Source organism: Crossiella cryophila (assembly GCF_014204915.1).
Lineage (GTDB): Bacteria > Actinomycetota > Actinomycetes > Mycobacteriales > Pseudonocardiaceae > Crossiella > Crossiella cryophila.
The window spans coordinates 573,438-629,862 of sequence record NZ_JACHMH010000001.1 but is presented as its reverse complement, the minus strand read 5'-3'; the positions used below and the strand labels follow the sequence as shown (position 1 = coordinate 629,862).

The 56,425-nt window shown below is 70.5% G+C and carries 57 protein-coding genes (1 of these 57 running past the window's edge); 48 read left to right on the top strand and 9 right to left on the bottom strand.

What is annotated here, in order from left to right; all coding sequences use genetic code 11:
• The first annotated feature begins 135 nt into the window (after positions 1-135).
• Genes hemL through HNR67_RS02945 form a run of 3 tightly spaced genes read left to right on the top strand, consistent with a single transcriptional unit; the run spans position 136 to position 2,677 of the window.
• The gene (gene hemL, locus HNR67_RS02955; protein WP_185000592.1) at positions 136-1,473 is read left to right on the top strand and encodes a glutamate-1-semialdehyde 2,1-aminomutase; all 1,338 of its coding nucleotides are present in this window, start codon (positions 136-138) and stop codon (positions 1,471-1,473) included.
• Positions 1,470-2,099 (top strand): histidine phosphatase family protein, encoded by a 630-nt coding sequence (locus HNR67_RS02950; protein ID WP_185000591.1) that lies wholly within the window; start codon positions 1,470-1,472, stop codon positions 2,097-2,099. Before hemL ends, HNR67_RS02950 begins: the two co-directional genes overlap by 4 nt.
• A complete protein-coding gene (locus tag HNR67_RS02945) occupies positions 2,096-2,677 on the top strand; it encodes a TlpA disulfide reductase family protein (protein ID WP_185000590.1) in 582 nt (193 codons plus the stop codon). The genes HNR67_RS02950 and HNR67_RS02945 overlap by 4 nt, the downstream gene beginning before the upstream one ends.
• Here the strand turns inward: HNR67_RS02945 and HNR67_RS02940 are convergent, their stop codons facing one another.
• Positions 2,678-3,694, bottom strand: a complete 1,017-nt coding sequence (locus HNR67_RS02940) for a M64 family metallopeptidase (protein WP_185000589.1) — start codon at positions 3,692-3,694, stop codon at positions 2,678-2,680.
• Between the two features lie 161 nt (positions 3,695-3,855).
• Here HNR67_RS02940 and HNR67_RS02935 point away from each other — a divergent pair, with 161 nt between their 5' ends.
• The 4 genes from HNR67_RS02935 to HNR67_RS02920 all read left to right on the top strand — a co-directional run bounded on the left by HNR67_RS02935 (position 3,856) and on the right by HNR67_RS02920 (position 8,732).
• Positions 3,856-4,635 (top strand): cytochrome c biogenesis CcdA family protein, encoded by a 780-nt coding sequence (locus HNR67_RS02935; protein WP_185000588.1) that lies wholly within the window; start codon positions 3,856-3,858, stop codon positions 4,633-4,635.
• 8 nt (positions 4,636-4,643) lie between these two features.
• A complete protein-coding gene (gene resB, locus HNR67_RS02930; RefSeq protein ID WP_185010066.1) occupies positions 4,644-6,227 on the top strand; it encodes a cytochrome c biogenesis protein ResB in 1,584 nt (527 codons plus the stop codon).
• Positions 6,227-7,189, top strand: a complete 963-nt coding sequence (gene ccsB / locus HNR67_RS02925; RefSeq protein WP_185000587.1) for a c-type cytochrome biogenesis protein CcsB — start codon at positions 6,227-6,229, stop codon at positions 7,187-7,189. Before resB ends, ccsB begins: the two co-directional genes overlap by 1 nt.
• Before the next feature lie 97 nt (positions 7,190-7,286).
• Positions 7,287-8,732 carry a MinD/ParA family ATP-binding protein gene (locus HNR67_RS02920; protein WP_312986297.1) on the top strand — a complete coding sequence of 482 codons (1,446 nt, stop codon included), beginning with the start codon at positions 7,287-7,289 and terminating at the stop codon, positions 8,730-8,732.
• Between the two features lie 59 nt (positions 8,733-8,791).
• On the opposite strand, the gene HNR67_RS02915 is transcribed toward HNR67_RS02920, so the two are convergent.
• Complete coding sequence (locus tag HNR67_RS02915; RefSeq protein WP_185011798.1) at positions 8,792-8,989, bottom strand: hypothetical protein; 198 nt, start codon at positions 8,987-8,989, stop codon at positions 8,792-8,794.
• Positions 8,990-9,272: 283 nt separating this feature from the next.
• Here HNR67_RS02915 and HNR67_RS02910 point away from each other — a divergent pair, with 283 nt between their 5' ends.
• Entirely contained in the window at positions 9,273-10,244 is a 972-nt protein-coding gene (locus HNR67_RS02910) for a LysR family transcriptional regulator (RefSeq protein WP_185000586.1), read from the top strand.
• Between the two features lie 69 nt (positions 10,245-10,313).
• On the opposite strand, the gene HNR67_RS02905 is transcribed toward HNR67_RS02910, so the two are convergent.
• Positions 10,314-10,529, bottom strand: coding sequence for a BldC family transcriptional regulator (locus HNR67_RS02905; RefSeq protein WP_185010062.1), 216 nt, complete (start codon positions 10,527-10,529; stop codon positions 10,314-10,316).
• A 173-nt stretch (positions 10,530-10,702) separates the two neighbouring features.
• On the opposite strand from HNR67_RS02905, the gene HNR67_RS02900 reads away from it, so the two are divergent.
• The 6 genes from HNR67_RS02900 to HNR67_RS02875 all read left to right on the top strand — a co-directional run bounded on the left by HNR67_RS02900 (position 10,703) and on the right by HNR67_RS02875 (position 14,348).
• Entirely contained in the window at positions 10,703-11,194 is a 492-nt protein-coding gene (locus HNR67_RS02900; RefSeq protein ID WP_185000585.1) for an Lrp/AsnC family transcriptional regulator, read from the top strand.
• A gap of 10 nt (positions 11,195-11,204) precedes the next feature.
• Entirely contained in the window at positions 11,205-11,489 is a 285-nt protein-coding gene (locus tag HNR67_RS02895; RefSeq protein WP_185000584.1) for a DUF4229 domain-containing protein, read from the top strand.
• Between the two features lie 35 nt (positions 11,490-11,524).
• A complete protein-coding gene (cds1, locus tag HNR67_RS02890) occupies positions 11,525-12,622 on the top strand; it encodes an L-cysteine desulfhydrase Cds1 (RefSeq protein WP_185000583.1) in 1,098 nt (365 codons plus the stop codon).
• A 69-nt stretch (positions 12,623-12,691) separates the two neighbouring features.
• Entirely contained in the window at positions 12,692-13,015 is a 324-nt protein-coding gene (locus HNR67_RS02885; RefSeq protein ID WP_185000582.1) for a hypothetical protein, read from the top strand.
• Positions 13,015-13,890, top strand: coding sequence for a hypothetical protein (locus HNR67_RS02880; protein WP_185000581.1), 876 nt, complete (start codon positions 13,015-13,017; stop codon positions 13,888-13,890). Before HNR67_RS02885 ends, HNR67_RS02880 begins: the two co-directional genes overlap by 1 nt.
• On the top strand, positions 13,887-14,348 hold the full coding sequence (locus HNR67_RS02875) for a hypothetical protein (protein WP_185000580.1): 462 nt from the start codon (positions 13,887-13,889) through the stop codon (positions 14,346-14,348). The genes HNR67_RS02880 and HNR67_RS02875 overlap by 4 nt, the downstream gene beginning before the upstream one ends.
• Here HNR67_RS02875 and HNR67_RS02870 read toward each other — a convergent pair whose 3' ends face one another.
• The 3 genes from HNR67_RS02870 to menE form a co-directional block, all read right to left on the bottom strand.
• Positions 14,349-15,221, bottom strand: a complete 873-nt coding sequence (locus HNR67_RS02870) for a 1,4-dihydroxy-2-naphthoate polyprenyltransferase (protein WP_185000579.1) — start codon at positions 15,219-15,221, stop codon at positions 14,349-14,351. It lies immediately after the preceding gene.
• Between the two features lie 70 nt (positions 15,222-15,291).
• A complete protein-coding gene (locus HNR67_RS02865) occupies positions 15,292-16,467 on the bottom strand; it encodes a hypothetical protein (RefSeq protein ID WP_185000578.1) in 1,176 nt (391 codons plus the stop codon).
• Positions 16,468-16,659: 192 nt separating this feature from the next.
• Positions 16,660-17,832: an o-succinylbenzoate--CoA ligase gene (menE, locus tag HNR67_RS02860; protein WP_185000577.1), complete on the bottom strand. Its 1,173-nt coding sequence runs from the start codon at positions 17,830-17,832 to the stop codon at positions 16,660-16,662.
• An 18-nt stretch (positions 17,833-17,850) separates the two neighbouring features.
• On the opposite strand from menE, the gene menB reads away from it, so the two are divergent.
• The 3 genes from menB to HNR67_RS02845 all read left to right on the top strand — a co-directional run bounded on the left by menB (position 17,851) and on the right by HNR67_RS02845 (position 22,162).
• The gene (menB, locus tag HNR67_RS02855; protein WP_185000576.1) at positions 17,851-18,720 is read left to right on the top strand and encodes a 1,4-dihydroxy-2-naphthoyl-CoA synthase; all 870 of its coding nucleotides are present in this window, start codon (positions 17,851-17,853) and stop codon (positions 18,718-18,720) included.
• Positions 18,717-20,501, top strand: a complete 1,785-nt coding sequence (gene menD, locus HNR67_RS02850; protein WP_185000575.1) for a 2-succinyl-5-enolpyruvyl-6-hydroxy-3-cyclohexene-1-carboxylic-acid synthase — start codon at positions 18,717-18,719, stop codon at positions 20,499-20,501. Before menB ends, menD begins: the two co-directional genes overlap by 4 nt.
• Before the next feature lie 137 nt (positions 20,502-20,638).
• Positions 20,639-22,162: a M1 family metallopeptidase gene (locus HNR67_RS02845; RefSeq protein WP_185000574.1), complete on the top strand. Its 1,524-nt coding sequence runs from the start codon at positions 20,639-20,641 to the stop codon at positions 22,160-22,162.
• A gap of 53 nt (positions 22,163-22,215) precedes the next feature.
• Here HNR67_RS02845 and HNR67_RS02840 read toward each other — a convergent pair whose 3' ends face one another.
• Positions 22,216-23,451, bottom strand: a complete 1,236-nt coding sequence (locus HNR67_RS02840; RefSeq protein ID WP_312986291.1) for an isochorismate synthase — start codon at positions 23,449-23,451, stop codon at positions 22,216-22,218.
• Positions 23,452-23,504: 53 nt separating this feature from the next.
• On the opposite strand from HNR67_RS02840, the gene HNR67_RS02835 reads away from it, so the two are divergent.
• The 9 genes from HNR67_RS02835 (at position 23,505) to HNR67_RS02795 (ending at position 30,549) form a co-directional block, all read left to right on the top strand.
• Positions 23,505-23,972: a DUF3592 domain-containing protein gene (locus tag HNR67_RS02835; protein ID WP_312986289.1), complete on the top strand. Its 468-nt coding sequence runs from the start codon at positions 23,505-23,507 to the stop codon at positions 23,970-23,972.
• A gap of 195 nt (positions 23,973-24,167) precedes the next feature.
• A complete protein-coding gene (gene paaA / locus HNR67_RS02830) occupies positions 24,168-25,121 on the top strand; it encodes a 1,2-phenylacetyl-CoA epoxidase subunit PaaA (protein WP_185000573.1) in 954 nt (317 codons plus the stop codon).
• A complete protein-coding gene (paaB, locus tag HNR67_RS02825; protein ID WP_185000572.1) occupies positions 25,121-25,414 on the top strand; it encodes a 1,2-phenylacetyl-CoA epoxidase subunit PaaB in 294 nt (97 codons plus the stop codon). Before paaA ends, paaB begins: the two co-directional genes overlap by 1 nt.
• A gap of 7 nt (positions 25,415-25,421) precedes the next feature.
• Entirely contained in the window at positions 25,422-26,306 is an 885-nt protein-coding gene (paaC, locus tag HNR67_RS02820) for a 1,2-phenylacetyl-CoA epoxidase subunit PaaC (protein ID WP_185000571.1), read from the top strand.
• Between the two features lie 5 nt (positions 26,307-26,311).
• Positions 26,312-26,818 (top strand): 1,2-phenylacetyl-CoA epoxidase subunit PaaD, encoded by a 507-nt coding sequence (gene paaD, locus HNR67_RS02815; RefSeq protein ID WP_185010056.1) that lies wholly within the window; start codon positions 26,312-26,314, stop codon positions 26,816-26,818.
• Complete coding sequence (gene paaE, locus HNR67_RS02810; protein WP_185000570.1) at positions 26,818-27,903, top strand: 1,2-phenylacetyl-CoA epoxidase subunit PaaE; 1,086 nt, start codon at positions 26,818-26,820, stop codon at positions 27,901-27,903. Before paaD ends, paaE begins: the two co-directional genes overlap by 1 nt.
• A gap of 30 nt (positions 27,904-27,933) precedes the next feature.
• Complete coding sequence (locus tag HNR67_RS02805) at positions 27,934-28,689, top strand: hypothetical protein (protein ID WP_185000569.1); 756 nt, start codon at positions 27,934-27,936, stop codon at positions 28,687-28,689.
• Positions 28,690-28,717: 28 nt separating this feature from the next.
• Positions 28,718-29,350: a hypothetical protein gene (locus HNR67_RS02800; protein WP_185000568.1), complete on the top strand. Its 633-nt coding sequence runs from the start codon at positions 28,718-28,720 to the stop codon at positions 29,348-29,350.
• 104 nt (positions 29,351-29,454) lie between these two features.
• Entirely contained in the window at positions 29,455-30,549 is a 1,095-nt protein-coding gene (locus HNR67_RS02795; protein ID WP_185000567.1) for a DUF3558 domain-containing protein, read from the top strand.
• On the opposite strand, the gene HNR67_RS02790 is transcribed toward HNR67_RS02795, so the two are convergent.
• A complete protein-coding gene (locus HNR67_RS02790; protein WP_185000566.1) occupies positions 30,546-31,268 on the bottom strand; it encodes a tetratricopeptide repeat protein in 723 nt (240 codons plus the stop codon). The genes HNR67_RS02795 and HNR67_RS02790 overlap by 4 nt on opposite strands.
• 81 nt (positions 31,269-31,349) lie before the next feature.
• Here HNR67_RS02790 and HNR67_RS02785 point away from each other — a divergent pair, with 81 nt between their 5' ends.
• Genes HNR67_RS02785 through HNR67_RS02770 form a run of 4 tightly spaced genes read left to right on the top strand, consistent with a single transcriptional unit; the run spans position 31,350 to position 35,677 of the window.
• Positions 31,350-31,664, top strand: coding sequence for a hypothetical protein (locus HNR67_RS02785; protein WP_185000565.1), 315 nt, complete (start codon positions 31,350-31,352; stop codon positions 31,662-31,664).
• Positions 31,661-33,382 (top strand): hypothetical protein, encoded by a 1,722-nt coding sequence (locus HNR67_RS02780; protein WP_185000564.1) that lies wholly within the window; start codon positions 31,661-31,663, stop codon positions 33,380-33,382. Before HNR67_RS02785 ends, HNR67_RS02780 begins: the two co-directional genes overlap by 4 nt.
• 5 nt (positions 33,383-33,387) lie before the next feature.
• Positions 33,388-35,163: a hypothetical protein gene (locus tag HNR67_RS02775; RefSeq protein ID WP_185000563.1), complete on the top strand. Its 1,776-nt coding sequence runs from the start codon at positions 33,388-33,390 to the stop codon at positions 35,161-35,163.
• Between the two features lie 16 nt (positions 35,164-35,179).
• Complete coding sequence (locus HNR67_RS02770; protein ID WP_185000562.1) at positions 35,180-35,677, top strand: hypothetical protein; 498 nt, start codon at positions 35,180-35,182, stop codon at positions 35,675-35,677.
• A 5-nt stretch (positions 35,678-35,682) separates the two neighbouring features.
• On the opposite strand, the gene HNR67_RS02765 is transcribed toward HNR67_RS02770, so the two are convergent.
• Positions 35,683-36,510 (bottom strand): inositol monophosphatase family protein, encoded by an 828-nt coding sequence (locus HNR67_RS02765; RefSeq protein WP_185000561.1) that lies wholly within the window; start codon positions 36,508-36,510, stop codon positions 35,683-35,685.
• Positions 36,511-36,792: 282 nt separating this feature from the next.
• Between HNR67_RS02765 and HNR67_RS02760 the strand changes: the two genes are divergently transcribed.
• The 18 genes from HNR67_RS02760 to nuoN all read left to right on the top strand — a co-directional run.
• On the top strand, positions 36,793-37,875 hold the full coding sequence (locus HNR67_RS02760; RefSeq protein WP_312986280.1) for a glycosyltransferase family 4 protein: 1,083 nt from the start codon (positions 36,793-36,795) through the stop codon (positions 37,873-37,875).
• 46 nt (positions 37,876-37,921) lie between these two features.
• The gene (locus HNR67_RS02755; RefSeq protein ID WP_185000559.1) at positions 37,922-39,034 is read left to right on the top strand and encodes a glycosyltransferase family 4 protein; all 1,113 of its coding nucleotides are present in this window, start codon (positions 37,922-37,924) and stop codon (positions 39,032-39,034) included.
• Positions 39,035-39,047: 13 nt separating this feature from the next.
• Positions 39,048-39,731, top strand: coding sequence for a demethylmenaquinone methyltransferase (locus HNR67_RS02750; RefSeq protein WP_185000558.1), 684 nt, complete (start codon positions 39,048-39,050; stop codon positions 39,729-39,731).
• Between the two features lie 71 nt (positions 39,732-39,802).
• Positions 39,803-41,101, top strand: coding sequence for a geranylgeranyl reductase family protein (locus HNR67_RS02745; protein ID WP_185000557.1), 1,299 nt, complete (start codon positions 39,803-39,805; stop codon positions 41,099-41,101).
• A gap of 342 nt (positions 41,102-41,443) precedes the next feature.
• A complete protein-coding gene (locus HNR67_RS02740) occupies positions 41,444-41,809 on the top strand; it encodes an NADH-quinone oxidoreductase subunit A (protein WP_185010054.1) in 366 nt (121 codons plus the stop codon).
• 3 nt (positions 41,810-41,812) lie between these two features.
• A complete protein-coding gene (locus HNR67_RS02735; protein WP_185000556.1) occupies positions 41,813-42,364 on the top strand; it encodes a NuoB/complex I 20 kDa subunit family protein in 552 nt (183 codons plus the stop codon).
• 6 nt (positions 42,365-42,370) lie between these two features.
• Positions 42,371-43,123 carry an NADH-quinone oxidoreductase subunit C gene (locus tag HNR67_RS02730; protein WP_185000555.1) on the top strand — a complete coding sequence of 251 codons (753 nt, stop codon included), beginning with the start codon at positions 42,371-42,373 and terminating at the stop codon, positions 43,121-43,123.
• On the top strand, positions 43,120-44,517 hold the full coding sequence (locus tag HNR67_RS02725; RefSeq protein WP_185000554.1) for an NADH-quinone oxidoreductase subunit D: 1,398 nt from the start codon (positions 43,120-43,122) through the stop codon (positions 44,515-44,517). Before HNR67_RS02730 ends, HNR67_RS02725 begins: the two co-directional genes overlap by 4 nt.
• Positions 44,514-45,257: an NADH-quinone oxidoreductase subunit NuoE gene (gene nuoE, locus HNR67_RS02720; protein WP_185000553.1), complete on the top strand. Its 744-nt coding sequence runs from the start codon at positions 44,514-44,516 to the stop codon at positions 45,255-45,257. The genes HNR67_RS02725 and nuoE overlap by 4 nt, the downstream gene beginning before the upstream one ends.
• A 7-nt stretch (positions 45,258-45,264) precedes the next feature.
• Positions 45,265-46,560: an NADH-quinone oxidoreductase subunit NuoF gene (gene nuoF / locus HNR67_RS02715; RefSeq protein ID WP_185000552.1), complete on the top strand. Its 1,296-nt coding sequence runs from the start codon at positions 45,265-45,267 to the stop codon at positions 46,558-46,560.
• Between the two features lies 1 nt (position 46,561).
• Positions 46,562-49,003 carry an NADH-quinone oxidoreductase subunit G gene (locus HNR67_RS02710; protein ID WP_185000551.1) on the top strand — a complete coding sequence of 814 codons (2,442 nt, stop codon included), beginning with the start codon at positions 46,562-46,564 and terminating at the stop codon, positions 49,001-49,003.
• On the top strand, positions 49,000-50,322 hold the full coding sequence (gene nuoH, locus HNR67_RS02705; RefSeq protein WP_185000550.1) for an NADH-quinone oxidoreductase subunit NuoH: 1,323 nt from the start codon (positions 49,000-49,002) through the stop codon (positions 50,320-50,322). Before HNR67_RS02710 ends, nuoH begins: the two co-directional genes overlap by 4 nt.
• Positions 50,309-50,860: an NADH-quinone oxidoreductase subunit NuoI gene (gene nuoI, locus HNR67_RS02700; protein ID WP_185000549.1), complete on the top strand. Its 552-nt coding sequence runs from the start codon at positions 50,309-50,311 to the stop codon at positions 50,858-50,860. Before nuoH ends, nuoI begins: the two co-directional genes overlap by 14 nt.
• Positions 50,861-50,910: 50 nt before the next feature.
• Positions 50,911-51,741, top strand: a complete 831-nt coding sequence (locus HNR67_RS02695; RefSeq protein WP_185010052.1) for an NADH-quinone oxidoreductase subunit J — start codon at positions 50,911-50,913, stop codon at positions 51,739-51,741.
• 139 nt (positions 51,742-51,880) lie between these two features.
• Positions 51,881-52,180: an NADH-quinone oxidoreductase subunit NuoK gene (gene nuoK / locus HNR67_RS02690; protein ID WP_185000548.1), complete on the top strand. Its 300-nt coding sequence runs from the start codon at positions 51,881-51,883 to the stop codon at positions 52,178-52,180.
• Between the two features lie 25 nt (positions 52,181-52,205).
• A complete protein-coding gene (gene nuoL / locus HNR67_RS02685; RefSeq protein WP_185010051.1) occupies positions 52,206-54,152 on the top strand; it encodes an NADH-quinone oxidoreductase subunit L in 1,947 nt (648 codons plus the stop codon).
• Positions 54,149-55,723, top strand: a complete 1,575-nt coding sequence (locus HNR67_RS02680; RefSeq protein ID WP_185000547.1) for an NADH-quinone oxidoreductase subunit M — start codon at positions 54,149-54,151, stop codon at positions 55,721-55,723. Before nuoL ends, HNR67_RS02680 begins: the two co-directional genes overlap by 4 nt.
• Positions 55,724-55,799: 76 nt before the next feature.
• Positions 55,800-56,425 carry the 5' portion of an NADH-quinone oxidoreductase subunit NuoN gene (gene nuoN, locus HNR67_RS02675; RefSeq protein ID WP_246492808.1) on the top strand. Its footprint extends 877 nt past the window's final position, so only the first 626 of its 1,503 coding nucleotides appear in the window; the start codon lies at positions 55,800-55,802; its stop codon lies off the right edge, out of view.

Here is a 56,425-nt window from a genome sequence, read left to right as displayed (position 1 = left end):
ATCGATGTTCCGGGTGGGAACGCGTTCGCCAGGGTGGAGCACCGGACCGAATCGGTCCACGTCATCGTGATCATGGCGGTCGAGTGCTGACAGCCCCCACGACACCACCCGACCGGGGGTTGCGACACTGGACCGGTGACGTCGACGCCAGTGAGCAAACGCAGTGACGAAGCCTCCGTCGCCACCTCCCGCGCGCTATTCGACCGGGCGGCCAAGGCCACGCCGGGCGGGGTGAACTCGCCGGTCCGGGCCTTCCAGTCGGTGGGCGGCACGCCGCGGTTCATGGTGTCGGGCCAGGGCGCCTATCTCACCGACGCTGACGGCTTCGAGTACGTCGATCTGGTGTCCTCCTGGGGGCCGATGATCCTCGGGCACGCGCATCCCGCGGTGGTCGAGGCCGTGCGCACCGCCGCGACCAGCGGGTTGTCCTTCGGGACGCCGACCGAGGGCGAGATCGAGCTGGCCGAGGAGATCATCTCCCGGGTGGCGCCGGTGCAGCAGGTGCGGCTGGTCAACTCCGGCACCGAGGCCACCATGAGCGCGATCCGGCTGGCCCGCGGGTTCACCGGGCGGCGCAAGGTGGTCAAGTTCGCCGGGTGCTACCACGGGCACGTGGACGCGCTGCTGGCCGAGGCCGGGTCCGGGGTGGCCACGCTGGGCCTGCCCACCACGCCGGGTGTCACCGGGGCCACCGCCGAGGACACCCTGGTGCTGCCCTACAACGACTTCGACGCGGTGCGGACCGTGTTCGAGACGCACGGCGCGGACATCGCCTGTGTGATCACCGAGGCGGCCGCCGGCAACATGGGCGCGATCGCGCCGGAGCCGGGCTTCAACGCCCTGCTGAAGGAGCTGTGCACGGCCAACGGCGCACTGCTGGTGATGGACGAGGTGATGACCGGGTTCCGGGTCTCCTCGGCGGGCTGGTTCGGCGTGGAGGGGGTCGCGGGCGACCTCTACACCTTCGGCAAGGTCATGTCCGGCGGGCTGCCCGCGGCGGCCTTCGGCGGGCGCGCGGACGTGATGGCCAAGCTGGCCCCGGCCGGGCCGGTCTACCAGGCGGGCACGCTCTCCGGTAACCCGGTCGCGGTCGCCGCGGGCCTGGCCACCCTGCGCAACGCCACCGCCGAGGTCTACACCGCGCTGGACACCAACGCGCGCAAGCTCGGCTCGCTGCTGGGCGACGCGCTCACCGCCGAGGGTGTCGCGCACCGGGTGCAGTACGCGGGCAACCTGGTCAGCGTGTTCTTCACCGAGGACCCGGTCCGCGACTACGCGGGCGCCAAGGCGGCCCAGACCTGGCGGTTCGCCCCGTTCTTCCACGAGCTGCTGGCTCGTGGCGTGTACGCCCCGCCCAGCGCCTTCGAGGCGTGGTTCGTCTCCGCGGCACTGGATGACGCGGCCTTCGAGCGGATCACCGAGGCCCTGCCGCACGCAGCGGCGGCCGCGGCGGCAGCCAAGGAGAACTCGTGACGCGCACCGTGGTCCACCTGCTCCGGCACGGCGAGGTCTACAACCCCAACGGCATCCTCTACGGCCGCCTGCCGGGGTTCCGGCTCTCCGGCGCCGGGCAGCAGCAGGCCAAGCTGGTCGCCGAGCACCTCAACGAGCGGGACATCACGCACGTGGTCGCCTCGCCGCTGGAGCGCGCGCAGCAGACCGCCCGGCCGCTGGCCGACTCGCACCAGCTCGAGGTCGCGGTGGACGACCGGCTGATCGAGTCCGGCAACAAGTTCGAGGGCCTCAAGGTCTCCGTCGGCGACGGCGCGCTGCGCTCACCGCGGCACTGGCCCAAGCTGTACAACCCGTTCCGCCCGTCCTGGGGCGAGGCATACCTGCACATCGCGCACCGGATGCTCGGCGCGGTGCACCGGGCCAGGGTGGCCGCGGCAGGCCACGAGGCGGTCTGCGTGTCCCACCAGCTGCCGATCTGGACCGTGCGCCGGTTCCTGGAGGGGCGCCGGATGTGGCACGACCCGCGCCGCCGCCAGTGCTCGCTGGCCTCGCTGACCAGCCTGGTCTTCCAGGACGAGGAACTGGTCCGGATCGTCTACAGCGAACCGGTCGGCCGCACCGACCCGAGGGTGACCGGGGCATGAGGCGGCTGCTCCCGGCCGTGCTCGTGGCGGCCCTGGCGCTCACCGGATGCGCCACCGGCACCGACGCGGTGGTGGCGGGCGGCGGCGAGTTCCAGTTCGTCGCCCCCGGCGGTCAGTCCCGGATCCGGTACGCGCCCGAACAGCGGCAGAAGGTGCCCGAGATCAGCGGGGACAGCCTGCTGGAGCAGGGCAAGACGCTCAAGGTCGCCGACTTCGGCGGCAAGGTCGTGGTGCTCAACCTGTGGGGCAGCTGGTGCTCGCCCTGCCGGGACGAGGTGGACGACCTGGAGCGGGTCTACGAGCAGACCAAGGACTCCGGCGTGCAGTTCCTCGGCATCGACGTGCGCGATGAGATCCGCAGCGCCCCGGCCGACTTCGTGCGCGACCACAAGCAGACCTACCCGTCGATCTACGACCCGCCGGGCCGGTCGCTGCTGGGCCTGCGCGGCTACCCGCGCAACGCGGTGCCCTCCACCCTGGTGCTGGACCGCCAGCACCGGGTGGCCGCGGTGTTCCTGAGCAAGCTCACCGACAGCGAGCTGCTGCCGGTGGTCCAAGAGATCGCCGCGGAGAAATAGCTAGCTTGGCAGCAGTCGCAGCTGCCGGAGCAGGGCCAGCGGGTCCACCGGCGGCTGCGACTTGGCCAGGATGGCGTCGGTCATCGCCTTGCGCCCGATCAGGTTGAACTCCCGGCCGAGGGTGCGCATGATCGAGTCCTGGCTGGGCCGGAAGATGCCGCGTTCCTGGTAGCGCCCGCCCTCGATCACCCCGATCACGCCGCCGTCCGGGGTCGGCTGGCCGATCAGCGCGTGCCACTTCACCCGCTGCTCGCGCATCTGCGCCTCGGTCAGCACGGAGGCGTTCGGCTCGGCCAGCTCCGGGCCCGCGTAGGGGTCGCCGGGGGAGAAGTACTCATCGGCCAGCCCGCCCATGGAGTGGCCCAGCTCGTGGATGGCGATCTGCCCGGCCTGCGGGTTGCCGCCGGCCGCGGTGGCCACCGGACCGCCCGCGCCGCCGTACTTGGCGGTGTTGCCCAGCGCGATCACCTGGTCGGCCTGCGGGGCGAGCGCGGCGTACTGCTGGGCCGCACCCTCGTTCACGCACAGCAGCCGCTCGGTGCTGCTGCGGCCCTGGCACCAGAAGCCCATGTCCAGCGCGGTCTCCCTGAGCACGCCCTGGGCCGGGTCGTGGTCAACGCCGGAGTCGGTGGACACCACGTCCACCCGCCACACGTTGAGGTGCCCGGTCAGCGACTTGAACGGCTCCACCTGGGCCAGCTCGGCCCACTTCTCCCGCACGTGCTGCTCGTAGGCGGGTAAGTCGGCCATGGTGTAGCCGTCGCCGACGAAGACCAGGTCGAAGCGCTGGTCGGAGGGTCCGGTGTTATGCACGATGCCGATCTGGGCCAGGATCTCGTCGGCCACCTCGGGCTGGTTCGGCGCGACCGGCACCCGGACCTTGCTGATGGTGCCGTCCGGCGAGAAGACCTCGCGTAGCTCGAACCGCTGGGGCGCGGCGGCCACCGGCTGGGTCAGCGAGAGCAGGAGGGCGGCACTGGAAAGCGCGCCGGCGAGTGCGGCGAGAGGGCGAAGCACGGGTAGACGCTAGGTGCCCTGGGCCGCCGGAACCAGACTCCGTTCGTCCCAACTGGACAGTGTGTCAAGGGTCATGACCCAACCCGGGGAAAACAGCAGCTGCGTCCATGGTCGGACCCTGGCAAGCAGGTCCTCGGTCGAGTTACGTACTCTGGCTACTCGTGGACCCCGCCACCCAGCTAGCCATCTCGGGGCCGCTCTTCCTCGCGGCCCTCGTGGCCGTGCTCGCCGGGACGCTGTCCTTCGCGTCTCCGTGTGTGGTGCCGCTGGTCCCCGGTTACCTCTCCTACCTGGCCGGACTCGTCGGCGCCGACCAGCCGCCGATCAACGCCGACGAAGCAGCCGAGGCCCGCCGCGGTCGCTGGCGGGTGGCCGGGGCGGCGCTGCTGTTCGTGGCCGGGTTCACCGTGGTCTTCGCCATCGGCATGCTCGGCGTGCTCGGCCTGGCCGACGCGCTGATCGAGAACGGCCCGCTGCTGCAACGCGTCGGCGGGGTGATCACCATCTTCATGGGCCTGGTCTTCATGGGCCTGGTGCCGATGCTGCAACGCGATGTGCGCTCGCACCACGTGCCGCGCCTCGGCCTGGCGGGCGCGCCGGTGCTGGGCGCGTTGTTCGGCCTGGGCTGGGTGCCGTGCATGGGCCCGATGCTCACCGGCGTGGTCACCGTGGCCGCCGGCACCGGCGGCGGCAGCCTGCGCGGGATCGTGCTGATCCTGGCCTACTGCCTCGGTCTGGGCCTGCCGTTCCTGGTGCTCGCGCTCGGCGCGCGCTGGGCGGTGCGGGCCACCGGCTGGCTGCGCAGGCACACCCGAGGGGTGCAGCTCTTCGGCGGCGGGATGCTCGTGCTGGTGGGCGTGCTGCTGGTCACCGGCCTGTGGGGGCAGCTGGTGTCCTGGATCCAGATCAGCCTTGTCGCCGACTTCACCCTGCCGTTGTGAGCGAAGAGATGACCGAGTCCAGCACTCCCCAGCGGCAGGGCCGCGCCGCCGCCGTGCTCGCCTTCGGCCGCAACACCTGGCGCGGGCTGACCAGCATGCGCACCGCGCTGATCCTGCTGTTCCTGCTCGCGGTGGCCGCGCTGCCCGGCGCGCTGCTGCCGCAGTACTCGCTGAACGCGGTCAAGGTCGCCGAGTACATCAAGCAGTACCCCACCCTCGGCCCGATCCTGGACGACCTCGGCTTCTTCGCCGTCTACGGCGCGCCCTGGTTCGCCGCGATCTACGTGCTGCTGTTCGTCTCGCTGATCGGCTGCCTGCTGCCGCGCACGGTGGAGTACGCCCGCCAGCTCCGCCAGCAGCCGGTGCTGGTGCCGCGCAACCTGTCCCGGATGCCGCATCACGGCAGCACCACCGTGGACGGCTCGGTCGAGCAGGTGCTGGCCGCGACCAAGGGCACCCTGCGCGGCTGGCGCAAGATCGAGCGCACCGAGGACGAGGGCGTGGCCACGGTCAGCGCCGAACGCGGTTTCACCCGCGAGGCAGGCAACCTGGTCTTCCACTTCGCCCTGGTCGCGCTGCTGCTCGGGATGGCAGCAGGCAAGCTGTTCGGCTACGAGGGCCAGGTCATCGTGCTGGCCAACGGCTCCCAGTTCTGCAACTCCGGCATCTACGCCTACGACTCCTTCCGGCCGGGCCTGACCGTGGACGGCACCGAGCTGAACCCGTTCTGCGTGCGGGTGGACAGCATGGAGAGCCGCTACTTCGACGACCTGCAGCCGGACCGCTACCGGGCCCAGGTCGCCTACCAGGACGCGCACGAGCTGTCCGGCCCGAACTGGCGCACCGCCGAGCTGGAGGTCAACTCCCCGGTGCGCCTCTCCGGTGACCGGGTCTACCTGCTCGGCACCGGCTACGCGCCCCGCTTCGTGGTGACCTTCCCCGGCGGTGAGCAGCGCGTCGGGCAGGTGCAGTGGAAGCCGATGGACATGGTCACCCTGCTCTCGGAGGGCGCGACCAAGTTCGACCCGCCTGGCGTCACCGACTCCGAGGAACGGCGCAAGAAGCAGCTCGCGATCACCGGGTTGTTCGCGCCCACCGCGGGCTACCACGGCTCGGTGCTCACCTCGATCTTCCCGGAGGCCCGCGACCCCGCGGTGGCGGTGGACATCTACCGCGGCGACCTCGGCAACGAGTCCGGCCGCGGCCAGTCCATCTTCGAGATCGACAAGTCCATGGTCGACTCCGGCAGGCTGACCAAGGTGCTGCGCAAGAACCTCGCCATGGGCGAGGAGGTCACCCTGGACGACGGCACCAAGGTCCGCTTCGACGGGGTCGAGCAGTGGGTCTCGCTGCAGGTCTCCTCCGACCCGGCCCAGTTCGCGGTGCTGCTGGCCGGGCTGGCGGTGCTGGTCGGACTCGGCCTGTCGCTGATCATCAAGCGGCGGCGGCTGTGGGTCCGGCTGAGCCCGGCCGGGGATGGTCGTACCTTGATTGAGGTCGGCGGGCTCGCCCGGACCGACCAGGCTGGGTACGGCGAGGAGTTCACCCGAGTGGCCACCGAGCTGTTCGCGGCACGTGGAAAGGACAAGTGATGGCGGTCAACGAGACCCTGTCCACCTACAGCGACTGGTCCTACGCCAGTGGCCTGGCCGTGTACGTGCTGGCCATGGGCGCCTACGCCGCGGAGTACGCCTTCGGGCGCAAGCCGGCGCGGACCGAGGCCGGGCAGCTGGTCGGCGCGGGTGCGCCGGTCGCGCCGGAGCCGCCGCGGCCGGGTGTGATCGTGGAGCCGCCGCGGGCCACCGTGCCCGAGCGGGCAGGCCGGATCGCGGTGCTGCTCACCGGGCTGGGCGCGGTGTTCCACTTCGCCTCGCTGCTGCTGCGCGGGCTGGCCACCGAGCGGATGCCGCTGGGCAACATGTACGAGTACGTCTCCGCGGTGGCCCTGGTCGGCGTGGTGGCCTGGCTGGTGCTGCTGCGCAGGCACAACATCCGCAGGCTCGGGCTGTTCGTGTTGCTGCCACTGGTGATCCTGCTGTTCCTGGCCTGGGCGGTGCTCTACGCCAAGGCCGCGCCGCTGGTGCCCGCGCTGCGCTCGTACTGGATCGTCATCCACGTCTCGGTGATCGTCATCGGCAGCGGGCTGCTGATCCTGCCCGGCGTGACCAGCATGCTGTACCTGGTGCGCAAGGCCCACGACGCCAACCCGGCCCGCTTCGTCCGGGTCGCCAGCAAACTGCCAGAGGCCGACGCGCTGGACCGGATCTCCTATCGGGTGACCGTGTTCGCCTTCCCGCTGCTCACCTTCGGCATCATCGCCGGCGCGATCTGGGCCGAATCCGCCTGGGGCCGCTACTGGGGCTGGGACCCGAAGGAGACCGTCGCCTTCGTCTCCTGGGTGGTCTACGCCGCCTACCTGCACGCCAGGGCCACCGCGGGCTGGCGCGGCAAGCCCGCCGCCTGGATCAACATCTTCGGCTGGGTCACCGTGGTGTTCAACCTGTTCTTCATCAACATGGTGGTGGCCGGCCTGCACTCCTACGCGGGAGTCTGACCCGACACACCGCCACCCCGGCTCGCACGTCCCCCGCCCTGGCGGCTACCGTCGCAGGAGTTGACAAACGCGATGCCGGCGATGGAGGACTCCAACGGTGACCGGACGGTACGAGGAGCCCGAGACCCAGAACGTCCAGTGGGTGCCGCCGGAAAAGCAGCAGCAGCAGGGACAACAGCAGGAACCGCTGTACGTGGACCCGTCCACCTCCGGCGCCTACCAGGTGGGTGGCGGTCAGTCCGGCCCCTACCGGGTCGACCCGTCCACCTCCGGCCCCAACCAGGTCGGCGGCGGCCCGTCCGGCGCCTATCAGGTCGGTGGCGGCGCCTCCGGCCCGTACCCGGTCAGCGGCGGCCCGTCCGGTCCGTACTCCGTCGGCGGCGGCCCCTCCGGGCCCTACCCGGTCAGCGGTGGCCCCTCCGGCCCGCACCAGGTCGACCCGAACACCTCCGGCGCCTACTACGTCGAGCAGACCGCCTCCGGCCCGCAGCCGCAGCAGCAGGCGTACCAGCCCCAGCCGCAGCAGCAGTACCAGCCGCAGCAGGCCCCGCCGCCCGGCTACCCGCAGCAGGCGCTGGCCCAGCCGCGCCCGCAGCACCCCGGCGGCCAGCAGGACCTGTCCTCCCAGCAGCTGCTCCGGCAGACCAAGCGGCCGCCATCGGCAGGCTGGCGGCGGGCGGTCTACAAGGCATCCGGCCACCTGCTCAACCTCGGTGAGAGCCCGGCCGACATCCAGCGCCGGGACCTGATCACCCGGGTCAACCAGCCGGTGCACGGCTGCTACAAGATCGCCATGCTGAGCCTCAAGGGCGGGGTCGGCAAGACCACCACCACGGCCAGCCTCGGCTCCACCTTCTCCTCGCTGCGCGGGGACCGGGTGGTCGCGGTGGACGCCAACCCCGACCGCGGCACCCTGGCGCAGAAGATCCCGCTGGAGACCACCGCCACCGTGCGGCACCTGCTCCGGGACGCGCAGCGGATCCGCCGCTACAGCGATGTGCGCGCCTACACCTCCCAGGGCCCCAGCCGCCTCGAGGTGCTGGCCAGCGAGCAGGACCCGGCGGTGTCCGAGGCGTTCAGCGAGGACGACTACCGCCGCACGGTCGCGCTGCTCGAGGTCTTCTACAACATCGTGCTCACCGACTGCGGCACCGGCCTGATGCACTCCGCGATGAAGGGCGTGCTGGAACTGGCCGACTCGCTGGTGATCGTCTCCTCCGGTTCGGTGGACGGCGCCCGCAGCGCCTCGGCCACCCTGGACTGGCTGGACGCGCACGGCTACCGCGAACTGGTCTCCCGTTCGGTCGCCGTGATCAACTCGGTCCGGCCCGGCTCCGGCAAGGTCGACCTCGACCGGCTCAGCGAGCACTTCGCGGCCCGCTGCCGCGCGGTCTGCCGGATCCCGTTCGACCCGCACCTGGAAGAGGGCGCGGAGATCGAACTGGAACGCCTCGCGCCGAACACCCGGATCGCCATGCTGGAACTGGCCGCCACCGTGGCCGACGATTTCCCGCACGCGGTCGCCCGTTCCCGGGCCCGCTGAGCTTCCGGAACCACTGACCCGCGCCGGGGCGGCTGGCAGTCGCCCCGGCTGGTCTCACCTCATTCGTCGGTGTCCTTGCGCTTCTGGTCCCGGCGGTTCTCATCCAGCCTGCGCAGGAAGTCCGGGTCGTCATCCGGAGCGAGCGGACCACCCGCCGCGCGGTAGCTGCGCGGGCGCTTCTCCGGACCGAAGGCCCGCCACATCAGCGCGCCAACGGTGACCGCCCCGATGACCGCGAGCAGGTACAGGTACAGCAACGCTGCCTCCTCTCACATACCCGACACCGAGGTTAACGGAAGCCGGCGTAGTGGGGTTGGCCGCGAAAGGGCGCCGTAAGGACAAGAAGAAGACCCCGGTGAGGCCGGTGGATCGCCCTTAGTGATCCAACCGACCCCGCCGGGGTCCTGCGGCAGGGGCGCCGTGGGTTCCAGGCCACCTTGGTTCCCAGGCTGCTCTTGTCCTTCTGCCTGCCGCTGTGGCTCAACCTTGGCAGCCCGGAATGACCTTGCACACATCCCGGCTGGCCATAGCATGCGGGTTATGGAACTGGAGGTCCGTCACCTCCGGGTGCTGCTCGCCGTCGCCGATGCCGGCAGTGTCTCGAAGGCCGCCGCCACCCTCGGGCTGTCCCAGCCGAGTCTGTCCGCCCAGCTCAGGCGGATCGAGACCAGCATGGGCGCGCCGCTGTTCGACCGCTCGGCCGAGGGCGTCGCGCCCACCGCGGTCGGCCGGTTCGTGCTGGCCAAGGCGCGCACCGTGCTGGCCGAACTGGACGAGCTACGGTCCTGGGCCGGGAAGGCGGGCACCGCGGCCGGGGTGACCAAGGTCCAGGTCGGCAGCGTGCCCGGACCGATCGCCGCCCGGCTCGCGCTGTCATTGCAACGTCTTTACCCAGGCGAGATCGAGGTGCACAGCCTGGCTGAGCAATCCAGCTTCGCCATGCTGGGCCTGCTCGGCGGCCGAAGGATGGATGTGGCCGTGGTGGAGGAGTTCAGCGGCCACGACCTGCCCGCGGTGGCCGGGGTGCGCCGGGCCCCGCTGGTGCCGGTGGAACCGGTCTTCGTCGCGGTCGCCGAGACCCACCCGCTGGCCGCCGAGACCGTGATCGACCTGGCCGATCTGGCCAAGGAACCCTGGATCGTGGACCCGCTGATGGACTCCGGCGAGACCGCGCACCTGCGCCGCCGCTGCCAGGAGGCCGGCTTCGAGCCGCTGATCAGGCACCACGCCACCGAGACCAGCGCGGCCCGCGGCGCGGTCTCCAGCGGCCTGTGCGTGAGCCTGGCCCAGGCCACCGCCAGGGAAGGACTCGGCCTGGTGATCCGGCCACTGCGCGGCGACCCGCTGGTGCGGCGGCTGGACGTGGCCTGGAGCGAGACCGGCCCGGTGGACGAGCCGCTGGCCAGGGAGGCCGCGGTGGACGCCTACCTGGGCCTGGTGGGGGCCAACCCGAGCTATGCCGCCTGGTGGGCGGCGCACCCCGAGGTTCACCCGAAAGGTAAAGAGAGCTAAAAGCCGATCGGCGAGAACGGGCCGTCTCCGGCCGTTCTCGCCGCGGTGATCCTGGTCACCATTGGCAGCTCAGCCCAGTGCTGGTCCCGGCGTGGTGAGTTCCGCCAGCAGCGCGTTGACCTCGGACTCCCGGAAACGACGGTGTCCGCCAGGCGTGCGGATCGAACCGATGCGGCCAGCGGTGGCCCACCGGGTCACGGTCTTGGGGTCCACCCGGAACAGACCGGCGACCTCACCTGGCGTAAGCAGACGCTCCGCTCCCGCGGGACGGGGCGCCGGACGCATGGTGGTCACTTTTCCCTCCTCACCACGGGCCCGAGATCCTCGGGTCCGTACTCGGAGGAATGGTGGCATTTCACCCTTCAGGTACTCGAACGTTTGTCTGTAGGTAATGGGCAGGTAAGGGACGAATCGGTCACTCGAACGGCCCATCATCGGAGCACATAGGGTCTGCTGCCATGGATCTCGTGGATCGGCAGATCATCGCGGCGCTTCGGGCCAACGGGCGGGCGACCTACGCCGACCTGGGCCGACAGGTGGGGCTGTCCGCCTCGGCGGTGCACGAGCGGGTGGGCAAGCTGGAGAACTCCGGCGTCATCACCGGCTACCACGCCATGGTGGACCCGATGGCGGTCGGCCTGGGCGTGACCGCGCTGGTCGGCATCCACCCCTCCGACACCGGCGACGAGGACCGGATCGCGGCCAGCCTGGCCGCCCTGCCCGAGGTCGAGTCCTGTTACGCGGTGGCCGGCGACGAGGCGTTCGTGGTCAAGATCCGGGTGTCCACCGTGGACGACCTGGAGCGCTCGCTGGTCCGGCTGCGGCGGATCGACGGGGTGGCCCGCACCCGCACCACCGTGGTGCTCAGCACCCGGTTCGAGGGCCGCCCGAACACCCCGGGCTCCATCGCCGACCCGCCACCCGGCGACAGCCCGAACCGCGGCGCGTAGCCTCAGTCCCGTGGAGGTCACCGACACGCCGGACACCAGCGGCACCCTGAACCGAGACCTGGCGCTCTACACCGTCGCCCGTCTCGGCCTGGTGGTCCTGTTCGCCGCGATCCTGGCCACGGTCGGCGTGCCGCTGCTGGTCGCACTGGCGGTCGCCTTCGTGACCGCGCTGCCGCTGTCCTTCGTGCTCTTCGGCAGCCTGCGCCAGCGGGTGGCCAAGGGGCTGGCCGAACGCGGTGTGCAGCGCAAGGACGAGCGCGCCCGGCTGCGCGCCCAGCTCCGCGGCGAGGGCTGAACCGGCCGTTCACCATGGCCGCCTAAGCTGCGGGCATGGCCGTGGTGGATCGTTGTTGTGACAAGACCCGGAGCTGGGTCAACGAGGCAGTCCGGATCATCGAGGCGGATGCCAACCGCAGCGCGGACACCCATCTGCTCGCCTACCCGCTGCCGCCGGAGTGGGGCATCGACCTCTACCTCAAGGACGAGTCCACCCACCCCACCGGCTCGCTCAAGCACCGGCTGGCCCGGTCGTTGTTCCTCTACGCCATCTGCAACGGCTGGGTGGTCGGCGGCACCCCGGTGATCGAGGCGTCCTCCGGCTCCACCGCGGTCTCCGAGGCATACTTCGCCCGGCTGCTCGGCCTGCCCTTCATCGCGGTGATGCCGCGCTCCACCTCGGCGGAGAAGATCGCGCTGATCGAGCGTGAGGGCGGGCGCTGCCACTTCGTCGACTCGCCCGGTGCGATCTACGACGAGTCCCGGCGGCTGGCCGCGGAGCTGGACGGGCACTTCATGGACCAGTTCACCCACGCCGAGCGGGCCACCGACTGGCGCGGGAACAACAACATCGCCGAGTCGATCTTCGAGCAGATGCGGCTGGAGCGGCACCCGGAGCCGGAGTGGGTGGTGGTCGGCGCGGGCACCGGCGGCACCGGGGCGACCATCGGGCGCTACGTGCGTTACCGGCAGCTGCGCACCAGGCTGGCCGTGGTGGACCCGGAGTTCTCGGTCTTCTACGACGCCTGGCGGGACAGCGATCCGGAGCTGACCGGCCTGCGTGGCTCCCGGATCGAGGGCATCGGGCGGCCCAGGGTGGAGCCCTCCTTCGTCGGGCAGGTCATCGACCGGATGATCAAGGTGCCGGACGCGGCCTCGATCGCGGTGATCCGGCATGCCGAGGAGTTGCTCGGGCGGCGGGTCGGCGGGTCGACCGGCACCAACCTGTGGGGCGCCTTCCAGCTGGTGGCCGAGATGCGCGCGCAGGGCAGGGCGGGCAGCGTGATCACGCTGCTGTGCGACGGCGGCGAGCGGTACGCGCCGACCTACTACAACGACGAGTGGCTGGCCGCCCAGGAACTCGACCTGACCGAGCCGACGGCGACCGTGGCCGAGTTCCACCGCAGTGGCGAGTGGGCCGTCCGCGACTGATCGGGAACCCTGGGTAGCCTCGCGCCGTCCAACCGCGGTCAGTGACGGCGCGCATCGGGGGTCCAGCACATGGTCCAGCGGCACAACACCGAGGAGCTGAAGGCCTACGCGGCCTACCTCGGCACCGTGGCCGGTCAGTTCGACCAGGTCAAGAACTACCTGCACCAGCACGGCTGCGACAAGAGCGGCTTCACCGGCCTGCTCACCATCCTGCAGCCGGGGGTGGACCTGGTACGCGGGGCCTACGACCTGGCGCTGGACTTCGGGCAGGACCGGATGCACGGCTCGGCCGAGCGGATGGCCCAGATCGCGGCGGACTACGAGCGCACCGACCAGCAGGTCGCGCAGGTCTTCGCCCGGATCAACGACCAGCTCGGGCAGGTGCGTGCCTGATGGCCACCGGCTACGCGGACAAGACCGACCTCGGCGGCGTGCTCAAGGCGCCTGAGGACACCTCGGGCGCCAAGATCGAGGAGCTGATCAAGGAGCAGGGCTGGCAGGTGCAGGCCGTGGACTGGGCCTTCACCAAGGTCACCGGCGAGAGCATCGTGCAGAAGGTGATCATGCCGATCACCGGTGACTACACCCGCATCCAGATGAACGGCGACGCCTGGCGCACCGGGGCCGAGGCGATGGACGTCATGTCCGCCAACCTCAACGCGGGCGTGGACCAGGTCAGGGAGTCCTGGGAGGGCGCGGCCGCCGTCGCGCACGAGGTGTTCGTCAAGGCGGTGTGGAAGGCGGGGCTGCTGGCCGAGGCCCAGGTCGCCAAGCTGATCGCCAAGGGCTTCGACAAGGTCGCCGAGGGCGCCAAGAAGCTCTGCCAGAAGGCCCTGGATCTGATCAAGTTCCTGGTCAACAAGCTGATCGACGCGATCAAGAAGGCGTGGATCCCGGCCTACGGCTGGATCAAGGCGGCCGAGCTGATCTGGGACGCCTACCAGATCTACCGCAAGATCATGGAGATCGTCGAGGCGGTCAAGCGGATCATCGAGACCGCCAAGCAGCTGCACGACACCATCTCCCAGGTGCCCTCCCAGCTCGGCAAGATCAAGGACGTGCGCAGCGTCGGCGACGCGATCGAGGTCGGCAAGGACCTCAAGCAGAGCGCCACCGACATCAAGGACGGGGCCACCAGCATCCGCGACGACGCCCGCGGCATCGGTGACTCGGCCAAGGAAGCCCGCGCCGCAGGCCGGGAGACCGGCAAGGACGCCAAGGCGCTCAACGACCACCTGCGGAAACCGGCTGGAGCGAACCCGCGATGAGCACTCCCGACCAGGACTGGCGCACCCCGGAGGTCCGCCGCGCCGAGGCCGAGCTGGACGCCTCGATGGATGCCATGGAGGAGGTGCTGCGCTCGGCCCAGGAACTGCAGGACAGCCTGCGCCCGGCCGAGATCACCGCCACCGAGGAGGACATCAGGGCGATCGAGCGGGAGGCCGCCAAGCCGGACGCGCCGGCCGAACTCCGCGCGCTGCGGGCCAAAGTCGAGGCCGGTGACCTCAGCTGGCGGGACGTGCTGGAGGGCCGGGCCTACGACGATCCGGAGGTGCGCGCCGCGCTGGAGCCCAATCTGGGCCGGATGGGCACCACCTACCAGCTCTTCCAGGAGGGCCACACCCTGGACGAGGTGCTGGAGGCGCACCGCCAGTCCCAGCGCCGGAACAACGATGATGACGACGACGGCGGCGAGAACATCGTGCTGCGGCACGACTCCTGGTGATCAGCCCAGCGTGAGCCCGATCCCGGTGCCAAGGGACCACACCAGCATGGCCAGTGCGGTGTCCTTGAGCACCGGGATCAGCTGCATCCCGGTGTCGCCGCGCAGCACCCGGCGCAGCGAGAAGAACACCAGCGGCGCGGCCAGGAAGCCGAGCAGCGCCCACGGCTGCCGGAAGCCGACCAGCGTGGTCAGCAGGAACGGCACCACCACCAGCGCGGTGTAGAGCCCTCGGGTGTCCCGGTCGCCGAGCAGCACGGCCAGGGTGCGCTTGCCGGTCTCCCGGTCCGAGGGGATGTCCCGCAGGTTGTTGGAGACCAGCACCGAGGCGGAGAACAGGCCGGCGCCCACCGCGCCGCCGATGCCGGCGCCGCTGATCTCGCCAGCCTGGATGTAGAGCGTGCCGAGCACCGCGACCGGGCCGAAGAAGACGAACACCGCGATCTCGCCCATGGCCGCGTAGCCGTAGGGGCGCTTGCCGCCGGTGTAGAACCAGGCCGCCGCGATGCAGATCGCGCCGACCGGGATGAACCACCAGTTGCCCGAGGTCACCGCGATGGTCAGGCCGGTGACCGCGGCCAGGCCGAAGCAGACCAGCGCCGCGCGCAGCACCGTTTTCGGCTCCGCGGCGCCGGATCCGACCAGTCGCAGCGGGCCGACCCGGTTGTCGTCGGTGCCGCGGATGCCGTCGGAGTAGTCGTTGGCGAAGTTCACCCCGATCACCAGGCTCAGCGCGACCAGCAGGCACAGCCCGGCCTGCAACCCGTTGAACCCGTCCACCGCGACCGCGGCCCCGGAGCCGACCACCACCGGCGCGACCGCGTTCGGCAGGGTCCGCAGACGAGCACCTTCAACCCACTGGGCGACTGTCGGCATGCCGCCATCCTGCAACACGGCTGGTGGGAACGCGTGCCCGCCCCCGCGCGGGCGGGCACGCGCCGTCCGGTCAGCAGCGACCGACCGTGCCAACCCCGGCGAGGTAGGCCTTGGACACGAACTTCCCGGCGCTGATCCGGAACCAGACATTGCTGGTGCCCTGGGTCCCGGTCACGTTCTCCCCGGTCACCTGGCACTCCACCTTGACCCTGGCGAAGTTGGCGGCCAACCCGACCTGCGCGTTGGCCGAACTCGCGCCGGTGCGCACGTTAAGGGCGTCGCCGCCGGTGCGGACAGTGCCGAAGGTCCCGCCGGCGGTCCACAGGTACTCCACGGTCACCCAGGAGTTGTCGGTGAGCTTGAGCCCGTCCCAGAAGGTGCCGTCGGCCAGGTCGATCCCGGCCGGGTTGGCCACGGTCCGGCCGAAGCCGTCCTTACCGCCGTTGTAGCCGTTCTGGTAGGCCGCCTGGGCCTGTGGCCTGCCCTGCGGCAGGTTCTTCCACATCTCCCTGGTGGCCGAGGGGTTCCAGTAGTCGTCCTTGATGTTCCACGGGCCCACGTCCCACACCGGCGCCCATTCGCAGCGCCCGTTGGCCGCGCACACCTTCACGCTGTAGGTGCCGGTGCCCTTGCTGGCCAGGCCGCGCCGGGAGGGCAGCGCGACGAAGTGGTCCCTGGCCACGATCACGTGCCCGTTCGCGGTGGTGCCGCCGACCAGGCCCTCCCTGGTGGCGAACACCCGGTAGCTCAGGCCCGCAGCGCCCTGTGCGGACGGCGCGCTCGGTGCGAGGTCGGCGTTGAGGGTGAGCGCGGTGAGTTTCGGCGTCTGGCCCTTGGGCGCGGTGAGTGCCACCCGGACCTGGATCACCTTGGCGGGCGCGGAGATCACCGCGGGCTCGCCGGGTTTCGCCTCGGCCCACTCGGTCCACTCGTCCTCGCCGAGCCGGCCGCGGATGTCGATGGCCAGTTCGGCGCCCGCCGGGACCTCGCTGCGGACGGCGGCCGCGACGCGGTTGACGGGCTGGTCGAGCGTGTGCGGGGTGAGCTGCAGGAAGCCGGTGGCCAGGCCGGTGCGGGCGCTGGCGTGTTCGGCCGCGGTGCCGCCAAGGGTGACCGCGCCGCCGGTGGTGCTGACGTTGCTGTCGTCCTCGTCGATGACGGTCAGGTCAGGGGTCCACGTCGGTGGTCCGGCGGGGGCCGCGACGGCTGGGGCGCTGAGCAGGGCGAGCAGGGCAATCGTTGGCATTGCGAGGCCGAGTAATCGGGTTCCGGCCGTGTTCGGGGCGCGCATGATCGCTCCGTTCCCCGGAGCACGCGGAGCGGATCAACCGCAGCAGGGGCCGCATGTCCGGATCGCTCGAACAGGGAAGCCGGACAAGTGGTGATCTGTCAACGAATCACATGAATCAGTTGAAAGTTGGTAACCAGTTCGGAGTAATCAGTCGTCCTCGCCCAGGAGTTCGGACACCGCGCGCCGGTCCACCTTGCCCGGTCCGCGCAGCGGCAGCTCGGGCAGGAACAGCACCCGGCGCGGCGTGCAGGCCCGCCCGGCGACCTCCCGGACCGCCGCGCGGAGCTGGTCGGCCGACGGCGGTTCGCCCCACTCGGCGGGCACCACCACGGCCGCGACCGCCTGTCCCCACTCCGGATCCGGCACCCCGACCACGCAGGCCTCCCGCACGCCTGGACAGTCGGTAAGCGCGCGTTCGACCAGCGCGGGTGGCACCTTCTCGCCACCGGTGATGATCACGTCGTCGGCCCGGCCGAGGATCTCCAGCCGCCCGTCCGCGGCGAACCGGCCCAGGTCACCGGTGCGGAACCAGCCGTCGGCGAAGGCAGCCGCGGTGACCTCCGGCGCCAGCCGGTAGCCCCTGGCCAGCATCGGCCCGCCCAGTTCGACCGCGTTGCCCTGGCCCAGCCGGACCCGCGCGCCGGTCAGCGGCCGCCCGTCGTACACGCAGCCGCCCGCGGTCTCGCTCATGCCATAGGTGGTGGTCACCGCGACTCCGGCGGCCCTGGCCGCGCGCAGCAGGGCCGGGGGAGTGGCCGCACCGCCGACGATCACCGCGGCGAACCCGCGTAGCGCGGCGAGCCCGGCGCCGCCCTCGGCGATCAGCCGGGAGAGCTGGGTCGGCACCAGCGCGGTGTAAGCCCGCCCGGCCGCCAGTGCCGGACCGGCCGCGGCGGCGAAGGCGTCCGGGCGGAAACCCTCGGCCGAATCGAGCACGCAGGGGTCGAAACCGGCCAGTAGCGACCGGGTGAGCACCTGGAGTCCGGCGATGTGGTGCACCGGCAGCGCGAGCAGCCAGCGGCCAGGACCGCCCAGCCGCTCGTGCGTGGCCGCGGCCGAAGCGCGCAACGCGGCCTCGGTCAGCAGCACGCCCTTGGGTGTCCCGGTGGAACCGGAGGTGGGCACGATCAGTGCCACATCGAGGTCTTGCTCACCCTGCTCCGGGCGCAGCGCGGCGGCCACCCTCTCCCCGGCCAAGCCCGGGGCCAGCGGCAACAGCGCTGGACCGCCTTCCAGCGCGGCGCGCAGGGCGTGGTGAGCATCACGTGCACAACCCGCGCTGTTGTCGCAGGTCAGGGTCAGAATCGGACGGGGGCGCATCAGGGTTAGCCTAATCTTGTGACCGCGACCGACCCCGCCCACTCCTCGATCGAGCTTGCCGCCGACTGGAAGTCCGACGGCGACTACCGCGACATCCGGTACGAGACCGCCGAGGGCATCGCCAAGATCACGATCAATCGGCCAGAGGTGCGCAACGCCTTCCGGCCGCAAACCCTCTTCGAGCTTGCCGACGCCTTCAACCGCGCGCGCGACGACGACCAGGTCGGCGTCATCATCCTGACCGGGCAGGGCGATCTGGCCTTCTGCTCCGGCGGTGACCAGCGCATCCGCGGCAACGACGGCTACATCGGCGAGGACGAGGTCGCGCAGAAGGGCATCGGCCGCCTCAACGTGCTCGACCTGCAGATCCAGATCCGGCGCACGCCCAAGCCGGTGATCGCGATGGTCGCCGGATACGCCATCGGCGGCGGCCACGTGCTGCACATCGTGTGCGACCTGACCATCGCCGCGGACAACGCCAAGTTCGGCCAGACCGGACCCAAGGTCGGATCCTTCGACGGTGGTTACGGCTCGGGTCTGCTGGCCAGGATGGTCGGGCAGAAGAAGGCCCGCGAGATCTGGTACCTGTGCCGGCAGTACGACGCGGCGCAGGCCGAGGCGATGGGCCTGGTCAACACCGTCGTGCCGCTGAAGGACCTGGAGAAGGAAACCGTGCAGTGGTGCCGCGAGATGCTCCAGCACTCGCCGCTGGCCCTGCGCATGCTCAAGGCCTCGCACAACGCCGCCGACGACGGCCTGGCCGGCATCCAGCAGCTCGCCGGTGACGCGACCCTGCTCTTCTACATGTCCGAAGAGGCGCAGGAAGGCCGCAACGCCTACACCGAGCGGCGCAAGCCCGACTTCGGGAAGTTCCCGAAGCGACCGTGAACCCTTCCACAGCGCAGGCCAGGGTCGTCGTTGACGAGTTGATCCGCAACGACGTGCGTCATGTCGTGCTCTGCCCTGGCTCGCGCAACGCTCCGCTGTCCTTCGCCCTCTACGAGGCCGCGACGGCAGGCAGGCTCACCCTGCACGTGCGCATCGACGAGCGCGGTGCGGGCTTCCTCGCCCTCGGCCTGGCCAAGGGACTGGCGCACCGGCCACACCGGCGCGGGTTCGCCGCCGTGGTGTGCACCTCCGGCACCGCGGTGGCCAACCTGCACCCGGCGGTGCTGGAGGCGTACCACTCCGGCGCCGCGCTGCTGGTGGTCACCGCGGACCGGCCGCCGGAGGTCTACGGCACCGGCGCGAACCAGACCATCCAGCAGAACGGCGTCTACGCCAGCGCGGCCACCACCATCGACTTCCCGGTGGCCGAGCGCCGCGCCGGGCAGAACGGGGTGTGGCGCGGGCTGGTCTGCCGCGCGGTGGCCCAGGCCGACGCCGGGGCGCCGGTGCACGTGAACATCCCCTTCCGCGAGCCGCTGGTGCCCGACGGCGACCTGCTGGACTGGCCGGAGGCGCTGGCCGGGCGGCCGGAGCAGGAGCGCTGGACCTCGGTCCGGCCCGGGGTGATCAGCAGTGATCCGCTGGGCGGCGGGCCGATCTTCCACCTGCGCCCGCGCACCCTGGTGGTGGTCGGCGACACCGACTTCGGCACCGGGCACGCGGCGGGCGAGGTGGCGGCCAAGCTGGGCTGGCCGGTGGTCACCGAACCCACCGCGATGGGCGGCCCGGTGGCCTCCGGCGCGGTGGTGCTCCAGCACGGCTCGCTGCTGCTCAACTCCGGCGAGCTGCCCGAGCGGCTGCACCCGGACTCGGTGGTGGTGATCGGCAGGCCGACCCTCTCCCGAGGGGTGCAGCGGCTGCTCAAGCAGGCCCCGGTGGTGCACGTGGTGCGCAGCGGCCAGGGCTGGGCCGACCCGCAGCACGTGGCCACGCACGTCTCCGACCACCTCGGCCTGGACGACCTCAACTTCGCCGCCATGGACGATGCGGACCTGACCAGCCGCACCTGGACCGAGACCTACCCCGGCGACCCGGCCTGGCTCACCGACTGGCAGCGGGCGGACGCGCTGGCCTCGGTCGCGGTGGAGGAGCTGCTCGCCGAGCAGACCTGGCCGACCGGCCTGCACGTGGCCCGCGCGCTGATGACCGAACTGCCGGAGGACGCGGTGCTGTTCCTGGGCAGCTCCAACCCGGTGCGCGATATCGACCTGGTCGGCGCCCGCCGGTCAGGGCCGGTGGTGATCTCCAACCGGGGCGTGGCCGGTATCGACGGCAGCGTCTCCAGCGCGATCGGCGCGGCCCTCGGCGCGGTCAGCGCGGACAGCAGGGTCGGCCACGGCTACGCGCTGCTGGGCGACCTGACCTTCCTGCACGACCTCAACGGCCTGCTGCTCGGCCCGCTGGAGGCCAGGCCGGACCTGACCATCGTGGTGCTCAACGACGACGGTGGCGGCATCTTCTCGCTGCTGGAACAGGGCGCGCCGGACCACTCGGCCTCCTTCGAGCGGGTCTTCGGCACCCCGCACGGCTCCGACCTCGGCGCGCTGTGCGCCGGGTACCGGGTGCCGTACCGGCTGGCCGCCGATGGGGCGGACTTCCGGGACGCGCTGCGGCCGGGGCCGGGGATCCGGGTGGTGGAGGTGCGCGCGGACCGGCAGCGGCTGCGCACCGTGCACGAGCGGTTGCGAACCAGGGTGCGTCAGGTGATCACCGCGCCCTGATCCTGTTCAGTTTTTCCATTTCGCCTGATCCCAAGCCGTGGGCATACGTGTAACACCCTGGTGCTGACCTGCGCACGTGGCTATGTTCCCTGCCAGCGCGACCGCCCGCTGGTCGCTCTCAACAGGAGGGGACAACCGTGCTTCGACGACACAGCTTCCGCGTGGCGGCGGCAGCGGCGGCGGCCGTGGCCCTGCTCGCGTGGCCGGCGTCGGCTGGCACCGATTCCACCGGGGCTCCGGGGATTGGTGACGAGTACTACCCGAACGACGGCAATGGCGGATACGACGTCTCGCACTACGACATCCGCCTTAAGTACCAGCCGGCCAGCGACACGCTGACCGGCACCACGACCATCGTGGCCTCGCCCACCCAGGAGCTGAGCCGGTTCAACCTGGACTTCGCCCTGCCGGTGAAGTCGGTGCGGGTCAACGGCGCCAAGGCGACGTTCAGCCAGACCGCGGACGCCGAGGTCGTGGTGACCCCGGCGCGCACCGCGGCCAAGGGCTCGTTGCTGACCGTGGTGGTCGAGTACGAGGGCATCCCCTCGCAGACCAAGGTCAACGGCCAGACGCTGTGGAAGAAGACCTCCGACGGCGCGGTGGCGATCAACGAGCCGCACATCGCCCGCTGGTGGTTCCCGAGCAACGACCACCCCACCGACAAGGCCACCTTCGACGTCAGCGTCGCGGTGCCCACCGGTGTCGAGGTGATCTCCAACGGCGCGCTGAAGAGCCGCGCGGTGCAGCCGGGCGGCTGGACCCGCTGGAACTGGCGCTCCACCAAGCCGCAGGCGACCTACCTGGCCTTCCTGACCATCGGCCAGTTCGAGATCCACCAGAGCACCGGGCACAAGGGGCAGCCGTTCATCACGGCCTACTCCGAGGGCCTCGGCGAGATCGAGGGCCCGGCCAAGGCCTCCCTGGAGCGCACCCCCGAGGTGATCGAGTTCCTGGAGACCGTCTTCGGCGAGTGGCCGTTCGAGGCCCAGGGCGGGGTGGTGCCCAAGGAGGGCCTGACCTTCGCGCTGGAGAACCAGACCCGGCCGACCTACGCGCCCGGGTTCTTCCGCAACGGCAACAACATCAACGTCGTGGTGCACGAGCTGGCGCACCAGTGGTTCGGCGACTCGGTGTCGGTGGCCAAGTGGCGCAACATCTGGCTGAACGAGGGCTTCGCGACCTACGCCCCGTGGCTGTGGTCCGAGCACGCCGGTGAGGGCACCGCGCAGGAGTGGTTCGACTTCACCTACGCCCGCTACGCCGAGAACGACCCGTTCTGGCAGGTCGTCATCGGTGCGCCGGGCTCGGGCAACGAGTTCCACGGCGCGGTCTACGACCGGGGCGCGATGGCCCTGCACGCGATCCGCAAGACCGTCGGCGACAAGGTCTTCTTCCAGACGGTGAAGACCTGGACCGAGAACAAGAAGTACGGCAACGCCACCATCGAGGAGTTCAAGGCCCTGGCCGAGGTGCTCTCCGGCAAGAAGCTGGACGAGGTCTTCAACACCTGGCTGTTCACCAAGGGCAAGCCGAAGCTCACCCCCGAGGTCTCCACCCAGGGCACCGAGCGCTCGGCCAAGGTGAAGGAGCCGAAGAACGCCAAGAAGGCGATCGAGAACCAGCAGATCCTGCACGACCTGTCCGCCCGCGCGGGCAAGTAAATCCACGAAGGACGGCGGGATTCCCTTCCACGCGAAGGGGATCCCGCCTTTCTTTATGCGCCTTCGAGGGCGTCCCGCACCGGGATCATCTTCGCCCCGGCTTCGGCCACCTCGGTGTCCGGATCCGAATCGGCCACGATCCCGCACCCGGCGAACAACCGGGCCGTGTTCCCGGCCAGCTGCGCGCACCGCAACGCCACGCCCAGCTCCCCGTCGCCCGCCCCGTCGATCCAGCCCACCGGTCCGGCGTAGCGCCCGCGGTCCATGCCCTCCAGCTCGGCGATCAGCCGCACCGCGTCCGGGGTGGGCGTGCCGCCGACCGCCGCGGTCGGGTGCACCGCCTCGGCCAGCCGCAACAGCGAGCCGTCATCGTGCAGCCGGCCACGCACATCGGTGGACAGGTGCAGCACATTGCGCAGCCGCAACACCTCCGGCGTGGCAGGCGCGTCCAGCTCGGCGCACAACGGGCCGAGCCGGTCCACGAACGAGCGCACCGCGTAGGCGTGCTCCTCCCGGTTCTTGCCCGAGGCCAGCAGTTCGGCGGCCAGTTCGTCCTCGGTGATCCCCGGCCGCGGCCACATGGTCCCGGCCAGCACCCGCGAGGAGAAGTCAGACCCGTTGCGCCGCAACAACAACTCCGGCGTGGCTCCAACCAGCCCGGCCACCGCGTAGGCCCAGCAACTCGGGTACCGCCTGGCCAGTCCGGCCAGCAGGAACCGGGGATCGAACGGTTCGGCGGCAGTGGCCAGCAGATCGTGCGCGAGCACCACCTTGGCCAGCTCGCCGTCCCGCATCCGGCGCACCGCGGTCCGCACGGCCTCCCGGTACCGCGTCACCGAATGCCGCCCCTCGGCGTACCGCACCACCCCCGGCCCACGCACCGGCAGCACCGGCGTCGCCGAGGCCCCGCCAACCTCGGTCCGCCACACCCGCCCGCCCCGCTGCCCGAGGATCACCCGCGGCACCACCAGCACCGACTCCGCGGCCCCGGCCGCGAACGCCATGCTCACGAACGCCACCGCCCCGGTCCCCGGCAGCCCCACCTCGTCCTCGACGTCCAGACTGCCCTGCAACTCCCGCCACCAGGCATCCGCCGCCGCGAACCGATCCGGCCCGGAACACCGGAACTCCGCCGCCACTCCCCACCCGACCAGCCCGTCCCCACCCCGGACCCAGGCGAGCACATCCTCGGATGAGGGAAGCTGTGCCAGCAGGTCAACCCCGGCGGGCAGCTCCCGGGTGCGCACCCGCACGGCGCGCGCACTGCTGCGAGACGGTGCGAAGGTCACCCCAGCAGCGTATGGCCCGCGCCCACCGGAACGCGCGCACTAGAGTTCGTGCTGTGGCGGAGAACGCAGGACTACTGGACCGGCTGCGCCGGCGCGTGGCGGCACTGCCCAAGCCGCGCAGGCTGCGCCGCACGTCCGTGGCGGTACTGGCGGTGGCGAGCCTGCTGACGCTGATGTGCCTGGTGCTCTTCGGCGCCATGCTGGTCAACGACTACAAGATCGGCAGACGCACCGGCACGGCGGTGGCCGAGGTCCAGGCAGTCACCTTCGCCCGCACCATCGTCCGCTACAACACCCCCGACGGCGCCATCCACAGCCCCACCCGCGGCATCCTGTACCCCTCGGGCCTGGCCGAGGGCAACCTGGTCAAGGTCGAGTACGACCTGTACTTCCCGGACGAACTGGTCCGGGTCGAGGGCCGCAACGCCTGGATGAACGTGTGGCCGGTGGTCGCGGTCATCGCCGGCGCCTGGGTGATCGCGTATCCGCTGGTCCGTCGGCTGGAGAAACGCCGCACCTGACCGGCCCGCCGCACCTTCGCAACCCGTCCGCGCATCCCCCGCGAGCCCGCGGTCATCGAATGTGAGTGATTGACCACTCTCTCCGGCCCTGGCAACCCTGAGCTGCCCCGGACCGGCAATGTGACACCTTCTCCCAATTTCGGCGATTCGGTGTAACATCTAGCCTGTTCCCCGAACCGGCCGGAGGTGTCTGCCGTGCTCGAAACCGAATCGCCAGAGCTGGAAGCCGAGTTCACCGCCACAGTCACCGCCGACGGCCGGATCGAGCCGAGGGACTGGATGCCCGACGCCTACCGGGCCACCCTGATCAGGCAGATCGCCCAGCACGCGCACTCGGAGATCATCGGCATGCAGCCGGAGGGCAACTGGATCAGCCGGGCGCCCAGTCTGCGGCGCAAGGCGATCCTGCTCGCCAAGGTCCAGGACGAGGCCGGGCATGGGCTTTACCTGTACGCGGCGGCGGCCACGCTGGGCGCCGACCGGACCGATCTGACCGAGAAGCTGATCAGCGGGCGGCAGAAGTACTCCTCGATCTTCAACTACCCCACGCTGACCTTCGCCGACGTCGGGGTCATCGGCTGGCTGGTGGACGGCGCCGCGATCTGCAACCAGGTCCCGTTGTGCCGCACCAGTTACGGGCCCTACGCCCGCGCGATGATCCGGGTCTGCAAGGAGGAGTCCTTCCATCAGCGGCAGGGCTATGAGCTGCTGATGACCATGATGCGCGGCAGCGACAACCAGCGGCGGATGGTGCAGGAGTCGGTGGATCGGTGGTGGTGGCCGTCGCTGATGATGTTCGGGCCGCCGGATGACAGCTCGCCCAACACCGAGCGGTCCATGGCCTGGCGGATCAAGCGGCACACCAATGACGAGCTGCGGCAGAAGTTCGTGGACATGTCCGTGCCGCAGGCCGAGGCACTCGGGGTCACCTTCCCCGACCCGGAACTGCGCTGGAACGAAGAGCGCGGGCAGCACGACTTCGGCACGCCGGACTTCGCCGAGCTGATGCGGGTGGTCAAGGGCAACGGGCCGTGCAACGCCGAGCGGATCGAGCACCGGCGGCGGGCGCATGAGGACGGCGACTGGGTGCGGGAGGCGGCCGCGGCCTACGCGGCCAAGCGGGCGGCGCGAGCGAAGGGTGTTGCGTGATGGCCGAGGTGCGTTCGTCCTGGCCGCTGTGGGAGGTCTTCGTGCGCGGGCGCCGCGGCCTCAACCACGTGCACGTCGGCTCACTGCACGCCCCGGACGCGGACATGGCCGTGCGCAACGCGCGCGACCTCTACACCCGGCGCAACGAGGGTGTGAGCATCTGGGTGGTCCAGGCCGAGGCGATCACCGCCTCCAGTCCGGACGAGAAGGACCCGTTCTTCGCACCGGCCGGGGACAAGGTCTACCGGCACCCCACCTTCTACGACATCCCCGACGGCGTTCCGCACCTGTGAGGCTCTGATGTCCTTCGACAACGCCTACGAGGGGCTCACCGCGGAGCACGACGACGCCCGGTGGGCCTACGGTTCCGGCTTCCACGACGAGATGTCCACTGTGGACAGGGAGATTCCGTCCACTGTGGACCGGGCGGACCTGGCCGCGTACGCGCTGATGCTCGGCGACGACGCGCTGATCCTGTCCCAGCGCACCGCCGAGTGGTGCTCCAACGGCCCTGAGCTGGAGGAGGACGTGGCGCTGGCCAACATCGCGCTCGACCTGCTCGGCCAGGCCAGGCTGCTGCTCACCAGGGCTGGCGAGGTCGAGGGCGCGGGCCGGGACGAGGATCGGCTGGCCTACTTCCGGGACGAGATCGACTTCCGCAACGTGCGCCTGGTCGAGCAGGACAACGGCGACTTCGCGCAGACCATCGCCCGGCTGCTGCTGTTCTCCAGCGCGCGGCTGGCGTTGTTCGTCCGGCTCTCCGCCTCGGCCGACCCCGTCCTCGCGGCGGTCGCGGCCAAGGGCGTCAAGGAACTGGCCTACCACCGCGATCACGCGGCGCAGTGGACCGTCCGGCTCGGTGACGGCACCGAGGAGTCGCACCGGCGGATGCAGGCCGGGCTGGACCGGGTCTGGCCCTACCTGGAGGAGCTGTTCACCGCGCATCCGGTGGAGCAGCGGCTGGCCGCCGCGGGTGTCGCGGTGGACCCGGGCGAGCTGCGGGCCGAGGTGGACGCGGTGCTGGACCAGGTCCTGACCGCGGCCACGCTGACCAGGCCCGACGTCGCCCCGATGGCCACCGTCAGCGGCCGGGCCGGGCGGGACGGCGTGCACTCCCGGCCGATGGGCTACCTGCTGGCCGAACTCCAGCACATCGCCCGCTCCCAGCCGGACGCGGTCTGGTGACCGCGATGGCACCGTCCACAGTGGACTACGCGCGCCAGGTGGCCGAGCAGGTGCTCGACCCGGAGCTGCCCGTGCTCACCCTGGCCGAACTGGGTGTGCTGCGTGCGGTCGAACTGGCCGGGGACACCGTGCTGGTCACCATCACGCCCACCTACTCCGGCTGCCCAGCCCTGGACGAGATGCGCGCCGACCTGCGCAAGGGCCTGCGCGAGGCCGGGTTCGCGCACGTCGAGGTGCGCACCGTGCTGAGTCCGGCCTGGACCACCGACTGGATCAGCGAGGACGGCCGCCGCAAGCTCACCGAACACGGCATTGCCCCGCCCCGGCGGATCGGCCCGCGACTGGCCGGACCGGTGCCGCTGCGGCTGGACCCGCCCAGCGCGGTGGTGCCCTGCCCGCGCTGTGGATCACGGGACACCGTGGAGCTGTCCCGGTTCTCCTCCACCGCGTGCAAGGCCCTGCGCAGCTGCTCGGCCTGTGCCGAACCCTTCGAGCACGTCAAGGAGATCTGATGGCCGCTCCGGCGATGTCGCGTCCTCGCGCGGCCTTCCACAACCTGGAGGTGGCCAGGGTCGACCAGCTCTGCGCGGACGCGGTCGCGGTCACCCTGGCGGTGCCGGAAGACTTGCGCGCCGAGTTCGCCTTCCGGCCCGGCCAGTACCTGACCCTGCGCCGGATCAGCCCGGACGGCGTTGAGGAACGGCGTTCCTACTCGATCTGCGCCCCGCGCGGGCGGGCCCCGCAGATCGGTGTGCGCCGGGTCGACGGCGGGCTGTTCTCCTCCTGGCTGGTGGACGAACTGCGCGCGGGCGACCGGATCGACGTGCTGCCGCCCTCCGGCGGGTTCAGCCCGACCGAACTCGGCGGCCACCACGTGCTGCTGGCCGCGGGCTCTGGCATCACCCCGGTGCTCTCCATCGCGGCCACCCTGCTGGCCGACTGCCCGGACAGCCGGGTCACCCTCTTCTACGGCAACCGGCGCAGCGACACGGTGATGTTCGCCGAGGAGCTGGCCGACCTCAAGGACGCCTACCGCGGCCGGCTGCAACTCGTGCACGTGCTCAGCCGGGAACGCGGCGACGTGGAGCTGTTCGCCGGGCGGCTGGACGCCGAGCGGATCGGCAAGCTGCTGGACCTGCTGGTGCCGGTGGCCGATATCGCGCACTGGTGGCTGTGCGGGCCCTACGGCATGGTCACCGCCGCCCAGCAGGTGCTGCTCGACCGGGCGGTGCCGACCGAGCGGGTGCACCAGGAGCTGTTCTACGTCGACGAGCCGCCGCCCGAGCTGAACCGGGTGGAGGAGTCCATTGTGGACGGTGACGCGGCCGAGGTGGTGGTGTTGCTGGACGGGCGGGAGACGGTGCTCGCGCTGCCCCGCGACACCCCGATCCTGGACGCCGCGCAGCGGGTGCGGGCCGATCTGCCCTTCGCCTGCAAGGGCGGGGTGTGCGGCACCTGCCGGGCCAAGGTCACCGTCGGCGAGGTCCGGATGCGGCGCAACTTCGCGCTGGAACAGCACGAGATCGACGCCGGGTTCGTGCTGACCTGCCAGGCGTTGCCGGTGACCGAACAGGTGACGGTGGACTTCGACGCCTGACCGGGTTGCGCGCGGCCGTAAATTGGGAGGGTGAGCACACTGCCCGGCATCCCGGGGCTGCCCGAGCGCGTCTCGTCCGGCCCGGTGGCCCGCGTGCGGAATCCACGGCTGCGATCCCCGATGCTGCTCGGCGCGGCCGGCGGCGCGCTGATCTGCATGCTGGCCACGGTGCTGCTGATGCCCGTCTCGGTGGTCGGGGATTCGGTGTCGGCGCTGCTCATGCTGGCCGGACTGGTCGGTGCGGGGGTGGGCATGCTGGCCGGGGCCACGCTGGGCCTGTTCGGCCTGACCGGCCCGGTCTCGGTGGCCCCGGCCGAACTCGTGGCGGAACCCGAACCTGAACCCGAGCTCATGCCCGCGCCGAAGCCGGTCCCGCCACCGAGGGCCTCGATGGCCCGGCCGCCGGAGTTCCGCGCGCCGCCGCCGGATGTGTGGACCGCGATGTTCGAGTCCTGCGCCGGTTCGCTGCGCCGGGTCCGGCACGCCGCCGACGCGGTGCCCGCCTCACCCGCCAGGGACTGGCTGCTGCGGATCATGACCACGATGCGTGGTGAACTGGAGGTGGCCCGCGCGCTGGCCGAGACCGGGCGGCGGCTGCACGCCGGTGCGGAGCATCCGGCCAGGGTGCGGCTGGCCACGGCGGTCGAGGAGTTCGCCGCCGCCGAACGGCAACTGGGGGAGATCATCGTGCGACTGGCCGGAGCGCCCGAGCTGCATCGGGTGGGTGATGAGCTGCGCATGCTGGAACAGCAGCTCCCGTTGCTGCGTCAGAACCACCATGACTGACCGGAACCGCCGACCCAGCAATCCGGTCGTGACCGGGTTCCTCGTCGGCTACGGCGTGGTTTTCCTGCCGTTCCTGCTGGTGCTGCTGATCAGCGGGTCCTTCGTGGGCAGCACGGCGATCTACGCGTTCATGGCGCTGATGGTCGGCCCGTTCCTGGTCGGCGGGCTGCCCGGTCTGCTCATCGGCGGTGTGGTCATGGGCGTCACCTCGGCCTCCGGTCGGCAGCGCCCCGCACTGCCCCCACCACCGCCGCAGCCCTACCGGATGCCGCTGCCGCCGCCGAGGGTCGACGACGCCTGGTCCCGGCTACTGGACGCTTGCGAGCAGCCGGTGCAGCGCTGTGACCAGGCATTGGCCGCGGTGCCGCCGTCACCGGCCAAGGACTGGCTCGGCCAGATCGTGGCCACCATGCGGGCCGAGCTGCCCACCGCACGCGGCCTGGCCGAGACCGGCCGCCGCCTGCAGCTGGACCGGCAGTCCCGGCTCAACGAGCACCCGCTCTACCGCAGGCTCTTCGCCGCCACCCAGGAGTTCGCCGCCACCGAGCGCCGGATCGGCGAGGTGATCACCCAGCTGGTCGCCCAGCCCGATCTCAAGCGGGTGGACAGCCAGCTGCAGCTGCTGGAACAGCAGCTCCCGCACCTGCGTCCGGCCGACTGAGCCCGCGTCGCCTGATCAGTTCGTTTCCCGGCGGAAGGACCGGTCCCGCTGTTACGGTTCGGCCGAATGGGGGGAGGGCCGGACCGAGTGCGTCAGAGGACCTCATGTCAGCCAAGTTTCGCCTGCTCGCCGGAGTGCTCGCGCTAGCCATGCTCGCGGCCGGGTGCACCACCGCCGTCCCCGGCACCCCGATGGCGGGTGCACAGGCGCCCACCGGCGCCGCCCGGCCCAGCAGCACCGGTCGGCCGGGCGCGCCCCCGGAGGCGGACAAGTCCTCCGAAACCGTGCTCGCGCTGATGAAGAAGATCCAGGAAACCGACATCTGCGCCCTGCACGACCAGGAGTTCCTGAAGAAGTTCGGGCCCAAGGTGGTCAGCACCAACGGGCCGGGCTTCAACGGCTGCGCCGGGATCGGCGGCACGCCCAACGCCGAGCACTTCTGGCTGTTCGAGCTGGTGCTCGGCGCGCCGTATGAGCCGAAGGACCGGAACAAGGACAAGTTCGAGGACGTCGGCGGCCGCAAGGTCTACTTCCCGACCATCAGCGGCACCAACGACGACACCTGCCACGCCAAGATCCAGCTCGGCCAGACCGACTTCGGCGCCGCCCTGCGCGCCCGGATGGTGCCCAACACCGGCAAGCCCGCGCCCTGGCCGGAGCGCTGCCAGCAGGCGGGCGCCTACCTGGCCCTGCTCGCGCCGAAGCTGGAGTCCCCGCCTGCCCGCACCGCGGCCGCGGAGAGCAAGCTGCTGGGCAAGGACCCGTGCGCGAAGAAGGACCAGATCGTCGCGCTGTACCCGGAGTACCAGTTCCAGATCATGGAGTACCTCAACCCGTACGAGTGCAGGCTCCGCTTCGCCAAGGGCGACGAGCCGGTGAAGCTGCAGGTCAGCGTGACCTGGGACCGGGATGACGAGCCCAGCCTGACCAGCTTCGGCAGCCAGAAGGTGGAGCGGCTGGAGATGGGCGGCCTGACCGGGATCCGGCGTACCTCCGCCGATTCGGGCCGGGGCGGCGCCTGCTTCACCTCGCTCACGGTGAAGCCGGGCGAGAAGGACGTGAAGTTCAGCGCGCACCTGGTCCAGGTGGAGGCCGATGTGTCCATGGACTTCAGCAAGCCCGCCACCGGCAAGCCGGTGCCCCCGGCCCCGTGCGGACCGGTCAACCAGGCGACCGAACTGGTGTTGTCCGGGCTCTAAGCCCCCTTGTGGGTCAGCAGACGTGCGTACCGGCGGCCGCGCAGTTCCAGGCGCTGCCGCCGGTTCAGCAGCACGTGCAGGAACAGCGTGATCGCACCGAGCAGCCCGCCGAGGACCAGCGGACCGACCTCCTCGGCCCAGATCCCCAGCACCAGCAACAGCAGGCTCACCCCGAGTCCGACGATCACCGGGGCGTAGCGCACGCCGGGACTCCACACCCAGGACTCGCCGGCCTCGGCCTCGGCACGCAGGGCCGCGGCGGCCTGGGTGAGCGGCGGATCGGTCAGGCCCAGCCCGATGATCCGCTCGGCCAGCGCCCGGCAGGTCGCCGCCTGCGACCGGGAGATGATCATCGGCGCGCCGCCGCGGGTGTGCGCCCGGACGTCCAGGCTGTGCGCCCACAGCGCCAGGCCGAGGTGGAAGCGGGTCACCGGATCGCCGTGCTGCCGGGCGAACCGGGACTCCATGATGGACAGCGCCGGCTGGGTGGCACCGGTGGCCAGCAGCGCCACCACCTCGCCCAGTGCCGCGACCTCGCAGCCGGGGTCCTTGGCCAGCGCGGTGCGGTAGCCGGTCAGCGCGCCCGCGTGGTCCCCGGCCATGGCCAGTTCGTCGGCCGCCAGCACCTGCGCCAACGCCGGCGAGTCGGCTGACCCGTCCGGCCGCCACTTGCTCCGCACGATGGTCCGCAGCCGGTCCGGCTGGACTTCGGTGGTCATGGGTGAAGTGTCGCGATAACGGTCGAATGTTCTGTGACCTATGACGCAGTGGGGCTGCTCCGCCGGGGCTAGCTTCCTCGGGTGCCTCCAGACGGGAATCCCCGGCAGCTCAGTTCGCTGGCGCTGGGCGCGTTACTGGCGCTCGGCTGGCTCACCGCGAGCGGTGCGGCGATCGCGCTGGTCACGCTGACCGGCGACAACTACGAGGAATACCCGGTCGAGACCTCGCTGCGGACCACCGAGCAGTTCCCGACCACCTTCCGCACCACCATCCGGACCACCACCACCCGCCGAACGACGCCCACCACGGTGACCACCCCTGGCTGGTTCGGCACCACTCCGAGCGAGACCCCCACGACCGCCGGCGGATTCGGTGGATTCGGAGGCCAGCGGTGACCGAGAGCGTGCTGCCCTGGGTCAGTGCCGCCACCCGCCACGCGGCGCGGGCGCCCTGGCGGCGGGAGGACGAGACCACCCGCTACCTGTGCTCGGCCGCCCACCTGGACCAGGAGTTCGCCGACCAGGCCATCCGGGAGACGCTGGTGGAACCGCTGCGCGCGGTGCCGCCGACGCCTGGGGTCAACCTCGGCGCGGTGCTGCGGGAGGCGGTGGCGGCCAGGATGCGCCGCCGGATCCGGGACGCCATCCTGTTGCTCTGCCTGCTCGGCGTGTTCTTCACCGGCACCTACCTGTTCGTGTTCTGGCTGCTCTACGCCATCGCCTGGAGCTACCTCGCGCCCCGGCACGCCGCGGGCCAGCGCTCCACCCTGCTGCGCGAGTGGAGCGGGGTGATCAAACTCCAGGTGGTGCGCCGGACCCGGCGCTGGGCGCTGATCCTGTTCCTGGTGCTGGCCGCGTTGCTGGCGGCCAGCCAGTTCGCGCCCGCGCAGACCCGCAGGGCGGCGGCCACCCCCGAGCTGATCGACGGCGGCCTGCTGCCCTGGTTCTTCGTGCTGACCGGCCTGCTGGTGGTGCTGGCCGACGAGTTCGTGCTGGCCGCGCTGCTCAGCCGCAGTTTCCGTGCTGGGCCTGGTTTCCAGCCGAACCCCACCAGGGACACCTGGTCCGGGGAGAAGCTGTTCCGCAGCCTGGGCTCGCCCCGGATGCGCCGGGAACTGACCCGGTTCCAGCAGGACGAGCAGGACAGCGATGTGCTGGTGTACCGGGACTACCACCCCTTCGTCGGCAGCGGCGTCCCGTTCCAGCCCTGGTCCATCGCACTGCCGCTGGATCCGGCTGGCCAGACCGTGCCGGCCGGGTTCACCCTCACCGAGCTGTACGAGCACGTCACCGCCGAACTGGGCAAACTCGGCGGCTCCGCCTCGCTGTCCCCGGAACGCCGCCTCGGCGGCCTCACCCCACGGCACCAGGTCGTGGTCTCCGCGGAAACCCTGCTCGACCACCTGCACGACGAACGCGCCGGCTGGGTGCTGCCCGACGTGGACGCCGCCCCCAAGCGCGCGCTGACCGCCGACCAGGTCGCCGAACTGCGCGAACGCCCACTGGAGTGGATGCGCTACTACCGCTGCTTCCAGGTCGAGACCTGGGACCGCAACCTGGTCGTCTCCATCTACCTGCACCTGGGCGCGGACGATCGGATGCTCTACCTGGAGTGGACCCCGTGCGTGCTGCGCCCGGTGGCCGAGCACTACCGGATCGCCGACCGCCGCCCGGCCACCCCGTGGGCGCCGATCCGGCACGCCATCGGCAGCCTGCTCAGCCTCCCGGTCACCGCCCCGCGCCGGGCCCAGTCCCTGTTCCGCACCCTGCGCCCACTGCCGCAACCGCACGGCATGCTGGTGCCGGACAAGTACGGCGCCGCGACCAGCCTGCGCGAACTCACCGCGGACGAGGACCTGGCCAACTACTTCCAGCGCAAGGACCTGGAGCGCTACCTGCAGTTGCTGGAGGGCAGGGCCTTCCGCGCCATCGGCGAGTTCCTCACCGCCCGCGGCCTGTCCGTGGTCGAGTTCCAGGCCAGGGCCAACCAGGTGATCAACAACCACATCGACAACACCGGCGGCAGCCTCAACTTCGTCGGCGGCAACGTGGACGGGAAGTCGGTGCAGGCCAGGGATGTCGGCGGGGTCAGCCAGGGTGGGGCTAAGGACTAGCGCCCATGACAGACCTCGCCGTTCCCACCGGCGGCCTGCCGGAGGAGCAGCCGCGCCGGCCGAGCCCGAGCCACGCGTCGGCGAGCGAGGCCACCGGCCCGATCGCGGACAACACCACGCGCTACCTCGCGGCCGCAGCGCACCTCGACCAGGAGTTCGCGGACGAGGCGATCAGGGAGTCGCTGGCTGAGCCCTTCCGCCCGGCGCTCGGGGTGCCGGGCGGAGATGTGCATTCGGTGCTGCGTGAGGCGGTCGCCGCCCGGACTCGGCGACGTGTCCGGGATCTCCTGCTGGTGCTCCTGGTCGCTGGATCGATCGCTGTCAGCACCTGGACGTTCTTGCCGTGGCTGGCTGCCGCGCTCGTCTGGGCCTATTTCGCCTCAGCGCAACCGACCGGAAAACAGCGCTCGTTGCTACGAGAGTGGAACGGACTGGTTCACCGCGACACCGTGCGCAAGTTTCGGCGATTGGCACTCGTCCTGCTGCTGATCTTGCTGGCGGGCGGGGCGGCGACGGCCGCGGCGCATGACCGGTTCACCCTGGTCATTCGGCTCGACCTGCTGGTCTGGTCCCTGCTGCTCATAGTGACGGCGTTCCTGGTGCTGCTGATCGACGAACTCGTTCTCGCCAGACTGGTGGGCCGTAGCTTCCAGCGCTCGGATTTCATGGCCCATCCGGCCAGGTCCGCCTGGCCGCTGGAGGTGTTCTTCCGTCACCTCGCCCCGCCACGCTGGCGGCGGGCGTTGCGGCGTGCCATGACCATGCGGAGTCCCGGCAACCTGGTGGTGCATCGCGAGTACTGGCCCTTCGTCGGCAGCGGGACCGGGTTCAACGCCTGGTCGATGGCCTTACCGCTGGACCCCGCCGATGAGTCGCCCAAGCGGCCAGTGAGTGCCGACAGCCTCGTGGACCCCGCGATGACCCCGTTCACGGTGTCGGAGTTGCATGACCACATCACCAGGGAGCTGGCTGGGCTCGGCGAGGCGGTCTCGCTGTCGCCGGGAGCGAGGCTGCGGAAGCTGACCGCACACGACCAGGTCGTGGCCTCCGCCGAACAACTGCTCACCCACCTGTCCGACCTGCGAACCAGGGCTGTGCTTCCTCGGCTGGACGGTCCGCCCGCCCACGACGTGCCACCGGCGCTGGTCACCGAGATTCGCGAGCGACCGCTGGAGTGGATGCGGCACTACCGGTGTTTCCAGGTCGAGACCTGGGACCGGCAGCTTGGCGTGTCGGTCTACCTGCACATCGGGGTGGGCGAACGGGTGCTGTACCTGGAGTGGACACCCTGCGTCCTGCTGCCGGTGGCCGAGCACTTCCGGGCGATCGATGATCAACTGCACACGTTCTGGGGAGCGGTCCGTCATGCTGCCGCCTGTTGGATCAGCCTGCCGGTGACGATCTTCCGTCGCGCGGGCAGGCTGACCAGGCGGCTTCGCCCGCAGCCGCATCTGCCTACCCGGCCGCGTCCGGCCAAGTACGGGGCGGCCAGGAGCATCCGTGAACTGGCCGCGGACGAGAACGTGTCCAACTACTTCCAGCGCAGGGATGTCGAGCGTTACGTCCAAGTGCTGGAGACCAGGGCTTTCCGGGCCATCGGTGAGTTCCTGACCGCGCACGGCATTTCGGTCACCGCCTTCCAGCGCCAGGCGAACCAGATCATCAACCTGCACGTGATCCGCACCGGAGACGTGATCAACTTTGTTGGGGGCGACGTCAGTGGCAACTATGTGGGCGGCCGGGACATCGGCACGGTCGACCTCGGAGGTGGGCCGCAGTAGCCGCGCCAAACTCGGCGTGCCTGTACTGCTGCCCCTGCTGCTGGCCAGTGGCTGCGTGCAGATCGTCAGCGGACCCGAGGAGGCCGGGACAGGGGAGTCCCAGCCGACCGCCTCACCGCAAGTCGTCTCGCCGGGTGGGGTGGTCCGGACGTCGGACAACCCACGCGAGGTCATCCGGGTGGTGTACGCCTCTGTAGCCAACGAGGACACGCGGTTGGCTTGCACGATGTTCAGCCCGGAGGCCGGGAAGGCTTTTGCCGCCAACTTCGGCAAGGCGGACTGCCCCGAGGCAATCACGCACCTGGCGAAACAGGTCACCGACAAGATCCGCTACAAGAACATCCAGGTGGACGAGCAGGCGGTTCTTGCCAGCGGGGGCAAGTCCACCGCCTTCTCCTGCGCACTGGCCGTGACGACGGGGCCGAGACTTGGCGAGTTCGCACTTGAGCGGAGTCCGGACGGGTGGCTGGTCACCGGGCACCGGACCGAGCCCGCGGACTGCTCGCCGAGCTGATCACATCAGCCCCCGCCCTGCCACCAGGACAGCACGTCGGCGGCCGCGGCCGGGGTGGCCACCAGCATCCCGTCCGCCGGCAGCGAGCGCCGCCGCCCGTGCCGGTCCAGGATCACCGCCCCCGACTCCAGTGCCAGCGCGATCGACCCGGCCACGTCCCACTCCCGGTAGCTGTCCAGCACCGCGGCCACCGCGTGCCCGAGCGCGACCTGGGCCACCGCCAGCGCGGCCGAGCCCAGCACCCGCACCCCGGTGTGCGCCTGGGCCGCGGCGGTGATGAACTCGCCCATGCCCGGCCAGGGGCCGGCGCGGGTGAGTTCGGCGCAGACGATCCCGCCGGCCACCCCGGCGTGCGGGTCCAGCCGGACCGGCGCGCCGTTGGCCCGGATGCCCCGGCCCCTGGCGGCCGCGTAGATCTGGCCCCGGTAGGGATCGGCCACCACACCGACCACCGGGCCCGCGCTGTCCATCAGCGCCAGGCTGTAGGCGCACCAGGGGATGCCTGCCACGTAGTTGGCGGTGCCGTCCACCGGGTCGACCAGCCAGCGGTACTCCGCGCCGGGCGGGTGCGCCTCGGCGCCGAACTCCTCGGCGATCACCGGGATGCCGGGGAACTCCTTGGCCAGCACCCGGCGGGTGTGCCGCTCCAGGGTGTGATCGGTGTCGGTCACCCAGTCGAATGGATTCGCCCGGGTCTCCGGGTGCGCGCCGCGGCCCGCGGTGGCGGTGATCACGTCGGCCGCGTCATTGGCCAGCCGGCCGGCCACCTCCAGCGCCCGGGACAAAAGCCCTGGTTCGACGGGGTGTGGTGGCGCTGGGGGCACGACGGTCATGCCGACCTAGCCTGACCGCGTACGGTGTCAGTGACGCGAAGCGAAGGTGACGTGTCGGGGATCACCAGGTCAAGACTGCGGTTCGGCCTTCTGCCGGGGTAGTTCGGAAGGGAGCTGAGCAGGCGAGGTGGCGGCACCGTGAGCGAGCAGGACAACGAGGAGTTCGACAACAGTTCCGCGGGGCGTCATGCCGGTGTCGGTCCTTGGGCCGGAGCTGGCGGCACCGTGACACCTGTGCGAGTCGCGATCGTGACCGAGAGCTTTCTGCCGCAGGTGAACGGCGTGACGAACTCCGTCATGCGGGTACTGGAACATCTGCGTCGGTCGGGGCATGAGGCGCTGGTCATCGCGCCCGGCAACGGCGTCAACGAGTACTGCGGCTACCCGGTCGTGCGGGTGCCCGAACTACAGCTGCCCGTGCTGAAGGCCCAGCCCATCGGCTGGCCCAGCCGCAAGATCCTCAAGGCGTTGCAGGACTTCCGCCCGGACGTGGTGCACCTGGCCTCGCCGTTCGTGGTCGGCGCCCGCGGCCTGGTGGCCGCGCGCAAGCTGGGCATCCCGGCGGTGGCGGTCTACCAGACCGATGTGGCCGGCTTCGCCTCCTCCTACGGCCTCGGGCTCACCGCCCGCGCCGCCTGGAAGTGGACGAAGTGGCTGCACACCATGGCCGACCGCACGCTGGCCCCCTCCACCTGGGCCGTGCAGGCCCTGGAGGAGCACGGCATCCCGCGGGTGCACCGCTGGGCCCGCGGCGTGGACACGGTCCGGTTCAACCCCGGCAAGCGCGATGACGCCCTGCGCGCCCGGCTGGCCCCCAACGGCGAGCTGCTGGTCGGCTACGTCGGCCGGGTCGCGCTGGAGAAGTGCGTCGACCGGCTCGGCCCGCTGCACGACATGCCGGGTGTGCAGGTGGTGGTGGTCGGCGACGGTCCCGAACTGGGGCACATGCGCAAGCTGCTGCCGGACGCGCACTTCCTCGGCTTCCGCGGCGGCGACGAACTGGCCACCGCCTACGCCAGCCTGGACGTGTTCGTGCACACCGGGCCGTATGAGACCTTCTGCCAGGCCGTGCAGGAGGCGCTGGCCTCCGGCGTGCCCGCACTGGCCCCGGACGCTGGCGGACCGCGCGACCTGGTCACCCCCGGTCGCACCGGCTTCCTGCTGCCGCCATTCGACGCCGACGCGCACGCCGAGGCGATGTGCGCGGCGATCAACACGTTGCGTGACCCGGTGCTGCGGGCCAAGTACGGCGCGGAGGCCCGGAAATCGGTGCTCCGGCGCACCTGGCCTGCCGTATGTGACGAACTCCTCGGCCATTACGCCGAGGTCACATCCCTGCCGGCGGCGGACAGCCACGCCGCGTAGGGCACCCTGGAGGGGTTCAGCTCCCGACTAACAAGGACCGGTGCCCATGCGGATCGTGCAGCTCGCGAACTTCTACGGTCCGCGTTCGGGCGGCCTGCGCACCGCGCTGAACCACCTGGGCGCCGGGTACGTGGCCGCGGGGCACGAGGTGGTGCTGATCGTGCCCGGCCCGCGCCGGGACGACGAGCTGCTGGCCTCCGGCGTGCGCAGGATCACCCTGCCCGCGCCGAAGGTGCCGTTCATGGGCGGCTACCGGGTGGTCGACCCGGTCCGGGTGCAGTCGCTGCTGAGCAGGCTGCGGCCGGACCGGCTGGAAGTCTCCGACCGGATCACCCTGCGTGGCATGGGCCGCTGGGCCAGCAAGCGCGGGGTGCCCAACGTGGTGATCTCGCACGAGCGCTTCGACCGGCTGCTGGAGCAGTTCTTCCTGCCCGGTCCGGCCGCCCGCCGGGTCGCCGACTGGGCCAACACCCGGATGGCCGCCGGCTACGAGACCGTGGTCTGCACCACCGAGTTCGCCCGCGAGGAGTTCGACCGGATCGGCGCGAACAACGTGCTGCGGGTGCCGCTGGGCGTGGACCTGGAGACCTTCACCCCGGCCCGGCACGACGCCGCGCTGCGCACCGAACTGGCCGGCGGCGCGGAGAACCTGCTTGTCCACTGTGGACGGTTGTCGGTGGAGAAGCACGTGGAGCGCAGCGTGGACACCCTGGCCGAGCTGCACGAGTCCGGCCACGACGTGCGCCTGGTGATCGCCGGGGACGGCCCGCGCCGGGAGTCCCTGGAACGCAGGGCGGCCGGCCTGCCGGTGACCTTCCTCGGTTTTGTGAACTCGCGCACCGACGTGGCCGACCTGCTGGCCACCGCGGACGTCTCACTGGCCCCCGGCCCGCACGAGACCTTCGGCCTGGCCGCCCTGGAGGCGCTGGCCTCCGGCACCCCGGTGGTGGTCTCCCAGTCCTCCGCGCTGCGCGAGATCGTCCGCCCGAGCTGCGGCGCGGCCGTGCCCGACTACGCCCGCGCCTTCGCCGGCGCGGTCACCGAACTGCTGGACAAGCCGGAGGACGGCCGCCGCGCCGCCGCCCGCGCCCGCGCCGAGCAGTTCCCCTGGCCCAGGGCGGTTGACGGGATGCTGGCGGCGATGCAGGTAAGCCCGTAAGTACGCTGCCCCTATGGTCAGGGCTGGTTTGGACAAGAACCCGCGCGAAGTAGCCGAGATGTTCGACGGCGTCGCGCGGCGCTATGACTTCACCAACACCGTGCTCGCCATGGGCATGGACCGGCGCTGGCGGGTCAAGACCACCCGCGCGCTGGACCTCAAGCCCGGCGACCGGGTGCTGGACCTGGCGGCCGGGACCGCGACCTCCACCGCGGACCTGGCCAGCACCGGGGCCTGGTGCGTGGCCGCGGACTTCTCCCTCGGCATGCTGCAGCGCGGCCAGCGGCGCGGGCTGCCGATGGTGGCCGCCGACGGGCTGCGGCTGCCCTTCGCCGACGGGGTCTTCGACGCGGTCACCGTCTCCTTCGGGCTGCGGAACATGCAGGACACCGCCACCGCGCTGAGCGAGCTGGCCAGGGTCACCCGCTCCGGCGGGCGGATGGTGATCTGCGAGTTCTCCCGGCCGAGCTGGGCGCCGATGCGGCTGGGCTACCACACCTACCTGCGCACCTTCCCGCTGATCGCGCGCCGGTTCTCCTCCAACTCCACCGCGTACTCCTACCTGGCCGAGTCCATCAAGGACTGGCCGGAGCAGCGGGCGCTGGCCGAGCTGATCTCGGCCGCAGGCTGGGAGGACGTGGCCTGGCGCAACCTCACCGGCGGGGTGGTCGCCCTGCACCGCGCGGTCAAGCCCTGACCACCGACTACACTCACCAGGGACTTCGTGAAGAAGTTCACAAGCTCGCCACGGACGACTGAGGAGCCTCGATGACCACCCCGACCAGCCGACGTCAGCCGCATGAGGACGCCGAGGTCATCGTGGTCGGCGCCGGCCCGGCCGGCTCCACCGCGGCGACCTACCTGGCCCGAGCCGGGCTGGACGTGCTGCTGCTGGAGAAGAGCGAGTTCCCGCGGGAGAAGGTCTGCGGTGACGGCCTCACCCCGCGCGGCGTGAAGCAGCTCATCGACCTGGGCATCGACACCCGCGAAGAGGCAGGCTGGCTGCACAACCGCGGCCTGCGGGTGATCGGCGGCGGCGTCACCATGGAGCTGGACTGGCCGGACCTGGCCACCTTCCCGCCCTACGGCGTGGTCCGCCCGCGCCAGGACTTCGACGAGATGCTGGCCCAGACCGCGCAGCTGGCAGGCGCCCGGCTGGTGCAGAACACGCACGTGACCGGCGCGGTGACCGATGAGCGCACCGGCCGGGTGATCGGCGTGACCGCCAACGCGGGCAAGGAGAAGACCCCGGTCACCTACCGCGCGCCGCTGGTGCTGGCCTGCGACGGCGTCTCCGCCCGGCTGGCCCTCTCGGTCGGCCTGGAGAAGCGGGACGACCGCCCGATGGGCATCGCGGTCCGCCGCTACTACGACTCCCCGCGCAGCAAGGACGACTACCTCGAATCGCACCTGGAGCTGTGGGACAAGGCCACGCCCGGTGAGCCCAAACTGCTGCCCGGCTACGGCTGGATCTTCGGCATGGGCGACGGCACGGTGAACGTGGGGCTGGGCATCCTGTCCACCTCCAAGGCATACGGCAAGGTCGACTACCGCCAGCTGCTGCGCTCCTGGCTGGACGGCACCCCCGAGGAGTGGGGCCTGCGCGAGGCCAACGCGATCGGCAAGGTCGGCGGCGCCGCACTGCCGATGGGCTTCAACCGCACCCCGCACTACCGCAACGGCCTGCTGCTGGTCGGCGACGCCGGCGGCATGGTGAACCCGTTCAACGGCGAGGGCATCGGCTACGCCATGGAGAGCGCCCGGCTGGCCGCGGAGTGCGTGGTGCACGCCCTGGCCCGGCCGGAGGGGCTCAGCCGCGAGCGGGCCCTGCACCGGTACCCGGTGGCCGTCTCCGAGGCCCTCGGCGGCTACTACCGGCTCGGCAACATCTTCAGCAAGCTCATCGGCAACCCGACGATCATGCGCACCGCCACCAAGTACGGCATGCCGATCAAGCCGCTGATGCGCTTCGTGCTCAAGCTGCTGGCCGGCCTGTACGACCCCAAGGACGGCGACGCGATGGACCGCGTGATCAACGCCGCCACCAAGCTGGCGCCCAGCGCCTGAGCCGACCGCGCGAAAAAACGGCCCGGTTCGCACCCGTTTCGGGGGCGAGCCGGGCCGCTTTGCGCTGCGGGCTGGGCCGTTCGGTGGTACCCACTGATCTTGACGGACCAGCTCCGGCGAACGGGAACACGCCCTCGGTCCCCGCGCGCAGGGGTAGTGCGACAGGTCATACACTTGCCCATTGGAGTTCGTGAACGAGTTCACAAGCTCCGGCAGCGGCTCCCGAGGTAGTTAGGTGAACCTTACTACAAGGGGTGCCGCACCGGGTGCCTAGGGTGCCATCGGACGGCGGCCGTGAAGGCTGCTGACGAGCGCGGATGTGGAAAGGACGGCGGCGGGACAGTGCTCCACCCATACCTCCCCCTCGTGCTGATGTTCTTGCTGGCCTTGGTCTTCGCCCTGGGCTCGGTGACCGTGGCGCCCTATATCGGGCCCCGCCGGTACAACAAGGCCAAGCTCGACGCGTACGAGTGCGGAATCGAGCCCTCGCCCCAGCCAGTGGTCGGCGGTGGGCGGATGCCAGTCGCCTATTACCTGACGGCGATGCTGTTCATCCTGTTCGACATCGAAATGGTGTTCCTCTACCCCTTCGCGGTGACCGCGGGCCAGCTCGGTCTGTTCGGCCTGGTAGAGATCGCCCTCTTCATCGGCACGGTCGGCTTCGCCTACGTCTACGTGTGGCGGCGCGGCGGCCTGGACTGGAGCTGAGTCATGGGTCTTGAGGAGAAGCTGCCCAACGGAATCCTGTTGGCCAGCGTGGAGAAACTGGTCAACTGGTCGCGCAAGTCCTCACTGTGGCCCGCCACCTTCGGCCTGGCCTGCTGCGCGATCGAGATGATGACCACCGGCGCCCCGCGCTACGACCTCGGCCGCTTCGGCATGGAGGCGTTCCGCGCCTCCCCGCGCCAGGCCGACCTGATGATCGTCGCGGGCCGGGTCACCAACAAGATGGCCCCGGTGCTGCGCCAGATCTACGACCAGATGCCCGAACCGCGCTGGGTGCTCGCGATGGGCGTGTGCGCCTCCTCCGGCGGCATGTTCAACAACTACGCCGTGGTCCAGGGCGTCGACCACATCGTGCCGGTGGACATGTACCTGCCGGGCTGTCCGCCGCGGCCGGAGATGCTGCTGGACGCGATCCTGAAGATCCACGCCAAGATCATGGACGAGCCGCTCGGGCCCAAGCGGGCCGCGCTGCGTGCCGCCAGCGGCGCGCGCACCGAGATGATCCCGTCCTCCGTCCGGTACGCCAAGAAGAAGTGATCGGCAGTGACTGACGCGAAGCTTCCCGAGCCCACGGGCCCGGCCCACAGCTCGGCGGACCTGACCCAGGCCGAGCACGAGGAGCACCTGGCCTCCGGCGGGGTCGTGGCCGGCAAGAACCGCAAGGGCATGTTCAACGTCAGCGGTTCGGGCGACACCTCCGGTTTCGGTGGTCTCGTCCTGCCCGCCTACGCGCCCGCGCCCAGCGAGCGGCCCTACGGCGGCTGGTTCGACGAGTTCGTCGACGAGCTGTCCATGGCCATGGCGGAGAAGGGCATCCCGGCCGACGCGGTGCAGCAGATCACCGTCGACCGCGGTGAGATCACCTTCTACATCCGCCGCGAGCACCTGCTCGAACTGTGCAGGCTGCTCCGCGACGACCAGGCCCTGCGCTTCGAGCTGTGCAGCTCGGTCTCCGGCGTGGACTACGGCGTGGACGTGCCGCAGCGGCTGCACTCGGTCTACCACCTGACCTCGATGACCTACCGCCGCCGGATCCGGCTCGAGGTCGCCATGGACATCGAGGACCCGCACCTGCCCAGCGTGGTCGAGGTCTACCCGACCGCGGACTGGCAGGAGCGCGAGGCCTGGGACATGTTCGGCATCGTCTACGACGGCCACCCCGCGCTGACCCGGATCCTCATGCCGGACGACTGGGACGGCCACCCCCAGCGCAAGGACTACCCGCTCGGCGGGATCCCGGTCGAGTACAAGGGCGCGGAAATTCCTCCGCCGGACCAGAGGCGGTCTTACTCATGAGCCACGAACGTCTCGCCGACGTCACCGACGGCACCGACACCAGCCCCGAGGGCAGCGACAGCGCCGAGATCGCCGCTGGTGCAAACGATCCCTACGCCGCGGACACCCGGCTCACCACCGAGGGCCCGGTCTACACCGTCAGCGGTGGTGACTGGGACGAGGTGCTCGAGGACGCCACCCACGACGAGCGCATCGTCATCAACCTGGGTCCGCAGCACCCCTCCACGCACGGCGTGCTCCGCCTGGTGCTGGAGCTGGAGGGCGAGACCGTCACCCAGGCCCGCTCGGTGATCGGCTACCTGCACACCGGCATCGAGAAGAACGTCGAGTACCGCAACTGGACCCAGGGCGTCACCTTCGTGACCCGGATGGACTACCTGGCCCCGCTGCACAACGAGACCGCCTACTGCCTGGCCATCGAGAAGCTGCTCGGCGTGGAAGCGCCCCGGCGCGCGCAGACCGTCCGGGTGCTGCTGATGGAGCTGAACCGCATCAGCTCGCACCTGGTCGCACTGGCCACCGGCGGCATGGAACTGGGCGCGCTGACCGCGATGACCGCGGGCTTCCGCGAGCGCGAAGAGGTCCTGCACCTGCTGGAGCACCTCACCGGCCTGCGGATGAACCACGCGTTCATCCGGCCCGGCGGGCTGTCCCAGGACCTGCCGGATGACTACCACGAGAAGATCACCGACTTCCTCAAGGTGATGGACTCGCGGCTGCCGCAGTACGACAAGCTGCTCACCGGCCAGCCGATCTGGCGCCGCCGCCTCGAAGGCGTCGGCTACCTGCCGCTGGACGGCTGCATGCAGCTGGGCATGACCGGCCCGATCCTGCGGTCGGCCGGCCTGCCGTGGGACCTGCGCAAGGTCGAGCCCTACTGCGGCTACGAGGAATACGACTTCGAGGTCCCCACCGCCACCGAGGCGGACTGCTTCGCCCGCTACCTGCTGCGGGTGGAGGAGATCCACCAGTCGCTCAAGATCGTCAAGCAGTGCCTGGCGAAGCTCGAGCCCGGCCCGGTGATGGTGGCCGACGGCAAGATCGCCTGGCCCGCGCAGCTGACCATCGGCTCCGACGGCATGGGCAACTCGCTGGAGCACGTGCGCAAGATCATGGGTCAGTCCATGGAATCCCTCATCCACCACTTCAAGCTGGTGACCGAGGGCTTCGACGTGCCTGCCGGGCAGGTGTACGTGCCGGTGGAGTCCCCGCGCGGTGAACTGGGTTACCACCTGGTCTCCGACGGCGGCACCCGCCCGCTGCGCGTGCACGTGCGCGAACCCAGCTTCGTGAACCTGCAGTCGATGCCCGCGATGAGCGAGGGCAGCCTGGTCGCCGACGTGATCGCCGCGGTGGCCTCGATCGACCCGGTGATGGGTGGTGTGGACCGATGACGACGACTCCAGAACGACTGTCCGAAGTGGACACTGCGAATGCCGCGCTGTTCGCGGACATCGTTGACAAGGCGCAGCAGATCATCGCGCGCTACCCGCAGAGCCGGTCCGCGCTGCTGCCGATGCTGCACCTGGTGCAGTCGGTGGAGGGCTTCGTCAGCCAGGCCGGCATCGCCTTCTGCGCCGAGCAGCTCGACCTGGCCAAGGCCGAGGTCAGCGCGGTCGCGACCTTCTACACCATGTACAAGCGCAAGCCCTGCGGCGAGCACCTGGTGAGTGTCTGCACCAACACCCTGTGCGCGGCCCTCGGCGGCGACGCGATCTACGGCAAGCTGCGCGAGCACCTCGGCGTCGGCCACGAGGAGACCGCCGGTGAACCCGGCACTCCCGGCTCGGTCACCATCGAGCACGCCGAATGCCTGGCCGCCTGCGACCTCGGCCCGGTGCTCCAGGTCAACTACGAGTTCTACGACAACCAGACGCCCGAATCGGCGCTGGAACTCGTGCAGGCCCTGCAGCGCGGGGAGAAGCCCAACCCCACCCGCGGCGCCCCGCTGACCGACTTCAAGCAGGCCGAACTCCAGCTCGCCGGGTTCTTCGAGGGCCGCGAGCCGGACGTGGCCGGCCCGTCGGCCGCGGTGGAGACCCTGCGCGGAGCCAAGATCGCCCACGAGCGCGGCTGGACCGCTCCGGTCATGCCGGAGGACGTCCCGCTGCCTGCCGTCCCAGAGAAGAAGTGAGGGTGGCATGCCCGAGCCGTTGACGCCGGTGCTCACCAAGCGCTGGCTCTCGCCGACATCCTGGACGCTGCGCACCTACGAGCAGCTGGAGGGCTACACCGCCCTCCGCAAGTCGCTCACCGCGCACCCGGACCAGCTCATCCAGCTGTGCAAGGACTCCGGTCTCCGCGGTCGCGGTGGCGCCGGCTTCCCCACCGGCCTCAAGTGGGGCTTCATCCCGCAGGGCGATGGCAAGCCGCATTACCTGGTGATCAACGCCGATGAGGGCGAACCGGGCACCTGCAAGGACATCCCGCTGATGATGGCCGATCCGCACTCGCTGATCGAGGGCTGCATCATCACCTCCTACGCGATCCGGGCCAACTTCTGCGCGATCTACGTGCGCGGCGAGGTCCTGCACTGCATCCGCAGGCTCAACGCCGCGGTGCAGGAGGCCTACGCCGCCGGGTACCTCGGCAAGAACATCCTGGGCAGCGGGTTCGACCTCGACATCGTGGTGCACGCCGGCGCAGGCGCGTACATCTGCGGTGAGGAGACCGCCCTGCTGGACTCGCTGGAGGGCAAGCGCGGCCAGCCCCGGCTCAAGCCGCCCTTCCCGGCCACCGCGGGTCTGTACGCCTCGCCCACCGTGGTGAACAACGTCGAGACCATCGCTTCGGTTCCCTACATCGTCAACGGCGGTTCCGGCTGGTTCCGCGAGATGGGCCGCGAGCGTTCGCCCGGCCCGACCATCTACTCGCTGTCCGGGCACGTCACCAACCCCGGCCAGTACGAGGCGCCGATGGGCACCACGCTGCGCGAGCTGCTGGAGCTGGCCGGTGGCATGAAGGACGGCATCCCGCTGAAGTTCTGGACGCCGGGTGGTTCCTCCACCCCGCTGTTCACCGCGGACCACCTGGACGTGCCGCTGGACTTCGAGGGCGCGGCCGAGGCCGGTTCGATGCTGGGCACCAAGGCGCTGCAGATCTTCAACGAGACCGTGTCCGTGCCGTGGGCCGTGATGAAGTGGACCGAGTTCTACAAGCACGAGTCCTGCGGCAAGTGCACCCCCTGCCGGGAGGGCACCTACTGGCTGGTGCAGATCCTGCAGCGGATGGTCCGCGGCGAGGGCACCCCCGCCGACGTGGAGACCCTGCTGGACATCTGCGACAACATCCTCGGCCGGTCCTTCTGTGCCCTTGGCGACGGCGCTACCAGCCCGATCACCAGCGCCATCAAGTACTTCCGGCACGAGTTCCTCGAACTGTGTGCGAGCAACGCCGGCAACGCGCAGGCCGCACTGGCCGGAGCAGGAGCGCACTGACATGACCGTCGCACCCGAGAAGAACGCCGAGACCGCACCGGTGCCCGCCGGGCACGTCAAGCTGACCATCGACGAGCGCGAGGTCATCGCGCCCAAGGGCGAACTGGTCATCCGCGCCGCCGAACGGCTGGGCATCGTGGTGCCGCGCTTCTGCGACCACCCGCTGCTGGAGCCGGCTGGCGCCTGCCGCCAGTGCCTGGTGGACGTGGAGATGGGCGGGCGGCCGATGCCCAAGCCGCAGGCCTCCTGCACGCTCACGGTGGCCGACGGCATGGTGGTCCGCACCCAGCACACCTCGCCGGTGGCCGACAAGGCCCAGCAGGGCGTGATGGAGCTGCTGCTCATCAACCACCCGCTGGACTGCCCGATCTGCGACAAGGGCGGCGAGTGCCCGCTGCAGAACCAGGCGCTCAAGCACGGTCGCACCGAGTCCCGCTTCGTCGAGACCAAGCGCACCTTCCCCAAGCCGGTGCCGATCTCCACCCAGGTGCTGCTGGACCGCGAGCGCTGCGTGCTCTGCCAGCGCTGCACCCGCTTCTCCGACCAGATCGCCGGCGACCCGTTCATCGAACTGCTCGAACGCGGCGCGCAGCAGCAGATCGGCATCGCCGAGGGCAAGCCGTTCCAGAGCTACTTCTCCGGCAACACCATCCAGATCTGCCCGGTCGGCGCGCTCACCAGCGCGGCCTACCGGTTCCGCTCCCGGCCGTTCGACCTGGTCTCCACCCCCGGCGTGTGCGAGCACTGCGCCGGCGGCTGCGCGACCAGGGTGGACACCCGGCGCGGCAAGGTCATGCGCCGGCTGGCGGGCGATGACCCCGAGGTCAACGAGGAATGGCTGTGCGACAAGGGTCGCTTCGCCTTCGTCTACCCGACCCTGCCCGACCGGATCCGCCGCCCGCTCGTCCGGGACGAGAACGGCGAGCTGGTCGAGGCATCCTGGACCGAGGCGCTGCGGGTGGCGGCCGACGGCCTGGCCAAGGCCAGGGACGGCAAGGGCGTCGGCGTGCTGCCCGGCGGCAGGCTGACCGTCGAGGACGCCTACGCCTACAGCAAGTTCGCCAGGGTCGCCGCGCGTACCAACGACATCGACTTCCGGTCCCGGCCGCACTCGGATGAGGAACTGGCGCTGCTGTCCTCCTCGATCGTGGGCGTCACCCCGGACACCGGGGTCACCTACGGCGCGGTCGAGGCCGCGCCCGCGGTGCTCTGCGTGGGCCTGGAGCCCGAGGAGGAAGCCGGGATCCTGTTCCTGCGCCTGCGCAAGGCCGCGCGCACGGGCCGGACCAAGGTCTTCCACCTCGGCCAGTACACGACCCCCGCGGTGCGCAAGACCTTCGGCACCCTGATCCCCGCGGTGCCCGGCGGCGAACCCGCCGCACTGCGCGCGCTGCCCGGTGACGCGGACACCGCGCTGCGCGGTGGCGGCGCCGTGCTGCTGCTCGGCGCCCGCGCGGTCGAGGTGCCCGGCCTGATCTCGGCCGCGGTCGAGCTGGCCACCGCCACCGGCGCCACGCTGGCCTGGATCCCCCGCCGCGCCGGTGAGCGCGGCGCGGTCGAGGCCGGTGCGCTGCCCACGCTGCTGCCCGGCGGCCGCCCGGTCACCGACTCCGAAGCCCGCGCCGAGATCGAGCTGGCCTGGGGCGTGGCCGCGGGCTCGCTGCCCGCGACCGCCGGCCGGGACGCGGCAGGCATCCTGGCCGCCGCCGCGGCCGAGGAGCTGGACGCGCTGCTGATCGGTGGCGTGGACCCGGGTGACTTCGGTGACCCGGCCGCCGCGCTGGCCGGTGTCAAGGCCGCTGGTTTCGTTGTCTCCCTTGAACTTCGGCACTCCGCGGTGACCGAGCACGCCGATGTGGTGCTGCCGGTGGCCGCATCCGTCGAGCGCGCGGGCAGCTACCTCAACTGGGAGGGCCGCCGCCGCGAGTTCAAGGCCGCGCTGGACGTGGCGGGCGTGGTCCCGGACTGCCGGGTGCTGGACACCCTGGCGATCGAGATGGACTCCGACCTGTTCACCCAGACCCCGGCCGCCGCGGCCGCGGACCTGGCCCGGCTGGGCGCGCACCGCGGCGCCCGCCCGGTGTTCACCCCGGCCGCCGACCCCGGCGCCCCGCTGCTGACCAACGGTCACCTGGTGCTGGCCAGCTGGACCCAGATGCTGGGCAACTCCTCGATGCAGGACGGCGAGCCGGCGCTGGCCGGCACCGCCCGTCCGGTGGTGGCCCGGCTGGCCCCGGCCACCGCGGACAAGCTCGGCCTGACCGAGGGCTCCCCGGTCAGCGTGGCCACCGAAACCGGTTCGATCACGCTGCCGCTGGAGTTGGCCGACCTGCCCGAGCAGGTCGTGTGGCTGCCCGGCAACTCGGGCACGTCCACCGTGCGCCGCACCCTTGGCGCCGGTCACGGCGCTCTCGTCACCGTCACCGACGGAGGAAACGCATGAACCCGGGCGATGTCGGACGGCTGCTCGCCGACGATCCGTGGTGGCTGAGCCTGATCAAGGTGCTCGCCGTCTTCATCTTCCTGGTGGTCCTGGTGATCGGCCTGGTCTGGGGCGAGCGCCGGGTGGTCGGGTTCATGCAGCAGCGGCCCGGCCCCAACCGGGCAGGCCCCTGGGGCATCCTGCAGTCACTGGCCGACGCGCTGAAGATGGCCTTCAAGGAGGACATCCGGCCGGTCATGGCGGACAAGTGGGTCTACTTCCTGGCCCCGGTCCTCTCCGCCGTGCCCGCCTTCCTGGCCTTCTCGGTGATCCCGTTCGGGCCCGAGGTCGAGATCTTCGGCGAGAAGACCGCGCTGCAGATCGCGGACGTGCCGGTGGGCATCCTGGTGGTGCTGGCCTGCGCCTCGGTCGGCGTCTACGGCATCGTGCTCTCCGGCTGGGCCTCCGGCTCGCCGTACCCGCTGCTCGGCTCGCTGCGCTCGGCCGCCCAGGTGATCTCCTACGAGATCGCGATGGGCCTCTCGATCGTCTCGGTGATCCTGTTCGCCGGCTCGCTGTCCACCGCCGACATCGTGGCCGCGCAGTCCCATGGCGTCTGGTTCGTGGTCACCCTGCTGCCCAGCTTCGTGATCTACGTGATCTCCATGGTCGGTGAGACCAACCGGGCCCCGTTCGACCTCCCCGAGGCCGAGTCGGAGCTGGTCGGTGGCTTCCACACCGAGTACTCGACCTCGCTGAAGTTCGCCATGTTCTTCCTCGCCGAGTACATCAACATGGCCACCGTCTCGGCGCTGGCCACCACGTTGTTCCTCGGTGGCTGGCAGGCGCCGTTCGGGCTGCACCTCATCGGCGACGGGTTCCTCAACACCGGCTGGTGGCCGGTGCTCTGGTTCCTCGGCAAGATGCTGGCGTTCCTGTTCTTCTTCGTGTGGCTGCGCGCCACCCTGCCCCGGCTGCGCTACGACCAGTTCATGCAGCTGGGCTGGAAGGTGCTGGTCCCCAGCGCGCTGGTCTGGTTCGTCGCGGTGACCGTGGTCAAGTACATCAACACCACCCCGGACATCTCGACCACCCAGTACCTGATCTTCGGTGGAGCCGGCCTCGCCGTGCTGATCCTGCTGGTCTTCCTGATCCCGGAGCGCGAGTTGCCGGAGGAACGGATCCAGGTGGCCGGCAGCGGCTACCCGATCCCGCCGCTGGACCTCGCGGTGCCCAAGCCCCCCAAGCGCCGGACCCCCGTGGCCGCCGCGCAGCAGAGTTCCACGCCGGCCGCGATCGGCACCGAAGGCGGAAAGGAGGCTGGCGATGGGACTGTTTGATCCCATCAAGGGCTTCGGCGTCACCTTCTCGACGATGTTCCGGAAGGTCGTCACCGAGGAATATCCCGAGGTCATGAAGGTCACCGCGCCGCGGTACCACGGTCGCCACCAGCTCAACCGGCACCCGGACGGCCTGGAGAAGTGCGTCGGCTGCGAGCTGTGCGCCTGGGCCTGTCCGGCGGACGCGATCTTCGTCGAGGGCGGTGACAACACCGAGGAGGCCCGCTTCTCGCCGGGCGAGCGCTTCGGGGCGATCTACCAGATCAACTACCTGCGCTGCATCGGCTGCGGTCTCTGCATCGAGGCCTGCCCGACCCGTTCGCTGACCATGACGAACGAGTTCGAGCTGGCCGACGACAACCGGCAGAACCTGATCTACACCAAGGAACAGCTGATGGCGCCGCTGCTGGAAGGCATGGAGCAGCCGCCGCACCCGATGCGCCTCGGTGAGAACGAGCAGGACTACTACGTCAACGGGCCGCAGCTGGCCCGCGGCGAGAAGCCCACCGAGAAGCCCACCGAGGGGGCTGTGCGTTGAGTTCCGTCATCGCCATCCTCGCCCAGGCCCCGCCTGCCGCGCCGGACACCATGTTCCTCGGTGAGCAGATCCTGTTCTGGGTGCTCGGGCCGGTCGCGCTGGCCGGCGCGCTGGGCATGCTCTTCGCCCGCAACGCCGTGCACTCGGCGCTGTTCCTGGTGCTGACCATGCTCAGCCTGGGCGTGCTCTACATCGCGCAGCAGGCGCCGTTCCTGGGCGTGGTGCAGATCATCGTCTACACCGGCGCGATCATGATGCTGTTCCTGTTCGTGCTGATGCTGGTGGGCAGGGACAGTTCGGACTCGGTGGTGGAGGTGCTGCGCGGGCAACGGCTCGCGGCCACCTTCCTCGGCCTCGGCTTCGCCGCGCTGATCGTCTCCGCACTGGCCCGCGCGCTCACCTCGGTGCCATCCACCGGCCTGGCCAAGGTCAACGGCGAGGGCGGCCCCGGCAACGTGCGCGGCATCGGGCACCTGCTCTTCCGCGACTACGTCTTCGCCTTCGAGCTGACCTCGGCGCTGCTGATCACCGCCGCGCTCGGCGCGATGCTGCTGGCCTTCGTGGACAAGGAACACTCCACCAAGCGCAGCCAGCGCGAGCTGGTCGGCGCCCGCCTGCGTGGCGAGCACGACCGCCCCTCGCCGCTGCCCGGCCCCGGTGTGTTCGCCACCGCCAACTCGGTGGCCACCCCGGCGCTGCTGCCGGACGGTTCGGTCGCACCGGAATCGCTGTCCAAGATCATCGAGGCCACCTCGCGTGAGCGCCTCGCCGACGACATCACCGAGGTCGCGGGCACCGGCGCCCAGCCGGACGCGCACGCGCTCACCGGACGGTCCGAGAAGAAGGACGAGAAGTCCGGTACCGAGGAGGGGAAGGCATGACCCCCCTTGTGTCACCCCCGAGTGGCTGCCAGCCGTACCTAAGGGGAACGGGACGCAACCCAGCCACAAGCACGAGCGAAACCGCACAGCGCCCAGCCAACGCAACCACAGCAGTTAAATTCCGGGGAGGCGGAACAGCATGACCCCCACCTACTACCTTTTGCTGTCCGCGCTGCTGTTCTCCATCGGCGCGGTGGGCGTGCTGGTCCGGCGGAACGCCATCGTCGTGTTCATGTGCATCGAGCTGATGCTCAACGCGGTGAACCTGACCCTGGTGACCTTCTCCCGGATCAACGGCGCGCTGGACGGCCAGGTGATGGCCTTCTTCGTGATGGTCGTCGCGGCGGCCGAGGTGGTCGTCGGACTCGCGATCATCATGTCGATCTTCCGCACCCGCCGCTCGGCCTCGGTCGACGACGCCAACCTGCTCAAGTACTGAGGTGCAGACGGTGAAGGGAAATGTAATGGCCGCCGCCGAGGTGGTGGAGGCTACCGGCGCGGCCCAGTACGCCTGGTTGCTGATCCTGCTCCCGCTGATCGGCGCCACCGTGCTGCTGGTCGGTGGGAAGCGGGTCAACGGGTGGGGTCACCTGCTCGGCTCCGCGATGGCGATCCTGTCGTTCGTCTACGGCGCGGTCCTGTTCGTGCAGACCATCGGCAAGGACGCCGGCTCGCGAGTCGCCGACCTGCCGGTGTTCGAGTGGTTCAACGTGGCCGCGCTCAAGGTCGAGTTCGGCCTGCGCATCGACCCGTTGTCGATGACCTTCGTGCTGCTGATCACCGGTGTGGGCTCGCTGATCCACATCTACTCGATCGGCTACATGAGCCATGACGCGGACCGGCGGAAGTTCTTCGCCTACCTGAACCTCTTCGTCGCGGCGATGCTGGTCCTGGTGCTGGGCAACAGCTTCGTGACGCTGTACCTGGGCTGGGAGGGCGTTGGTCTGGCCTCCTACCTGCTGATCGCCTTCTGGCAGCACAAGCCGGCCGCGGCCACCGCGGCGAAGAAGGCCTTCCTGATGAACCGGGTCGGTGACGTCGGCCTGGCGCTGGCGATCTTCCTGATGTTCCGGGACCTGGGCACCACCCAGTACACCGAGGTCTTCGCCCGCGCGGGCGAGCTGTCCCCCGGTGTGGTCACCGCGATCGCGGTGCTGCTCCTGCTGGGCGCCTGTGGCAAGTCCGGTCAGTTCCCGCTGCAGGCCTGGTTGCCGGACGCGATGGAGGGCCCGACCCCGGTCTCCGCGCTCATCCACGCCGCGACCATGGTCACCGCCGGTGTCTACCTGGTGGCCCGGTCCAACCCGATCTACAACCTGACCGAGGACGGCCGCCTGGTCGTGGTCATCATCGGCGCCATCACGCTGGTGATCGGGTGCATCATCGGTTGCGCCTACGACGACTTCAAGAAGGTGCTGGCCTACTCCACGGTCAGCCAGATCGGCTACATGATCCTGGCCGTCGGCCTCGGCCCGGCCGGGTACGCGATCGGCATCATGCACCTGCTCACCCACGGCTTCTTCAAGGCCGGGCTCTTCCTCGGGGCCGGTTCGGTGATGCACGGGATGAACGACGAGGGCAACATCCGCCGGATGGGCGGGCTGGCCAGGCACATGCCGGTCACCTTCGTCACCTGGGGCCTTGGCTACCTGGCCCTGATCGGCTTCCCGCTGCTGTCCGGCTTCTACTCCAAGGACGCCATCATCGAGGCGGCGCTGGGCCAGGGCGGCTGGCGCGGCTGGGTCTTCGGCGGCGCGGCCCTGCTGGGCGCCGGGCTGACCGCGTTCTACATGACCCGGTTGATGCTGCTGGTCTTCTTCGGTGAGAAGCGCTGGCAGAAGCTCAAGTCCGCGGACGGCCGCGACTACCACCCGCACGAGTCCCCGGCCAGCATGACCGTGCCGATGATCGTGCTGGCGGTCGGTTCGGTCGGCGCCGGCTTCTTCTTCAGCCAGGGCCACCGGCTCGCGGAATGGCTGGAGCCCTCGCTGGGCAAGCTGGTCGAGTCCGAGCACGGGGTGCTGCCGCACTCGCTGGTGCCGATCCTCACCGTGGCACTGGCCGCGCTCGGCGCGCTCACCGCCTGGCTGATCTTCGGCCGTAAGCCGGTCCCGGTGGAACGCCCGGAGAAGGTCTCCTTCCCGGTGCGCGCCGCCCGCAAGGACCTCTACGCCAACGCGATCAACGAGGGGCTCATCGCGAACCCGGGCTTCCTGCTCACCAGGTTCCTGCTCTTCTTCGACAACAAGGGCGTCGACGGGGTGGTCAACGGCACGGCCGTGCTGCTCCGGGGCGTCTCGAGCCGGGTCCGCCGGCTCCAGACCGGTTTCGTGCGCTCCTACGCGCTGAGCATGCTGGGCGGTTCGGTTCTGCTGATCGCCGCCCTGCTGATGGTGAGGTTGGCGGGATGAACGGCCTCGTGCTGCTCGCACTTCTGCTGCTGCCGCTTCTCGGCGGCCTGGTGGTGGCGTTCCTGCGCGGCAACGACCGCGCGGCGAAGCTGACCGCGCTCGGGTTCGCCCTGGCCGAGCTGGTGCTCGCCGCGGTGGCCTGGGCCGGGTTCACCCCCGGCGGCGACCGGATCCAGCTCGCCTTCGGGGTGGACTGGATCCCGGCCTTCGGCGTGCGCTTCGCCCTCGGCGTGGACGGCATCGCGCTGGTGATGATCGCGCTGATCGCGGTGCTGGTGCCGATCGTGATCGGCGCCTCCTGGGAGGAGAAACTGCCCGAGGGCCGCACGGTCGCCGGGTTCTTCTCCCTGCTGCTGGTGATGCAGACCTTCATGATCGGGGTCTTCGCCGCCACCGACGTGTTCCTGTTCTACGTCTTCTTCGAGGCGATGCTGGTGCCCGCCTACTTCCTGATCGGCCGCTTCGGCGGACCGCGCAGGCAGTACGCGGCGGTCAAGTTCTTCCTGTACTCCCTCTTCGGCGGCCTGGTCATGCTGGCCTCGGTGATCGGGGTGTACGTGGTGGCCAGCGGCAAGCTGGGCAAGGGCACCTTCGACTGGGCGACCCTGGTCAGCATCGCCAAGGACATCCCGCAGAGCACCCAGATCTGGCTGTTCCTCGGCTTCCTGATCGCCTTCGCGATCAAGGCGCCGCTGGTGCCGCTGCACACCTGGCTGCCGGATGCCGGTGGCGAGGCCCCGGTGGGCGTCGGCGTGCTGCTGGTCGGCGTGCTCGACAAGGTCGGCACCTTCGGCTTCCTGCGCTACGGCCTGTCGATGTTCCCCGACGCCAGCCGGATCCTGGCGCCGTGGGTGCTCACGCTGGCCGTGATCGGCGTGATCTACGGCGCGATCCTGGCCGCGGGACAGACCGACATGAAGCGGTTCGTCACCTACACCTCGATCGCGCACTTCGGCTTCATCGCGCTGGGCATCTTCGCCTTCAGCACCCAGTCGATCTCCGGCGCGGTGCTGTACATGGTCAACCACGGCCTCTCCACCGGCATGCTGTTCCTGGTGGTCGGCATGGTCATGGCGCGCGGTGGCTCCCGGCTGTTCAGCGACTACGGCGGTATGGCCAAGCTCACCCCGGTGCTCGGCGGCATGTTCTTCATCGCCGGGCTCTCCTCGCTGGCCCTGCCCGGCACCAACTCCTTCGTCAGCGAGTTCCTGGTGCTGATCGGGTCGTTCCCGAGGGAGCCGGTGTTCACCATCATCGCCACCGTCGGCATGGTGCTGGCCGCGCTGTACGTGCTGTGGGCCTACCAGCGGGTCATGCAGGGCCCGGTGCGCGGCAACGCGCTGGTGGGCCTGGCCGGTGGTCCCGGCTCCGCGGTGGATCCCGCCTCGGAGACGGCCAAGACCAAGGTGGCCGACCTGTCCAAGCGCGAGCTGGCGGTGCTGACTCCGCTGGTGGTGCTGATCATCGCGCTCGGGGTCTACCCCAAGCCGGTGCTCGACGTGATCAACCCGTCCGTCACGGCGACGATGACCGAGGCCGGGCAGCAGGACCTGGTGAAGGAAGGCAAGTGACGTGGTGACCCTGATTCACCTGGCGCAGCCGCAGCAACAACCGCTGCTGGAACTGCCGGACTTCCTGCTCGAGCACATGGTGCCGGTGCTGATCATCCTCGGCGCGGCCTGTGTCTCGGTGCTCTTCGAAGCGCTGCTGCCCCGGCATCTGCGCTGGTCGGTACAGGTGTTCCTGAGCCTGTTCTCGATCGCCGCGGCCGGTGCGGTGCTGGTCACCAAGGGCCTTGGCGAGGCAGGCACCGGGGTGCTGCCGATGGCCAAGGCGCTGGCGGTGGACTACCCCACGCTGTTCCTGTGGGGCACGCTGCTGGCACTGGGCTTCGGCTCGATCCTGCTGATCGCGGACCGTTCGGTGGAGCGCGGCGGCTACTTCGTGGCGCACGCCGCGATCCGCCCCGGCACCATCCAGGACCGGGCGCAGGCGGCCACCACCGGCATGCAGACCGAGGTCTTCCCGCTGGCGCTGTTCGCCCTCGGCGGCATGATGACCTTCGTCGCGGCCAATGACCTGCTGACCATGTTCATCGCGCTGGAGGTGCTCAGCCTCCCGCTGTACCTGCTCTGCGCGCTGGCCCGCCGCCGGCGGCTGATCTCGCAGGAAGCCGCGGTCAAGTACTTCCTGCTCGGCGCGTTCGCCTCGGCCTTCTTCCTCTACGGCCTGGCGCTGCTCTACGGCTACGCGGGCTCGGTCAACCTGGCCGC

Coding starts and splice junctions, on each gene's coding strand:
- paaB (WP_185000572.1), top strand. CDS start 25,121: ATGGCCGAGGTGCGTTCGTCCTGGCCGCTGTGGGAGGTCTTCGTGCGC.
- nuoH (WP_185000550.1), top strand. CDS start 49,000: ATGAACCCGGGCGATGTCGGACGGCTGCTCGCCGACGATCCGTGGTGG.
- nuoI (WP_185000549.1), top strand. CDS start 50,309: ATGGGACTGTTTGATCCCATCAAGGGCTTCGGCGTCACCTTCTCGACG.
- HNR67_RS02765 (WP_185000561.1), bottom strand. CDS start 36,510: ATGACCGTCGTGCCCCCAGCGCCACCACACCCCGTCGAACCAGGGCTT.
- HNR67_RS02905 (WP_185010062.1), bottom strand. CDS start 10,529: ATGCGTCCGGCGCCCCGTCCCGCGGGAGCGGAGCGTCTGCTTACGCCA.
- menE (WP_185000577.1), bottom strand. CDS start 17,832: ATGCGCCCCCGTCCGATTCTGACCCTGACCTGCGACAACAGCGCGGGT.
- HNR67_RS02680 (WP_185000547.1), top strand. CDS start 54,149: ATGAACGGCCTCGTGCTGCTCGCACTTCTGCTGCTGCCGCTTCTCGGC.
- nuoF (WP_185000552.1), top strand. CDS start 45,265: ATGCCCGAGCCGTTGACGCCGGTGCTCACCAAGCGCTGGCTCTCGCCG.
- HNR67_RS02710 (WP_185000551.1), top strand. CDS start 46,562: ATGACCGTCGCACCCGAGAAGAACGCCGAGACCGCACCGGTGCCCGCC.
- HNR67_RS02775 (WP_185000563.1), top strand. CDS start 33,388: ATGACAGACCTCGCCGTTCCCACCGGCGGCCTGCCGGAGGAGCAGCCG.
- paaD (WP_185010056.1), top strand. CDS start 26,312: ATGGCACCGTCCACAGTGGACTACGCGCGCCAGGTGGCCGAGCAGGTG.
- ccsB (WP_185000587.1), top strand. CDS start 6,227: ATGGCGGTCAACGAGACCCTGTCCACCTACAGCGACTGGTCCTACGCC.
- HNR67_RS02865 (WP_185000578.1), bottom strand. CDS start 16,467: ATGCCAACGATTGCCCTGCTCGCCCTGCTCAGCGCCCCAGCCGTCGCG.
- nuoE (WP_185000553.1), top strand. CDS start 44,514: ATGACGACGACTCCAGAACGACTGTCCGAAGTGGACACTGCGAATGCC.
- HNR67_RS02750 (WP_185000558.1), top strand. CDS start 39,048: ATGGTCAGGGCTGGTTTGGACAAGAACCCGCGCGAAGTAGCCGAGATG.
- nuoL (WP_185010051.1), top strand. CDS start 52,206: ATGGCCGCCGCCGAGGTGGTGGAGGCTACCGGCGCGGCCCAGTACGCC.
- HNR67_RS02695 (WP_185010052.1), top strand. CDS start 50,911: ATGTTCCTCGGTGAGCAGATCCTGTTCTGGGTGCTCGGGCCGGTCGCG.
- HNR67_RS02870 (WP_185000579.1), bottom strand. CDS start 15,221: ATGCCGACAGTCGCCCAGTGGGTTGAAGGTGCTCGTCTGCGGACCCTG.
- nuoK (WP_185000548.1), top strand. CDS start 51,881: ATGACCCCCACCTACTACCTTTTGCTGTCCGCGCTGCTGTTCTCCATC.
- HNR67_RS02795 (WP_185000567.1), top strand. CDS start 29,455: ATGTCAGCCAAGTTTCGCCTGCTCGCCGGAGTGCTCGCGCTAGCCATG.
- cds1 (WP_185000583.1), top strand. CDS start 11,525: ATGGCCGTGGTGGATCGTTGTTGTGACAAGACCCGGAGCTGGGTCAAC.
- paaE (WP_185000570.1), top strand. CDS start 26,818: ATGGCCGCTCCGGCGATGTCGCGTCCTCGCGCGGCCTTCCACAACCTG.
- paaC (WP_185000571.1), top strand. CDS start 25,422: ATGTCCTTCGACAACGCCTACGAGGGGCTCACCGCGGAGCACGACGAC.
- HNR67_RS02875 (WP_185000580.1), top strand. CDS start 13,887: ATGAGCACTCCCGACCAGGACTGGCGCACCCCGGAGGTCCGCCGCGCC.
- HNR67_RS02910 (WP_185000586.1), top strand. CDS start 9,273: ATGGAACTGGAGGTCCGTCACCTCCGGGTGCTGCTCGCCGTCGCCGAT.
- HNR67_RS02745 (WP_185000557.1), top strand. CDS start 39,803: ATGACCACCCCGACCAGCCGACGTCAGCCGCATGAGGACGCCGAGGTC.
- HNR67_RS02735 (WP_185000556.1), top strand. CDS start 41,813: ATGGGTCTTGAGGAGAAGCTGCCCAACGGAATCCTGTTGGCCAGCGTG.
- HNR67_RS02885 (WP_185000582.1), top strand. CDS start 12,692: ATGGTCCAGCGGCACAACACCGAGGAGCTGAAGGCCTACGCGGCCTAC.
- resB (WP_185010066.1), top strand. CDS start 4,644: ATGACCGAGTCCAGCACTCCCCAGCGGCAGGGCCGCGCCGCCGCCGTG.
- HNR67_RS02945 (WP_185000590.1), top strand. CDS start 2,096: ATGAGGCGGCTGCTCCCGGCCGTGCTCGTGGCGGCCCTGGCGCTCACC.
- HNR67_RS02725 (WP_185000554.1), top strand. CDS start 43,120: ATGAGCCACGAACGTCTCGCCGACGTCACCGACGGCACCGACACCAGC.
- HNR67_RS02900 (WP_185000585.1), top strand. CDS start 10,703: ATGGATCTCGTGGATCGGCAGATCATCGCGGCGCTTCGGGCCAACGGG.
- HNR67_RS02790 (WP_185000566.1), bottom strand. CDS start 31,268: ATGACCACCGAAGTCCAGCCGGACCGGCTGCGGACCATCGTGCGGAGC.
- HNR67_RS02755 (WP_185000559.1), top strand. CDS start 37,922: ATGCGGATCGTGCAGCTCGCGAACTTCTACGGTCCGCGTTCGGGCGGC.
- HNR67_RS02880 (WP_185000581.1), top strand. CDS start 13,015: ATGGCCACCGGCTACGCGGACAAGACCGACCTCGGCGGCGTGCTCAAG.